Origin of the sequence: Proteus sp. G4380 (assembly GCF_963885725.1) — a bacterium.
Lineage (GTDB): Bacteria > Pseudomonadota > Gammaproteobacteria > Enterobacterales > Enterobacteriaceae > Proteus > Proteus mirabilis.
In genome coordinates this window covers 1-57671 of sequence record NZ_CAWPAV010000029.1, presented here as the reverse complement: position 1 = coordinate 57671, position 57671 = coordinate 1, and the positions used below count along the sequence as shown (strand labels likewise).

Annotated in this window: 51 protein-coding genes and 2 pseudogenes (1 of these 53 running past the window's edge); 28 read left to right on the top strand and 25 right to left on the bottom strand. The window is 38.8% G+C overall.

Annotated elements, in window-relative coordinates; genetic code table 11:
* Positions 1–1080, top strand: the 3' portion of a protein-coding gene (locus AACU98_RS01910) for a YdgA family protein (RefSeq protein WP_036972011.1). It extends 594 nt beyond the left edge of the window; only the last 1080 of its 1674 coding nucleotides appear in the window; its start codon lies beyond the left edge, outside the window; it ends in the stop codon at positions 1078–1080.
* Between the two features lie 81 nt (positions 1081–1161).
* On the opposite strand, the gene AACU98_RS01905 is transcribed toward AACU98_RS01910, so the two are convergent.
* Positions 1162–2121 carry a hypothetical protein gene (locus AACU98_RS01905; RefSeq protein ID WP_004251131.1) on the bottom strand — a complete coding sequence of 320 codons (960 nt, stop codon included), beginning with the start codon at positions 2119–2121 and terminating at the stop codon, positions 1162–1164.
* Between the two features lie 559 nt (positions 2122–2680).
* On the opposite strand from AACU98_RS01905, the gene add reads away from it, so the two are divergent.
* Positions 2681–3682 (top strand): adenosine deaminase, encoded by a 1002-nt coding sequence (gene add / locus AACU98_RS01900; protein WP_161735417.1) that lies wholly within the window; start codon positions 2681–2683, stop codon positions 3680–3682.
* Positions 3683–3750: 68 nt separating this feature from the next.
* Here add and AACU98_RS01895 read toward each other — a convergent pair whose 3' ends face one another.
* Both AACU98_RS01895 and AACU98_RS01890 read right to left on the bottom strand, forming a co-directional pair.
* Entirely contained in the window at positions 3751–4737 is a 987-nt protein-coding gene (locus AACU98_RS01895) for a bile acid:sodium symporter family protein (protein WP_004243014.1), read from the bottom strand.
* 22 nt (positions 4738–4759) lie between these two features.
* Positions 4760–5803 (bottom strand): oxidoreductase, encoded by a 1044-nt coding sequence (locus AACU98_RS01890; RefSeq protein ID WP_036894957.1) that lies wholly within the window; start codon positions 5801–5803, stop codon positions 4760–4762.
* A 132-nt stretch (positions 5804–5935) separates the two neighbouring features.
* Here AACU98_RS01890 and AACU98_RS01885 point away from each other — a divergent pair, with 132 nt between their 5' ends.
* The 9 genes from AACU98_RS01885 to AACU98_RS01845 all read left to right on the top strand — a co-directional run bounded on the left by AACU98_RS01885 (position 5936) and on the right by AACU98_RS01845 (position 15217).
* Positions 5936–6403, top strand: a complete 468-nt coding sequence (locus tag AACU98_RS01885) for a DUF2569 family protein (RefSeq protein ID WP_161735415.1) — start codon at positions 5936–5938, stop codon at positions 6401–6403.
* Between the two features lie 93 nt (positions 6404–6496).
* Positions 6497–7078, top strand: a complete 582-nt coding sequence (gene rsxA / locus AACU98_RS01880; protein WP_004243017.1) for an electron transport complex subunit RsxA — start codon at positions 6497–6499, stop codon at positions 7076–7078.
* Positions 7078–7704, top strand: a complete 627-nt coding sequence (gene rsxB, locus AACU98_RS01875) for an electron transport complex subunit RsxB (protein ID WP_004243020.1) — start codon at positions 7078–7080, stop codon at positions 7702–7704. Before rsxA ends, rsxB begins: the two co-directional genes overlap by 1 nt.
* The gene (gene rsxC / locus AACU98_RS01870) at positions 7697–10084 is read left to right on the top strand and encodes an electron transport complex subunit RsxC (protein ID WP_161735413.1); all 2388 of its coding nucleotides are present in this window, start codon (positions 7697–7699) and stop codon (positions 10082–10084) included. Before rsxB ends, rsxC begins: the two co-directional genes overlap by 8 nt.
* Positions 10085–10089: 5 nt before the next feature.
* A complete protein-coding gene (gene rsxD, locus AACU98_RS01865) occupies positions 10090–11166 on the top strand; it encodes an electron transport complex subunit RsxD (protein ID WP_004243022.1) in 1077 nt (358 codons plus the stop codon).
* 11 nt (positions 11167–11177) lie between these two features.
* Positions 11178–11804 carry an electron transport complex subunit RsxG gene (gene rsxG, locus AACU98_RS01860; protein ID WP_004251120.1) on the top strand — a complete coding sequence of 209 codons (627 nt, stop codon included), beginning with the start codon at positions 11178–11180 and terminating at the stop codon, positions 11802–11804.
* Position 11805: 1 nt separating this feature from the next.
* Complete coding sequence (locus AACU98_RS01855; protein WP_004243024.1) at positions 11806–12510, top strand: electron transport complex subunit E; 705 nt, start codon at positions 11806–11808, stop codon at positions 12508–12510.
* A 12-nt stretch (positions 12511–12522) separates the two neighbouring features.
* A complete protein-coding gene (gene nth, locus AACU98_RS01850) occupies positions 12523–13161 on the top strand; it encodes an endonuclease III (RefSeq protein ID WP_004243025.1) in 639 nt (212 codons plus the stop codon).
* Between the two features lie 112 nt (positions 13162–13273).
* Complete coding sequence (locus AACU98_RS01845) at positions 13274–15217, top strand: exoribonuclease II (RefSeq protein WP_049211619.1); 1944 nt, start codon at positions 13274–13276, stop codon at positions 15215–15217.
* Positions 15218–15435: 218 nt separating this feature from the next.
* Here the strand turns inward: AACU98_RS01845 and yciH are convergent, their stop codons facing one another.
* The 5 genes from yciH to pgpB form a co-directional block, all read right to left on the bottom strand.
* A complete protein-coding gene (gene yciH, locus AACU98_RS01840) occupies positions 15436–15759 on the bottom strand; it encodes a stress response translation initiation inhibitor YciH (RefSeq protein ID WP_004248106.1) in 324 nt (107 codons plus the stop codon).
* The gene (gene pyrF, locus AACU98_RS01835) at positions 15752–16498 is read right to left on the bottom strand and encodes an orotidine-5'-phosphate decarboxylase (protein WP_012367956.1); all 747 of its coding nucleotides are present in this window, start codon (positions 16496–16498) and stop codon (positions 15752–15754) included. The genes yciH and pyrF overlap by 8 nt, the downstream gene beginning before the upstream one ends.
* A gap of 43 nt (positions 16499–16541) precedes the next feature.
* Positions 16542–17711 carry a lipopolysaccharide assembly protein LapB gene (gene lapB, locus AACU98_RS01830; RefSeq protein ID WP_004243030.1) on the bottom strand — a complete coding sequence of 390 codons (1170 nt, stop codon included), beginning with the start codon at positions 17709–17711 and terminating at the stop codon, positions 16542–16544.
* A gap of 12 nt (positions 17712–17723) precedes the next feature.
* Entirely contained in the window at positions 17724–18041 is a 318-nt protein-coding gene (locus AACU98_RS01825; protein WP_004243031.1) for a LapA family protein, read from the bottom strand.
* Between the two features lie 158 nt (positions 18042–18199).
* A complete protein-coding gene (gene pgpB, locus AACU98_RS01820) occupies positions 18200–18919 on the bottom strand; it encodes a phosphatidylglycerophosphatase B (RefSeq protein ID WP_004248109.1) in 720 nt (239 codons plus the stop codon).
* Positions 18920–19197: 278 nt separating this feature from the next.
* Between pgpB and ribA the strand changes: the two genes are divergently transcribed.
* Positions 19198–19797, top strand: coding sequence for a GTP cyclohydrolase II (gene ribA, locus AACU98_RS01815; protein ID WP_004243033.1), 600 nt, complete (start codon positions 19198–19200; stop codon positions 19795–19797).
* A gap of 227 nt (positions 19798–20024) precedes the next feature.
* Positions 20025–20840, top strand: a complete 816-nt coding sequence (locus AACU98_RS01810) for a MetQ/NlpA family lipoprotein (protein ID WP_004243034.1) — start codon at positions 20025–20027, stop codon at positions 20838–20840.
* A gap of 54 nt (positions 20841–20894) precedes the next feature.
* On the opposite strand, the gene AACU98_RS01805 is transcribed toward AACU98_RS01810, so the two are convergent.
* Positions 20895–22355 (bottom strand): transferase, encoded by a 1461-nt coding sequence (locus AACU98_RS01805; RefSeq protein ID WP_004251102.1) that lies wholly within the window; start codon positions 22353–22355, stop codon positions 20895–20897.
* 206 nt (positions 22356–22561) lie between these two features.
* Positions 22562–25234, bottom strand: coding sequence for an aconitate hydratase AcnA (acnA, locus tag AACU98_RS01800; RefSeq protein WP_161735410.1), 2673 nt, complete (start codon positions 25232–25234; stop codon positions 22562–22564).
* A 221-nt stretch (positions 25235–25455) separates the two neighbouring features.
* Here acnA and AACU98_RS01795 point away from each other — a divergent pair, with 221 nt between their 5' ends.
* On the top strand, positions 25456–26289 hold the full coding sequence (locus AACU98_RS01795) for a hypothetical protein (RefSeq protein WP_004248113.1): 834 nt from the start codon (positions 25456–25458) through the stop codon (positions 26287–26289).
* A 59-nt stretch (positions 26290–26348) separates the two neighbouring features.
* Here AACU98_RS01795 and cysB read toward each other — a convergent pair whose 3' ends face one another.
* From cysB to topA, 5 genes and pseudogenes are all read right to left on the bottom strand, one after another.
* Positions 26349–27323 (bottom strand): HTH-type transcriptional regulator CysB, encoded by a 975-nt coding sequence (gene cysB, locus AACU98_RS01790; protein WP_004243041.1) that lies wholly within the window; start codon positions 27321–27323, stop codon positions 26349–26351.
* A 441-nt stretch (positions 27324–27764) separates the two neighbouring features.
* The gene (locus AACU98_RS01785) at positions 27765–28517 is read right to left on the bottom strand and encodes a hypothetical protein (protein ID WP_161735408.1); all 753 of its coding nucleotides are present in this window, start codon (positions 28515–28517) and stop codon (positions 27765–27767) included.
* 52 nt (positions 28518–28569) lie between these two features.
* A pseudogene (locus AACU98_RS18385) lies at positions 28570–28644 on the bottom strand (hypothetical protein); the annotation flags it as partial.
* 878 nt (positions 28645–29522) lie between these two features.
* Positions 29523–30047, bottom strand: a complete 525-nt coding sequence (gene sodC, locus AACU98_RS01775; RefSeq protein WP_004243045.1) for a superoxide dismutase family protein — start codon at positions 30045–30047, stop codon at positions 29523–29525.
* Between the two features lie 173 nt (positions 30048–30220).
* Positions 30221–32818: a type I DNA topoisomerase gene (topA, locus tag AACU98_RS01770; RefSeq protein ID WP_004243046.1), complete on the bottom strand. Its 2598-nt coding sequence runs from the start codon at positions 32816–32818 to the stop codon at positions 30221–30223.
* A 305-nt stretch (positions 32819–33123) separates the two neighbouring features.
* Here topA and AACU98_RS01765 point away from each other — a divergent pair, with 305 nt between their 5' ends.
* Positions 33124–33372: a YciN family protein gene (locus tag AACU98_RS01765; RefSeq protein ID WP_036896103.1), complete on the top strand. Its 249-nt coding sequence runs from the start codon at positions 33124–33126 to the stop codon at positions 33370–33372.
* A 332-nt stretch (positions 33373–33704) separates the two neighbouring features.
* Here the strand turns inward: AACU98_RS01765 and sohB are convergent, their stop codons facing one another.
* Entirely contained in the window at positions 33705–34751 is a 1047-nt protein-coding gene (gene sohB / locus AACU98_RS01760; protein WP_004243049.1) for a protease SohB, read from the bottom strand.
* 213 nt (positions 34752–34964) lie between these two features.
* Between sohB and AACU98_RS01755 the strand changes: the two genes are divergently transcribed.
* Positions 34965–35726: a YciK family oxidoreductase gene (locus tag AACU98_RS01755; RefSeq protein ID WP_026090429.1), complete on the top strand. Its 762-nt coding sequence runs from the start codon at positions 34965–34967 to the stop codon at positions 35724–35726.
* Between the two features lie 23 nt (positions 35727–35749).
* On the top strand, positions 35750–36340 hold the full coding sequence (cobO, locus tag AACU98_RS01750) for a cob(I)yrinic acid a,c-diamide adenosyltransferase (protein WP_004243052.1): 591 nt from the start codon (positions 35750–35752) through the stop codon (positions 36338–36340).
* A 52-nt stretch (positions 36341–36392) separates the two neighbouring features.
* On the opposite strand, the gene AACU98_RS01745 is transcribed toward cobO, so the two are convergent.
* The 4 genes from AACU98_RS01745 to rnm form a co-directional block, all read right to left on the bottom strand.
* The gene (locus AACU98_RS01745; protein WP_012367967.1) at positions 36393–37340 is read right to left on the bottom strand and encodes a hypothetical protein; all 948 of its coding nucleotides are present in this window, start codon (positions 37338–37340) and stop codon (positions 36393–36395) included.
* A gap of 197 nt (positions 37341–37537) precedes the next feature.
* Entirely contained in the window at positions 37538–38464 is a 927-nt protein-coding gene (rluB, locus tag AACU98_RS01740; protein ID WP_004243055.1) for a 23S rRNA pseudouridine(2605) synthase RluB, read from the bottom strand.
* Between the two features lie 366 nt (positions 38465–38830).
* The gene (locus AACU98_RS01735; RefSeq protein ID WP_004243057.1) at positions 38831–39451 is read right to left on the bottom strand and encodes an L-threonylcarbamoyladenylate synthase; all 621 of its coding nucleotides are present in this window, start codon (positions 39449–39451) and stop codon (positions 38831–38833) included.
* A 24-nt stretch (positions 39452–39475) separates the two neighbouring features.
* Positions 39476–40336 carry an RNase RNM gene (gene rnm / locus AACU98_RS01730; protein WP_060961395.1) on the bottom strand — a complete coding sequence of 287 codons (861 nt, stop codon included), beginning with the start codon at positions 40334–40336 and terminating at the stop codon, positions 39476–39478.
* Between the two features lie 318 nt (positions 40337–40654).
* On the opposite strand from rnm, the gene AACU98_RS01725 reads away from it, so the two are divergent.
* From AACU98_RS01725 to AACU98_RS01700, 6 genes and pseudogenes are all read left to right on the top strand, one after another.
* Complete coding sequence (locus AACU98_RS01725) at positions 40655–42232, top strand: anthranilate synthase component 1 (RefSeq protein WP_036894970.1); 1578 nt, start codon at positions 40655–40657, stop codon at positions 42230–42232.
* A pseudogene (gene trpD / locus AACU98_RS01720) lies at positions 42232–43825 on the top strand (bifunctional anthranilate synthase glutamate amidotransferase component TrpG/anthranilate phosphoribosyltransferase TrpD). Before AACU98_RS01725 ends, trpD begins: the two are co-directional and overlap by 1 nt.
* 5 nt (positions 43826–43830) lie before the next feature.
* The gene (gene trpCF, locus AACU98_RS01715) at positions 43831–45204 is read left to right on the top strand and encodes a bifunctional indole-3-glycerol-phosphate synthase TrpC/phosphoribosylanthranilate isomerase TrpF (RefSeq protein WP_161735406.1); all 1374 of its coding nucleotides are present in this window, start codon (positions 43831–43833) and stop codon (positions 45202–45204) included.
* A gap of 16 nt (positions 45205–45220) precedes the next feature.
* Positions 45221–46411, top strand: a complete 1191-nt coding sequence (gene trpB, locus AACU98_RS01710; protein ID WP_004243066.1) for a tryptophan synthase subunit beta — start codon at positions 45221–45223, stop codon at positions 46409–46411.
* A complete protein-coding gene (gene trpA, locus AACU98_RS01705; RefSeq protein ID WP_004243068.1) occupies positions 46411–47220 on the top strand; it encodes a tryptophan synthase subunit alpha in 810 nt (269 codons plus the stop codon). Before trpB ends, trpA begins: the two co-directional genes overlap by 1 nt.
* A 270-nt stretch (positions 47221–47490) precedes the next feature.
* Entirely contained in the window at positions 47491–47805 is a 315-nt protein-coding gene (locus AACU98_RS01700; RefSeq protein WP_004243069.1) for a BON domain-containing protein, read from the top strand.
* A 651-nt stretch (positions 47806–48456) separates the two neighbouring features.
* Here AACU98_RS01700 and ompW read toward each other — a convergent pair.
* Entirely contained in the window at positions 48457–49101 is a 645-nt protein-coding gene (ompW, locus tag AACU98_RS01695; protein WP_049196279.1) for an outer membrane protein OmpW, read from the bottom strand.
* A gap of 443 nt (positions 49102–49544) precedes the next feature.
* Between ompW and AACU98_RS01690 the strand changes: the two genes are divergently transcribed.
* On the top strand, positions 49545–50306 hold the full coding sequence (locus tag AACU98_RS01690) for a YciC family protein (protein WP_004243072.1): 762 nt from the start codon (positions 49545–49547) through the stop codon (positions 50304–50306).
* A 132-nt stretch (positions 50307–50438) separates the two neighbouring features.
* Here AACU98_RS01690 and AACU98_RS01685 read toward each other — a convergent pair whose 3' ends face one another.
* Positions 50439–52223 carry a SulP family inorganic anion transporter gene (locus AACU98_RS01685; RefSeq protein ID WP_004248134.1) on the bottom strand — a complete coding sequence of 595 codons (1785 nt, stop codon included), beginning with the start codon at positions 52221–52223 and terminating at the stop codon, positions 50439–50441.
* Between the two features lie 305 nt (positions 52224–52528).
* Here AACU98_RS01685 and AACU98_RS01680 point away from each other — a divergent pair, with 305 nt between their 5' ends.
* Both AACU98_RS01680 and yciA read left to right on the top strand, forming a co-directional pair.
* Positions 52529–53182 carry a septation protein A gene (locus AACU98_RS01680; protein ID WP_004243074.1) on the top strand — a complete coding sequence of 218 codons (654 nt, stop codon included), beginning with the start codon at positions 52529–52531 and terminating at the stop codon, positions 53180–53182.
* A 73-nt stretch (positions 53183–53255) separates the two neighbouring features.
* On the top strand, positions 53256–53687 hold the full coding sequence (gene yciA / locus AACU98_RS01675; RefSeq protein ID WP_004243075.1) for an acyl-CoA thioester hydrolase YciA: 432 nt from the start codon (positions 53256–53258) through the stop codon (positions 53685–53687).
* 98 nt (positions 53688–53785) lie between these two features.
* Here the strand turns inward: yciA and tonB are convergent, their stop codons facing one another.
* Both tonB and AACU98_RS01665 read right to left on the bottom strand, forming a co-directional pair.
* Positions 53786–54511 carry a TonB system transport protein TonB gene (gene tonB / locus AACU98_RS01670; protein ID WP_012367972.1) on the bottom strand — a complete coding sequence of 242 codons (726 nt, stop codon included), beginning with the start codon at positions 54509–54511 and terminating at the stop codon, positions 53786–53788.
* A 115-nt stretch (positions 54512–54626) separates the two neighbouring features.
* Positions 54627–54806, bottom strand: a complete 180-nt coding sequence (locus tag AACU98_RS01665) for a YciY family protein (protein ID WP_004248137.1) — start codon at positions 54804–54806, stop codon at positions 54627–54629.
* Positions 54807–55113: 307 nt separating this feature from the next.
* On the opposite strand from AACU98_RS01665, the gene cls reads away from it, so the two are divergent.
* On the top strand, positions 55114–56574 hold the full coding sequence (gene cls / locus AACU98_RS01660) for a cardiolipin synthase (RefSeq protein ID WP_004248139.1): 1461 nt from the start codon (positions 55114–55116) through the stop codon (positions 56572–56574).
* A gap of 107 nt (positions 56575–56681) precedes the next feature.
* Positions 56682–57011, top strand: a complete 330-nt coding sequence (locus tag AACU98_RS01655; RefSeq protein WP_012367973.1) for an HI1450 family dsDNA-mimic protein — start codon at positions 56682–56684, stop codon at positions 57009–57011.
* Positions 57012–57158: 147 nt separating this feature from the next.
* On the opposite strand, the gene AACU98_RS01650 is transcribed toward AACU98_RS01655, so the two are convergent.
* A partial coding sequence (locus AACU98_RS01650; protein ID WP_161735404.1) for an Ail/Lom family outer membrane beta-barrel protein occupies positions 57159–57671 on the bottom strand: 513 nt, incomplete at its 5' end.

Genomic DNA, 57671 nt, shown 5'->3' with positions numbered 1-57671 from the left:
GGTGATGAAGTCATTGTTAAGAAAGGTAATGATGAAACCTTTACGCTGAAAAATATTGCAGGCTCTGTCGAAGGAACTAAAGTTAAAGACGATCAATATCTATTTGATACACAAACACTGAACTTTGGCGATATTACCTTTACGAGCCAAGATAAGTCATCTAATTTCACTTTAAAAGATACTTCTCTTGCTACTAAGAGCCAAATTAAAGATAAATTATTCTTTATCACTCAAGATTATAGTTTTAAATCTCTTAATGTTGGTGGTTTTGATTTTGGTGCGGGTAAATTTGCTTACTCAATTGATAAAGCAGATCCAGATGCGATGTTGCTATTAACAAAAGTTTATAACAGCACCTTCTTACCTTGGAATCAAAATAAATACGATAATTCAGCGATGATTGAGCAAGCTGTACGTGATGTTTTGGAAAAAGGTTTAGTATTCCGTATCGATGAAGCATCACTTACCAATAGCAGTGGCGCAAGCAAGCTAAACTTTAAGTTAGATTTAAATGCGTTCAATGCTGATGCACTGAAAAAAGAAGACAAGGCGCCTTCAGTTCTGTTTAATGAATTGTTCAATAATATCGATTTTAATATCGATCTTTCTGTACCAATGCTAACGGAGTTCCGTAGTACCACACAATACCTTGATGTTATGCGTTATTCTGAAAAAGGCTTAACAGACGAAGATAAAGCTGAAATTCAGAAAACAACCGCTAACGACATGGCACAGTTAAAAACTGAATTACAGCAAAATATCAATCAAATTTCTCAAGACGAGAAAGATGCTCTGCCATTGATGCTGTTATCACAAGACGGTAATAAACTGTCTTTAAACCTGAACTATGCTGCTGATAAATTTACTATGAACGGTAAAACTTACAGCTTTGATGAGTTTATGGAAGTAACACAAGCCCCTCAAATGTTAGGTTTAGCGGCGATGTTATTTGGTGCGGGTGCTTCTTCTTATGATTATGATGACTCTGATTATCCTGAATATTCAGAAGAGCCAGATCAAAATGATGCAATAGAAGAGCCACAAGTTGAGATCCCTGCAGCACCTGCTGAAAACAATTAATTTTAGTCACTGATAACATACAGTCACTAATCAATAAAGCCCCCTATCACCATTCTTATGATAAGGGGCTTTTTATTGTTATTAACAATCACAATTGGGCTTAAACACTTCGCGTGTGCCCCAATCATCTTTACAACATGAATCAATCGCTTTATGCATTATTTCTGCAAGGGTATTAACTGTTGATATAATAGTAGAGAGCTCTTCACAAACATGACGACACGTTGAATTATCTTTATTCAGATCAGGAAGTTTAGGTAATGTTAAACTGTCACATAGAATTTCTTGCAGAACTAAAGAAAAATTAGCGATACCTGTTGTGTATATATAAGAGCGTCCTCCCGTCATCTGCGCTAAGCGCACATACTCTTTCGTGATGTTATCTCTATCAGCAATAGTAGGAAAGCGATCCACATTAGAGGGATCATCATTAGGCGTTCCCTGATAAGTATATACTTTTACTTTTTCGCTTCTAGCAACCACTATTGCCTCATTGTTTTTAAGCACAGCGGCTTGTGTTAATACACCTCCGCCACCTTCCATACCTTCATCACCTAAGACAAAAATTGCACGACGAGCGCCATCTCGCCAATCGAAATATTTACACACATCAATGACGGCTCGGCATAAATCTTCTTTATTTCCAGCATGATCTCGTCCATCAGCCTCTTTAAATGGCGCTCTTGCTTGTAGTTTGTGAGCAGATACACCTTGTGTCATTAAATAGTCAGTCACTGAGCGATCGAACTTAGTATTATCCCACGTACCTTCTATTCCTAAAAAAGTGACTCTTAAACTTGATGGGCAACGTCCTAATGCCTTTTGAACAGCATCATCTATTTGTTGACTTAAATCAGAAGATTCATCAGCCATTGAGCCACTTGTATCTATTACCACAACTAAATCTAAAGCAACATTGCCATCTCCTGTCTCCATTTGTGAACTTAAAGTAGGGTTAGCAGATGGTGGCGGAATTATTGGTTTAGCTATTTGTTTATTACTATCATTATTTATTAAACTATTATTTGATTTTCCATTCATATTCTCGCTCCAATATATGCAATATTAAAAATAAAGTGATTAGCCTTTTTCTAGCAAGAATATATTATGATTTTATTTTGTTTGTTCACTTCCTTATTAAATATAATAGATTTGTTATTTTTTAATATCCCAATATTATTAACAATAATTAATAAAACAATCACTTTATTTATAATTAGATAATCAGCCCTTCCGCTAATAGACATTCTTAATTCTTACTAACACCTATCAGTATATCTGATAGCTTATATCAAAAACTATGATATGTTTGTTTTTAAAGGAAAAATTACATTTTCAGCCAAGTTGATAAGAAGCATCAACTATACTGAAAAATAAAGATAATAAATGTACAGTATTAATTTAAAAATAATTTTTATCATCGAAAAATACAAAAAAAACGCCTCTTTATGTATTAAAAATAAACAACTTTAGTTTAATTTATAGTGAATCAATTGAAAATCATTCATAATAATAGGCAATTTATTACTTTATTCCCCTCAAAAGAAAGTCACCATAACAAGTGGATTTTCATTATTATTATTAAAAAGGAAAATAACACGTGATTGACACACAGTTGCCTTTAACCGATTTGCACCGCCATTTAGATGGAAATATCCGTCCGGAAACAATTTTAGATTTAGCACAACAACATAATATTGCCCTACCTGCCTATGAGCTAGAAACATTGCGCCCACATGTGCAGATAACTAAAAATGAGCCTAGCTTAGTGAGCTTCTTACAAAAGTTAGATTGGGGCGTTGCTGTACTCGCCGATTTAGACGCTTGTCGCCGTGTTGCTTATGAGAACGTCGTCGATGTTGCTAATGCAGGTATTGATTACGCAGAATTACGCTTTTCACCTTACTATATGGCCATGAAGCATCAATTACCGATTGAAGGTGTTGTTGAAGCAATTATTGATGGTGTACAAAGTGCCTTACACACTTATGATGTTGAGATCCGTTTAATCGGCATCTTAAGCCGTACTTTTGGTGAAAATGCCTGCCAGCAAGAATTAAATGGTCTATTAAAACATCAAGATAAAATCACCGCACTTGATTTAGCTGGCGATGAATTAGGTTTCCCTGGGCATTTATTCCAGCCTCACTTTAATCGTGCTCGTGATACAGGCTGGAAGATCACCGTTCATGCAGGTGAAGCAGCTGGTGCTGAAAGTATTTGGCACGCGATTAAAGAATTAGGAGCAAGTCGTATTGGTCACGGTGTTAAAGCCATTGAAGATCCCCGTTTGATGGATTATCTCGCAGATCACCAAATTGGTATTGAATCTTGCTTAACCTCAAATATTCAAACCAGTACTATTGCCTCTTTAGCACAACATCCTCTTAAGAAGTTTTTAGAGCACGGTATTATCGCCTCGCTCAATACTGACGATCCGGCCGTGGAAGGTATTGAGTTAAAACATGAGTATACTGTTGCTGCTCCAGCGGCAGGTTTAACTGCAGCACAAATTCGCCAAGCACAAATTAATGGTCTTACTATGGCTTTTATTAGCCAAGCTGAACGTGATGCATTAATTAAAAAAGTGAGTTTAGGTTAATATTAACGAAAAAATACCGCCTTATTGCTAAGGCGGTATTTTTATCTTTTGCTCTATTTTTACAGTGACTACTGATGGTGTTTTTTAGCTTGATTGGCATAACGCTGAGCTAATATGGCACAAACCATTAATTGAATTTGATGAAATAGCATCAGCGGTAATAGCATGATCCCCACCGTTGCTGCGGGAAATAGTACATTTGCCATGGGAACCCCATTCGCCAAGCTCTTTTTCGAGCCACAAAATACAATCGTGATTTCATCAGCTTTATTAAAGCCAAGCCATCTTGCACTATAAATATTAATAACAAGTACAATAGCCAGTAATACACAACTGACAATGGTGATAGTCAATAACGACCAACCGTCAATTTTATGCCAAATACCTTCAACGACGGCTTCACTAAATGCAACATAAACCACCAGCAAAATAGAAGAGCGATCGGTTCTATTCACTAACATCTTATGATTATCAACCCAACGGCCAATTAATGGACGAGATAAATGACCGATAATAAAAGGCACCATCAGTTGTAATAAAATAGATTGTATCGCCCCCGCAGTATCAAAATGCTCAGCAGAGCCTTGTGTTTCCATTAAAAAACCCACCAGCACAGGGGATAAAAATACCCCTAAAATGCTTGATGCTGATGCACTACAGATTGCCGCGGCTACATTACCACCGGCAACAGAAGTAAAGGCAATAGCGGATTGTACTGTCGCAGGTAAAGCACAAAGATATAAAAATCCCATATAAACGGTAGGTGACATCCAGTCAGGTACCATAAACTGTAGTCCCAACCCTAGTAATGGGAATAAAACAAAAGTACTGGCAAAAACCACTAAATGTAAGCGCCAATGACCAAGTCCTGACAATATCGCTTCTCTAGAAAGCTTTGCCCCATGCAAAAAAAACAATAAGGCGATCGCAGCCGTAGTGAGATGTTGAAAGATGACTTTTATCTCACCTTGCGCAGGTAATAATGTTGCGAGTATGACCACCAAGATCATAATCATTAAAAAAGAGTCAATTTTTAGCTTTTGCCACCAAGACATGGTTTTCGTCACTCCCTAATGTTTACAGCTTAATTGTGGTTTTTGATTGATTTGAAAGGCTCCCGGCTTCAATTAAACGCATAACATTAATGGCCTGTGACACAGTAACAGGACTCTCTTCACCAAATGCAATCGCACGATAAATTTGCTGATAATAAGCGGGATAATTACCTGATAGAGTCGGTAACTTTGTTGTTACTAATTCACCACTCTCTGTCGATAATGTTAATTCACCCTCTTGAGGATCAGCCCCCCAGTTATACATTTCAGTCGGAAGATAACCCGCTTTTAATGCATCTTCTTGGGTATCTAAACCATATTTTACATAACTGCCTTTGGTCCCATGAATAGCAAAAATAGGCGTAGGTGAAGCAACCAACATAGAGGCATGTAAAATAACTTTCAGATGACCATAGTCTAATAGTGTATGAAAGTAGTCAGCATTTTTAGCATTAGGGCGCAACTGAGCAATATCAGCAGTGATTGCATAAGGTTGACCAAAAAGACATACCGCTTGGTCTAGTAAATGAGGGGCCAGATCGTACCAAAGTCCTCCACCAAGTCCGGCATCTTCACGCCAACGTTGGCGCACAGCGGGTCTAAAACGATCGAAATGCGCTTCATAGGCACTGACTTCACCTAATGTTTTATCGGCGAGTAATTTTTGAACGGTAAGAAAACCGGCATCCCAACGACGATTATGAAAAACTGAGAGTAATCTCTTAGCTTCTTTCGCTTGTTGTGCCAATTTTTCTGCTTCATCGAGTGTCAAAGTAAAAGGTTTATCGACAACAACATGTTTACCGTTTTTTAAGGCTTGTGAGGCGTAGGTATAGTGAGTGTTATTAGGTGTTGGAATAACAATTAAATCGATGTCTGGATCATCAATCAGTCGTTGTGGGTTGGCATACACCGTAATATTAGGAAAATCAGCGATAACTTTACTTTCATCAGAGCTTGAAATGGCTGACAGTGTTAACCCCTCAGTGGTACAGATCAGGGGAGCATGAAAGGTTTTACTTGCATAACCATAGCCTATAATCCCCACGTTTAAATTTTTTGTCATAACCCTATCCCGCTTTTATCTTTTTATTCTATAAATGAAAAATGACTTTCACTTCTACAGCTAAATAAATAATAACAAAGTTTGTGATAATATCTCGTTTAGAACTTAGTATAATAGTAGGATCTTTGATTAATGAAATTAAAACCTCAGACAAACGTTTTGCCCGAGCAATCCCCTAAAGCCCCTATTACGGGTTGGTTACTTGCCCCTTTGGCTTATTTGCTGTTGTCGATAGTGGGCTTAGGTTCAATGTCTGTTTTATATTTAATACGATATTTTTCAGATTTTTCGATTATCCACCAGCTACCTTTTCATGTGGTATCAAGCTGGTATCTTTCCGTGTTAACAACATGGGCGATGTTTGCATTTACCGCTTATTTATTAAGACAGTTCTTTTACCGCGCTAAAAATTTTCCTCGTTTATTTATTATTTGGTTATTAATTAACTTATTGTTGGCGATAAAAAGTTTCGGTTTTGCCCCTGTTGATGATCAAACCGCGGTTAAGTCACTATTATGGGCCGTTATGGCAACTGTCTGCTTTGTGCCTTATATCAAATATGCTAAGCGTGTCCGTGAAACTTTCACACAAGATCGATAACTTCATACATTTCAGCTTGATATTATACTCGCCCGTTTAGCCTCTTTATTTTATGAGGCTTTTTCTCCATTTTTTAACAATTTTGGCATAGCAATGACTGATTACTTGCTTTTATTCGTTGGTACCGTCTTGGTGAATAACTTTGTACTCGTCAAATTCCTCGGTTTATGCCCATTTATGGGTGTATCAAAAAAATTAGAAACCGCGATAGGAATGGGGTTTGCGACAACGTTTGTCATGACGATTGCCTCTATTAGCTCTTGGCTAATGGATACCTTTATTTTAGTTCCCTTAGACTTACTCTATTTACGTACACTCAGCTTTATTTTAGTGATTGCTGTTGTGGTGCAATTTACAGAAATGGTCGTAAGAAAGACGAGTCCAACGTTATATCGTCTATTGGGGATTTTCTTACCTTTAATTACCACCAACTGTGCCGTATTAGGGGTCGCATTACTGAATATCAATCAATCACATACCTTTATGCAATCAGCAGTATATGGTTTTGGTGCTGCGGTAGGATTCTCCTTAGTTATGGTGTTATTTGCAGCCATTAGAGAAAGACTGGCTGTCGCCAATATTCCTGCTCCTTTCAAAGGCTCTTCTATTGGCTTAATTACTGCGGGTTTAATGTCTCTTGCCTTTATGGGTTTTAGTGGTTTGGTGAAACTGTAATGAATTCTTTATGGATAGCAATTGGTGTACTGGGTGTACTAGGGCTTCTATTCGGCCTGATTTTAGGTTATTCCGCTCGTCGCTTTAAAGTAGAAGAAGATCCTATTGTGGAAAAAATTGATGCCATATTACCACAGAGTCAGTGTGGTCAGTGTGGTCATCCTGGTTGCCGCCCTTATGCAGAAGCGGTAGCTAATAATGGAGAAATGATTAACCGTTGTGCACCGGGTGGTGAACAGGTTATGTTAAAAATTGCCGAACTGATGGGGGTTGATCCACAACCACTTGACGGTGATGAAGAAGCATTAAATCCGGTGAGAAAAGTGGCTTTAATTGATGAAGACAACTGCATCGGGTGCACAAAATGTATTCAAGCATGCCCAGTGGATGCCATCGTCGGCGCTACTCGTGCAATGCACACCATAATAGAAGATCTCTGCACAGGGTGTGATTTATGTGTTCCACCTTGTCCAACAGACTGTATTACTTTAGTTCCTGTGAAAATGACGACCTCTAATTGGAAATGGGATTTAAATACTATCCCTGTAAGAAATATTCCTGCAGAGCCAGAAGAAACACCCGAAGATGAACCGTCATTAAAGACGGAGGATAACGCTCATGTTTAATCTCTTTTCGTTATTTAAAAAAGATAAAATTTGGGATTTTAAAGGCGGCATTCATCCTCCCGAAATGAAATTACAATCAAGTCGCACGCCTATGCGTATAGCCCAGTTACCGGATGAGGTTACCATCCCTATTCATCAACACTTAGGTACTCCTGGGCAACTTTGCGTTAAAGTGGGTGATCATGTTTTAAAAGGCCAAGCCTTAACTCGTGGTGTAGGAAGAACATTACCTGTTCATGCTTCTATATCAGGTACGGTCACGGCAATAGAGCCATTTCCAAGCACTCACCCTTCTGGTCTACCTGAAATTGCAGTGAAAATTGTCTCTGATGGTAAAGACGAATGGCGAGAAAAATCACCACTAGTTGACTATCAATCACAAAGTAAAGAGGTATTGCTTACCCGTATTCATGAAGCAGGCATTGCTGGATTAGGGGGAGCGGGTTTTCCAACAGCCACAAAATTAAAAGGTGGTGGTGATTTAGTTAAAACGCTCATCATAAATGCCGCTGAATGTGAGCCTTATATCACAGCTGATGACAGACTTATGCAAGAGCACGCAGATGAAGTTATTGCGGGTTGTCAGATATTAATGCATATACTGTCACCGGATGAAGTGCTGATTGGTATTGAAGATAACAAACCTGAAGCTATTGCCGCCTTAAAACAAGCATTAGCAGCACTCACAAATGAAAAACGTATTTTTATTCGGGTGATCCCTACCAAATATCCATCTGGAGGCGCTAAACAGTTAACCAAAATATTAACGGGCAAAGAAGTTCCTTCTGGCGGTCGCTCCTCTGATATTGGCGTATTAATGCAAAATGTGGGGACGGTAGTGGCAATTAAACGTGCCATTATCGATGATGAACCTTTAATTGAACGTGTCGTCACCGTAACTGGACAAGGGGCTAAAACCCCAGGTAACTTTTGGGCACGTTTAGGTACTCCTATTTATGCACTTATAAAACAAGCAGGCTTTGTTGCTGGCTCTGAGCAGATGGTCATTATGGGGGGGCCTTTAATGGGCTTCACCTTACCTGACTTAAATGCCCCCGTTATAAAAATTACTAACTGCTTATTAATTCCCTCTCCAGAAGAGATGGATACAGATAATATTGAAGAAGCCTGTATCCGTTGTGGTCAATGTGTTGACGCCTGCCCTAGTGGTTTACTACCACAACAACTTTACTGGTTTAGTAAAGGGAAAGAGCATGAGAAAGCGCAACAACATAATTTATTTGACTGCATTGAGTGCGGGGCTTGTGCTTTTGTCTGCCCTAGTAATATTCCATTAGTGCAATATTACCGCCAAGAAAAAGCAGAAATACGAGAAATTGATGCGGAAGCTAAGCGAGCGGCTGAAGCTAAGGCTCGCTTTGAAGCGAAAAAAATCCGTATGGAACGAGAAAAGCTTGAACGTGAGGCAAGACATCAACGTGCTGCAGTTAAGCTTGATGATCACCAACAAAATGAAGTGCAATCTGCACTTTCTCGTGTAAAAGAAAAACATAGCATTGGCAAAATTATTGCTGTTAAAGCAGGAGAACAACCTGACAACGCAGCGGCTATTGCTGCACGCAAAAAACGTAAAGAAGAAGCCCGAGCAAAACAAGCTGCTAAATTGGCACAACAGGTACCACAAAATACCCATACCACCGCCGATGCAGAAAGTGATCCGCGCAAAGCCGCTGTAGCGGCAGCATTAGCTCGTGTAAAAGCTAAGAAAGCTCAACAAGCGCAAGCAACTGCAAAAGTAGACACTCCTGCTGAAACTCCGGCAGAGGTGGAAACCGATCCGCGCAAAGCTGCTGTAGCCGCAGCATTGGCTCGGGTAAAAGCTAAGAAGGCTCAACAAGCACAGGCAACTGCAAAAGTAGACACACCGGCTGAAACTCCGGCAGAGGTGGAAACCGATCCACGTAAAGCAGCTGTGGCTGCTGCTATTGCTCGGGTAAAAGCTAAAAAATCTCAACAAGCACAGGCAACTGCAAAAGTAGACATACCTGCTGAAACTCAGGCTGAGGTGGAAACCGATCCGCGCAAAGCCGCTGTGGCTGCTGCTATTGCTCGGGTCAAAGCTAAAAAAGCTCAACAAGCGCAAGCAACTGCAGAAATAGACACACTGGCTGAAACTCCAGCAGAGGTGGAAACCGATCCGCGCAAAGCTGCTGTGGCCGCTGCTATTGCTCGGGTAAAAGCTAAAAAAGCTCAACAAGCGCAAGCAACTGCAGAAATAGACACACCTGCTGAAACTCCGGCTGATGCTGAGGTGGAAACCGATCCACGTAAAGCTGCTGTGGCTGCTGCTATTGCTCGGGTAAAAGCTAAAAAAGAAGCACAGCAACGCCATGCTAAAGAAGAAGTGACATTGGATTAATACAAATGAAATTTAGACCAATACAAAATAACAATAGCAAATTGAAAATCGCCAGCTCTCCATTTACTCATAATCAACAATCCACCAGTCAAGTGATGTTGTGGGTAATATTGGCCGCTATTCCAGGTATTCTATGCCAACTCTACTTCTTTGGTTTAGGGACGCTATATCAAATTATCTTGGCAATCATTGTCGCGCTATTGGCGGAGACTATTTGTGTCAAACTCAGAAAAGAAGATCCACTTCTATACCTAAAAGATAATTCCGCCTTACTAACAGGTATCTTACTAGCAATTAGTATTCCTCCTTTAGCGCCTTGGTGGATAATTGTTTTAGGGACATTTTTTGCGGTTGTTATTGCCAAACATATTTATGGTGGATTAGGTCAAAACCCATTTAATCCCGCGATGGTCGGTTATGTGGTGCTATTGATCTCCTTTCCTGTACAAATGACATCATGGATGCCCCCCATTGAATTACAAGCAGTGTCTTATAACTTTATAGATAGCTTAAGTATTTTCTTTACCGGACATACACCCTCAGGACTCACCCTTGAAGATTTAAGACGCTCTGTAGATGGCATTACCCAAGCCACACCACTTGATAGTTTTAAAACTGGATTATTAACCCACTCTATTGATGAAGTATTAGCAACGCCAATCTTACAAGGTGGATTTGCGGGAATGGGTTGGCAATGGGTGAATGTTGCCTATCTGGTTGGGGGCGTTATCTTGTTATATAAACGAATTATTAGCTGGCAAATTCCTGTTGCCATGTTAACGCTACTTGGTGTTTGTTCACTGATCAGTTGGGGGATCGATGCTACTCGTTACTCTCAGCCACTATTACAGCTTTTCTCAGGTGCGACGATGTTAGGGGCTTTCTTTATTGCCACCGATCCTGTTAGCGCCTCCACCACACCAAAAGGGCGATTAATCTATGGTGCAATCATTGGCCTATTAGTGTGGATTATTCGTGTCTATGGTGGTTATCCTGATGCCGTGGCCTTCTCAGTCCTATTAGCTAATATTGCTGTACCGCTTATTGATAGTTATACCCGTCCTCGGGTTTATGGACATTAATGGAGATAATGATGATCGAGATACTAAAACGTCATGGGTTAACATTAGCTATCTTTGCGGCCTGTACCACAGGGTTAACGGCTGTCGTCTATCACTTGACGGCGAATACTATCGCAGAGCAAGCGGCTTTAGAAAAACAGAAATTATTAGACCAAGTGATCCCAACCTCTCTCTACAATAACCATCTCGCGCAAGATTGTTATATTTTGACAGATAAAGCATTAGGTAATGAAAAACCACATAAACTTTATGTTGCTCGTTTTAATGGTAAACCTGTCGCCGCCGCATTAGAATCAACGGCACCTGACGGTTATTCAGGGGCGATTGAATTATTAGTTGGTGCTGATTTTAGTGGCAAAGTACTCGGTGTTCGCGTGACAACACATAATGAAACACCGGGGCTAGGTGATAAAATAGAAACGCGTATTTCAGATTGGATTTACTCATTAAGTAACAAGTTTATTACCAGTGATCATGACTCACATTGGGCGGTAAAAAAAGATGGTGGTGATTTTGACCAATTCACCGGAGCAACTATCACACCAAGAGCCGTCGTTAATGCATCAAAACGCACTGCATGGTTAATACAATCTTTACCTGAAAAATTAGATACCCTTTCAGCTTGTGAGGCGAATTAAAATGAGTATGATCAAAGAACTGTTTTCACAAGGATTATGGAAGAATAACTCTGCTTTAGTTCAATTATTAGGGCTGTGCCCATTACTGGCAGTGTCTTCTACCGCGACCAATGCTCTAGGCTTAGGTCTAGCCACAACATTAGTATTAGTTTGTACCAATGTAGCAGTGTCTAGTTTACGTCGTTGGGTTCCCTCTGAAATTCGTATTCCAATTTATGTTATGATTATCGCATCCGTTGTTAGTGCGGTACAATTGCTTATCAATGCCTATGCTTATGGTTTATACCAATCGTTAGGAATATTTATTCCTCTTATTGTCACTAACTGTATTGTGATTGGTCGTGCAGAGGCGTTTGCAGCTAAAAATGAAGTTTTCCCTTCAGCAATTGATGGCTTTGCTATGGGATTAGGTGCAACAGCGGCACTCTTTGTTTTAGGGGCAATGCGTGAAATATTAGGTAATGGCACTTTATTTGATGGTGCTGATTTATTATTAGGTGAATGGGCGCAAGTATTAAGGGTTGAGATAGTACATTTAGACTCACCTTTCTTACTGGCTATTTTACCACCCGGTGCCTTTATTGGTTTAGGTTTTATGCTGGCCATAAAATACCTGATTGATGAAAAACAGAAAAAACGCGTTCCATCCACGACCAAAACCTATGAAAAAGAACAAGGTTGTGGCAGTCATATTGTTAAAAACTAATTTGTGAGCATAATGAATCAAGCTAAACGTATAGAAATTTTAACTAGGTTGCGGGATAACAATCCGCATCCTACTACTGAGTTAAGATTTAACTCCCCGTTTGAATTATTGATCTCCGTGTTACTCTCTGCACAAGCCACCGATGTTAGTGTTAATAAGGCAACAGCAAAACTTTATCCTGTTGCCAATACACCTCAAGCAATGCTGGAATTAGGTGTTGAGGGGATCAAATCCTATATTAAGACCATTGGCCTATTTAATACAAAAGCTGAGAATGTGATTAAAACCTGCCAAATATTGGTAGATAAACATCATGGCCAAGTTCCTGAAAATAGAGAAGCTTTAGAGGCATTACCCGGTGTCGGTCGTAAAACAGCGAATGTCGTACTTAACACCGCTTTTGGTTGGCCGACCATTGCTGTTGATACACATATCTTTCGCGTGTGTAATCGCACTAAATTTGCACCGGGAAAAAATGTTAATGAAGTGGAACAAAAACTGCTAAAAGTGGTACCGGCAGAATTTAAAGTCGATTGCCACCATTGGCTTATCCTGCATGGTCGTTATACCTGTATTGCCAGAAAACCACGGTGTGGCTCTTGTATTATTGAAGATCTCTGTGAGTATACCGAAAAAACAGATCCACAATAACATTGTGCAAATTTCTCTGTTTTTCTGATGCATATTACTTGCGTCATTACACACAATCGAATAAAACTATTGCCCACTTTTATTATTAAAATTGCCGACTTTCCGGAAAAATATGTTTCAAGACAATCCGCTGCTTGCTCAGCTAAAACAGCAACTCCATGCCCAAACACCGCGCGTGGAAGGCCTTGTAAAAGGGACAGATAAAGGCTTTGGCTTCCTTGAAGTTGATGGTCAGAAAAGCTATTTTATCCCTCCTCCTCAAATGAAAAAAGTGATGCACGGTGATCGCATTATTGCTGCCGTACATACTAATAATGATAAAGAGTCCGCTGAGCCTGAAGAGCTGGTAGAACCCTTTTTGACTCGCTTTGTCGGCCGTGTTCAGAAAAAAGAAGGTGATAATCGTCTATGGATTATTCCTGATCACCCTCTACTCAAAGATGCCATTCCTTGTCGTCCTGTAAAAAGCTTAACGCATCCATTTGCCGATCAAGATTGGGCAGTGGCGGAAATGCGCCGACATCCTCTTAAAGGTGATAAACATTTCCAAGCTGAATTAACTGATTTTATTACCGATAAAGATGACCATTTTGCACCTTGGTGGGTGACATTAATGCGTCATCAATTAGAGCGAAATGCACCTGAAGTAGACAGTGAAACATTAACCTTACATGATGATCTACCACGTGAAGATTTAACCGCGCTCTCCTTTGTGACCATCGATAGTGCTTCAACCGAAGATATGGACGATGCGTTATATATTCGTAAAGAAGAAAATGGCCAACTTTCACTGTATATCGCTATTGCCGATCCAACGGCTTATATTCAGCCTAATAGTGAATTAGATACCATTGCAGCACAACGAGCGCTAACAAACTATCTACCGGGCTTTAATATCCCGATGTTACCTCGTGAGCTATCAGATAATCTCTGCTCATTGCGCCCTAATGAAAAACGCCCTGCGTTAGTCTGCCAAGTGGGTATCATGGAGGATGGTGCATTAACCGATGAGATCCACTTCTACTCAGCATGGGTAGAATCAAAAGCAAAACTGGTTTATGACAATATTTCTGATTGGCTAGAAGGTGAAGAAACACAGTGGGCACCTGAAAATGAGATTGTTCATGAACAAGTCATGCTATTAAAAGAGATGAGCGAGAAACGTCATGTATGGCGTGAACAACATGCTCTCGTCTTTAAAGAGCGTCCTGACTATCGCTTTATTCTTGATGACAGTGGCAACGTATTAGATATCGTGGCGGAAAAACGTCGTACTGCCAACCGTATCGTGGAAGAAGCGATGATCACCGCCAATATTTGTGCGGCAAAGGTACTTAGTCGCAATCTCGGTTTTGGTATTTATAACGTTCATACTGGTTTTGATCCGCTCTATATTGATCAAGTCTCACAAACCTTAAAAGAGCACGGTATTGAAACTAACGCAGATGAGTTATTAACCCTTGAAGGTTTCTGTCGCTTACGTCGTGAACTGGATAATCAGCCAAACCAATTCCTTGATAGCCGTATTCGTCGTTTCCAAAACTTCGCTGAAATAAAAACAGAGCCAGGCCCTCACTTTGGTTTAGGCCTTGAAGCTTATGCGACATGGACATCACCGATCCGTAAATACAGTGATATTTTAAATCACCGCTTATTAAAAGCGATTATCAGCAAAAGTGCGGCAGAAAAACCGCAAGATGAAGATTGTGTTCGTATTGCCGAACGTCGTCGTGCTAACCGTATGGCCGAGCGCGATGTCGGTGATTGGTTATATGCGCGCTTCTTAAAACCTTTTGCTGGCACTGAGAGTACCTTTAATGCCGAAATTATTGATATTACTCGTGGTGGTATTCGGGTACGTTTAGTTGAAAATGGGGCTATTGCCTTTATTCCTGCACCATTTTTACATGCAGTACGTGACGAAATTCAATGCAGTCAAGAAACTGGCTCTGTCATTATTAAAGGTGAAACAGCCTATAAGCTTAATGACATTATTCCGGTACGTATTGAAGATGTGAAACTAGAAACGCGTAATATTGTTGCTCGTCCGATTTAACAGCTATTTAGCGTAATAGATATTATCAAGCTGATAACCTACTCAGGTTATCAGCTTTTTTATTTTATTTTGCGACTCTACAGATATATAAAGTGACACCGTCACCACTAAAACTAGTTTGCTAATAATAAAAATGCGCCGACCTTCAACAAGATAAGCGCACTATATGTAGAATACTAGGCTTCAATCAATGATTGGGGTTGTGATAAAAAACGACCTCAGCCTCCGGCCAATTTCACTTTCATCCCTTTCGCTTCTAATAAAGATTTAATTAAATCCCGTTTATCACCTTGGATTTCAATTAATCCCTCTTTAACACTGCCACCACAACCACATTTCTTTTTTAATTCAGCCGCTAATTTAGCCAGAGCTGCATCATCCAAATCAATACCGGAGATAACACAAACACCCTTACCTTTACGGCCACTGGTTTGACGTTGGATACGCACAATACCATCACCGGCGGGGCGTGTAGGTTTCTGCTCTTCTTCTTTAATCCGACCAATATCAGTAGAATAAACCAGCCGAGAATTATTATCCATGTTGCACAACACCTTGTATAGAACGATTAATTTGCTGTAAAGTTTCCAGTGGATTTTCACTGCGTGTAATAGGTCTGCCGATCACCATATAATCCACCCCAGCCACTATCGCTTGCTCTGGCGTCATAACTCGACGCTGATCACCCACTTCGCTCCCCGCGGGTCGAATTCCGGGAGTGACCAATAAAAAGTCATCACCACACACTTGTTTAAAACGAGTGGCTTCATGGGCCGAACATACCACACCATCAAGACCACAGGCTTTAGCCAGTAATGCTAAGCGTTCGGCTTGTTCTGCTGGAGTTAGGTTAATGCCCAATTCAGTGAGATCGGATTGATCCATACTGGTCAACACAGTGACAGCGGTTAATAGCGGTGCCTCTTTGCCAAATGATCTTAAGCTCTCCTTTGCCGCACGCATCATACGACTACCACCACTCGCATGCACATTTACCATCCATACCCCTAAATCGGCAGCCGCGGCAACTGCTCTCGCCACCGTATTGGGTATATCATGAAATTTTAAATCTAAGAAAATATCAAACCCTTGCTGTTGCAATTGCGTTACAAATTGCGGTCCAAAGCGAGTAAACATCTCTTTACCAATTTTAAGGCGACAAGATGAAGGGTCGATAAGTTGTGCAAAATCGAGTGCACTTTTTTGGTCTTCATAGTCTAGTGCCACAATAACGGGCGCGCAGGTAGAGCTGGGCGATTTTTTATCACAATCAAATGACATTTTAAGGCCTTTATTTATCAAGAGACTATTAAAAGTGACATCGTCACTGACCATCTAAGCCACGTATCGGCTTAACGGTATCCCAAGAGCGACAGGATGGACAATGCCAATATAATGCATGGGAGGTAAAACCACATTTATGGCAACGGTAATCAGGTTTTGTGCGGATCTGCTCACCGACCATATAACGTAATAAGATCAGGCTCTCTTTTGCGCGTCCTTCTTCTGCTTCAGCTAAATGATAGCGCATTAAACGATAGAAAAGTCGCATGGTAGGATGACGTTCTAGTTGGCGATTAATATATAACTGTGCAGCTTCAATGCCCTCTTTCTCTTCAATAATATCGGCAAGATAAAGCTCTGCAATAGCACCACAATTACTCTCGACACATTGACGTAGATAGGCTTCCCAACGTGCGGGATCACCTTGAGATTGGAAGCATTCAAAAAGCATTGGCAAGGTCTCACTGACCATCTCTTTATCTTGCTCAATCACTTTCATTAATACATCAATGGCTTTATTTTTTTCATCGCGCGCGATATAGATACGACCATACATAATGGAAACACGGGCACAAAGTGGATCCATTTGCCCGGCTTTTTGTAGAAAACTTAGCGCATTATCAAGATTATCACTGCTCATTTCTTGCAATGCGAGTTCACAATAGAAATGAGCAATTTGCTCTTTAAGTTCATGTTGACCCAGTTTTACCAATTTCTCTGCGGTTTCTATCGCCTTACCCCAGTCACTGGTAAGTTGATAAATGGCTAGGAGGGATTGTAATGCACTTTGACGAAAATCCTGCTCATCAATCAGCTGTAAAAACATATGTTCAGCGCGATCATAAACCCCTGCTGCGACATAATCACGGCCAAGTTGCTGAATAGCGAGAAGACGTTGTTCAAAAGAGAGTGCCGCGCTCTCCATTAACGATTGGTGAATACGAATCGCACGTTCAACTTCACCACGAGAGCGAAATAGATTACCTAAAGTAAGATGTGCTTCAAAGGCTGAGCTATCCTCTTTAAGCATTTCAAGGAACAGATCAACCGCTTTGTCTTGTTGATCAGAAAGTAAAAAGTTAACCCCTGCCACATATTCACGTGACAGGCGATCGGCATTTTGCTGTTTATCCTGTTGCGCACCACGACGCCCCATATACCAGCCATAAGCCGCAGCGACCGGTAATAACAGAAACAGCAACTCAAGCATCTATTCTCGTCCTTATTTTACAGTAGAAACGGCTGTAGAACGATTTTCTTGGCTTTCTTGTTTGGTTTGCTCACTTTCAAGGCGCTTAATTTTACGCTTTGCTCTTACTAATGATAAACGTACTCGCAAGTAAAAAACGCCACTGACGATCCAGCCCAGTACAAAACCAACACCAAACAGCGTGGCTAATAAAGTAGAGATACGATATTCACCTTGAGCAATAAGATAATTGAAGGTGATCACCTGATCATTATTTGAACCTAACGTCATGGCTATTACGACAATAGCTAGCACCAGAACAACCAAAATAAAAAGTAGAACTTTCTTCACATTATTTCCTTTTTATTCTCTTTTCTTTGGATAAGGGATAAAGGTAGCATTTTCACCACTCACAAAGAAAGTCATTTCTTAGAATCATCTGATTTTCGTATATTTTTTCACATAAATAGTGAAAAATAAATTCGCTATCTCAAAAAGAAAAACGATTATCAAGGTTTTAACAACAATCGTCGTTCAATCATCCAAAATGCACACCACACCAACACAGCACTAATCAGAATACCGACAATCACATCAGATGCCCAGTGCATACCTAATATTATTCGTCCGACAGTCACATCAATACCCCATAATATCCCTAAGCTGGCTAAAAAATAATGACGTCGTAACATACACAGCACAAACACAAATAAAGCCAGTGTTGCAGAGAATAAGCTGTGTCCAGAAGGAAAGGCATAACCGGTTTCTGCTCGCCAATGGCTTAATTGCCATTGAGGGATCAGCGACGAATGAGATAATCCATTATGCAACAGTTGCTCACGCTCAGGACGAGACACTTGGTAAAAATGTTCTGGTGATATTGATAGTTGGTTACTGACCCAAACCACATAAGGTCGTGGCTCTTTAACGCTATTTTTTACAACCACTTTGATCAACTGCCCCAACATCAAAGTCGCGACCATAATAATTGCCAACTGAATAAATGCTTTTTTAGGTAGTTTAAGAATAAAAAAGAGCAAAACAAGGCAAAGTAATATAGTTAAAGCTCCCCAAGGTTTAGCCGCACTATTGGCTATCCATAAAGTGCTTTCGCCTCCCAGAGGATGTGCTGATGGTTGCCATTGCCATCCCAGAATAAGCACCACAATAGGTACAATCAAAAGCAATCCACTTCCTAAAAGCATCAATACTGATATTTGCTTATTCAATCTATTTGTCCTTATCTATTCTGTATGCACTGTTTTTATTTACTGATGATTAACTGATATAAATGATTAGTATAAACAATACCAGTTTAGCAATAAATAATTATGCAAGTAGGCTCAAAATCTGATAATTTGTTTAGGTGTGATTTATTAAGTGTGTGTGATCAAATTCCCTGCCGATTTAGACAAGGAACCATTTCAGTGTTTTATTTCTCTTTGTCCTCGTTATAAAGTGTATAATCTTGAACGAGAGTATCACCTGAAATTATGAGTCAAAAATAATGAAATTAAGACGTATCGCAGAAGCAAAACTCCCTACTCCTTTTGGTGAGTTTTTAATGGTGGGTTTTGAAGAAATTGCCACAGGAAAAGATCATGTTGCCCTCGTTTTTGGTGACATTTCTGGCACAAAACCCGTTTTATCCCGTATTCATTCTGAATGTTTAACTGGCGATGCACTATTTAGCCTGCGTTGTGATTGTGGTTTTCAGCTAGAAGCTGCCCTTTCACAAATTAGCAAAGAAGGCCGTGGTGTATTACTTTATCATCGCCAAGAAGGTCGCAATATTGGTTTACTTAATAAAATCCGCGCTTATGCATTACAAGACCAAGGATTAGATACTGTCGAAGCTAATCTAAAGTTAGGATTTAAAGCCGATGAGCGCGACTTTACCCTTTGCGCTGATATGTATAATCTATTAGGCATACATGAAGTACGATTATTAACCAATAATCCAAAGAAAATCGAAATAATGAAAGAAGCTGGGATCAACGTGGTAGAGCGTGTTCCATTAATCGTAGGACGTAATCCAAGTAATGCTCATTATCTTGATACTAAAGCGGATAAAATGGGACATATGTTATTTAAAAAAGCGCAATAACATAAATATCGGATAGATTATCAGCGTTATTATTCAATCCGGGTGATTTAGCCCGGATTTTATTTTCCTGCACTTACCCCATCAAGCTACTGACTATTTTCAAGATGATTTTTTATCCTTTAATTATTAAATTATATCATGTGAAATTTTATCATATGGCAAGCTGTTGACTCTTTAACTGGCTTTAAGCTATTTATAACTAAATAATTTTTAATAGGAATAGCATAATGCCATTACATTTTTCTGGTAGGATTTTTGCGTCTCTTTTATTAGCTGGGACACTATTAACAGGTTGCGATAACAATGATAACAACCGTTATGCAATTAAAGTGGGGGTGATTAATGGTGCAGAGCAAGATGTGGCAGAAGTCGCTAAAAAAGTGGCTAAAGAAAAATATGGTTTAGAGGTTGAGCTGGTGGGTTTTAGTGGCTCATTGTTACCTAACGATCCCACTGCAAACAAAGAATTAGATGCCAATGTGTTCCAACATCGCCCTTTCCTTGAGCAAGATAATCGTTCTCGTGGTTATAACCTCGTCGCGGTAGGCAATACCTTTGTTTTTCCTATGGCAGGTTATTCAACCAAAATTAAACATCCTCAAGAATTAAAACCCGGTGATACAATAGCACTGCCCAATGATCCAACCAACTTGGGGCGCGCATTATTATTGCTACAAAAAGAGAAACTGATCACCTTAAACCCTGACAGTGGCCTATTACCCACAACACTCGATATTATTGATAATCCACTTAAATTAAATATTATGCAATTAGAAGGTGCGCAACTACCACGAGTATTAAACGATCCCCAAGTAACAGTTGCGATAATTAGCACAACTTATATCCAACAAATTAATTTATCACCAACCAAAGACAGTATTTTTATTGAAGATAAAAGTTCACCTTATACTAATATTATTGTTACAAGAGAAGATAATAAAGAAGCAGAGAATGTACGCGATTTTATTAAAGCCTACCAGTCACCCGAAGTGGCAACAGCCGCTGAGACTATTTTTAAAGGTGGTGCTATTCAAGGGTGGTAAACACGACTTATAATTTATCAGGTCACTTATAATAAGTGACCTATTTATTAATAGTTATGACCCAAAATAAAACTTTAATTTATTATTTTCATCTGCTTTAATTGATACTTGAAGATCATTACCATATTGATCATATATAATACAATTCATTTCTTCATCTTTCCTACTGGATGTAAACGCTTTTCCATATTCTATACTATAGCTCCAGAAACATACCCCATCCTCATCATTTGCTGATGTGACCGGAATTAAAGTATCTGGTTTAAAATGGAATTCCTTAGTGTAATAATGAGGCTTTAATGGAATTTTTTTAATATATTTATCAGTCGATGTGCTAATAATCTGATAATGACCTTTTTGAAAATAATGAAAAGATTTATTTTCTTCATACTCTACACTCTTAGTTATCGTTCTATTATTACCGTTAAACCTTAGATAATATTTCGTCAAGACATCACCTGATGTTTCTACATCTTTTTCTATTCTAGGATTTACCAGCGGTTCTATGTCTACATCTGCTTCTGTAAATATTTTTTTTGGTGCAACGTCCAGAATGATAAAATTTAAATAATCACTGTAATTATTTTTAAAGGCTGTAGTATACTCTTTTCCTTTAATGTGAGTCTGTGCACAAATTCTAAAGGTATCTATCACTTTATTAACAGAAAGATAAATAACACAAGTAGATGCATCAGGGGAGTTCAATGTTGCTTCTTCACTGCTTGGAAATACAAATCCATTTTCTTTATCAGATAAAGAAATATCATTGCGGTCAATAGGAAGATTTTTTTCATTTACAATATGTGTATTTCTATAAATATCTTCTTTGGCTATTTTTATGATACGACCATTTTTATCTAAAGCCTCTATATAAATAGTAATAGGTACCTGATGTCTACCATTAACATATGCAGTCGCTGTACTGTTATATCTATTAATATAAATATAAAATGCTCTTAGTTCATCAATATCATCCCAAGAGCCAAATTGGCTCTTAATAACCTCACCTTTCGATACAATTGTATTTCCCTCAACAGTCGCATAACCAGTCACCCAACCATTTTTTTCAACTATTGCATCACCACGAACAATAGCATATTCTGATACTTTAGCATTATCTTTAATAACAGCATTATCATATATTACAGCATCGTCAGATATTCTCGCATTATCTTTAATAACTGCATTATCATATATTACAACATCATCAGATATTGTCACATTATCTTCCACTAGCACATTACCATAAATCTCTGCATTGTCTTTTACTTTACTATTTCCCTTAACTATTGCATTACCGTAGATCTTCACATTATTTCTTATAATTGCATTATCTGTGACTTTAGCATTACCAAATACCATTACATTATCAAAAATAAAACAATTATCATCTCTACTTAAATTACTTTCATTTTCTATCCATCCTCCTGGACTATCTGTATACACTCTTCTAATTCTATATAAAGTAACACCATTATATTCTTTTGTTTCACTCGTTATTTTATATTTCTTCATAAACACCTCCATAATAACACCCTGTTAATATTGTTATATTAACTTGATACTCATTAAAAATACGTTTAGCATTTAATGGTTAGTTTATAGTATTAGATGAAATCATTTGTCGATATTATGAAATATAAAAATATTCTATTATAAAAAAGAAAGCGAAGAATTAATTCATCATTCTTCGCCAACTAATTAATACTTACTAAATTATTTTACAACATATTACGAATAACATAATGCAAGATCCCGCCATGTTCAAAATAAGCCAGCTCAGTTTGCGTATCAATACGACAACGAGCCATAATAGTTTCTTGGCGACCATCTGCAAAAGTAATATTGACAGCGACATCTTGACCCGGTGTTAGCGAATTAAGCCCCGTTATCTCAATTTTTTCATCACCTTTGAGCCCTAAAGTCTGGCGTGATACACCGTTAGGAAATTCTAAAGGTAATACTCCCATACCAATCAAATTAGAACGGTGAATACGTTCAAACGATCCGGCTATCACCACTCGCACACCTAATAATCGTGTACCTTTGGCGGCCCAGTCACGGCTAGAGCCTGATCCATATTCATTACCGGCAATAATGGCTAAAGGCGTATTTTCTTGCTGATAACGCATCGCCGCATCATAAATGGCTAACGTTTCTCCCGTTGGAATATGTTTTGTAAAGCCCCCTTCGATCCCCGGCACCATTTCATTACGAATACGGATATTTGCAAAAGTTCCTCGCATCATAACTTCGTGATTACCACGTCTTGAACCGTAAGAGTTAAAGTCTTTTGGTTCAACACCATGCTCTCGAAGATAACGCCCTGCAGGACTATCAGCTTTAATATTCCCTGCAGGTGAAATATGATCGGTGGTCACCGAGTCACCTAATATGGCTAAAATACTGGCTTGGTGAATATCTTTAATCGCCTCAGGTGTTTTTGTCATACCTTCAAAAAAAGGAGGATGGCGAATATAGGTAGAATCAGGTTGCCAAGCATACACCGGGGTATCTTGTATTTTTAGTGATTGCCAAGTTTCATCACCATCAAATACCGCAGAATACTCTTTATGGAACATCTGCGTTTTTACTTTTTCCACCGCATCGGCAATGGCTTTACTATCAGGCCAAATATCTTTTAAATAGACCGGATTGCCCTGCTTATCTTCACCTAATGGCTCTTTGGTCAAATCAATATTCATATTACCAAATAGCGCATAAGCCACGACTAAAGGAGGAGAAGCAAGCCAGTTGGTTTTCACTAAAGGATGGATACGACCTTCAAAGTTACGATTACCCGATAATACAGCGGCTATAGTTAAATCATTATCTTTAATCGCCTCTTCAATCGGGGCTAATAAAGGCCCTGAATTACCAATACATGTGGTACAACCATAACCAACCAAATTAAAACCAAGTTTATCTAAATAAGGTGTTAATCCTGCCAGTGCTAAGTAGTCTGTCACCACTTTAGAGCCGGGGGCTAATGACGATTTGACCCATGGCTTACGCTGTAGGCCTTTTTCTACCGCATTTTTAGCCAGTAGACCTGCGGCCATTAAGACATTAGGGTTAGAGGTATTGGTACATGAGGTGATCGCTGCAATCACTACCGCACCATCCGTTAAGGTAAAAGGAGGCTGATTATCAATAGTGACCTGAGGATATTGAGCGAGAGGTTTTTTATTTGTTTCAAGCTCTACAGCAGCTTTAAATGCTTTTGGTACATTCAGCAAGTTAACTCTATCTTGTGGTCGTTTAGGGCCAGCAAGACTTGCTTCCACAGTGCCCATATCTAACGATAAGGTTGAGGTGAAAATAGGTTCATCACCGGCATGACGCCATAAGCCTTGCTCTTTACTATAGGCTTCAACTAATGCAATTTCTTGCTCTTCACGCCCGGTAAGACGTAAATAATCTAGTGTAATTTCGTCAATAGGAAAGAAGCCACAGGTTGCACCATATTCAGGTGACATATTGGCAATCGTCGCTCGGTCAGCAAGAGGCAAAGAAGCTAGTCCATCACCATAAAACTCAACAAATTTCCCTACCACACCATGTTGACGTAACATTTGCGTTACGGTTAATACTAGGTCAGTCGCTGTGATCCCCTCACGTAGTTTACCCGTTAACTTAAAACCTACCACATCAGGGATCAGCATTGAGATCGGTTGGCCTAACATCGCAGCTTCCGCCTCAATGCCACCAACGCCCCAACCCAACACGCCCAGACCATTGATCATAGTAGTATGTGAATCGGTTCCAACCAAAGTATCAGGGTAAGCAATATGTCGGCCATTTTGTTGTTCAGACCATATCGCTTTACCTAAATATTCTAAGTTAACCTGATGGCAAATGCCCGTTCCAGGAGGTACTACACGAAAACGTTCAAACGACTGTTGCCCCCAACGTAAAAAGAGATAACGCTCATAGTTACGCTGCATTTCAATTTCAACGTTTTTCTCAAAAGCATCATCACTGGCATATTTATCAACCATCACCGAATGGTCGATAACCAAGTCAACAGGAGAAAGTGGATTAACTTTTTCTACATTTCCCCCCAAAGATTTTACGGCTTCACGCATAGCGGCTAAATCAACAACGGCAGGTACACCCGTAAAATCTTGCATTAATACTCTTGCTGGGCGATAGGCTATTTCACGGGAGGCGTGGGCATTTTTTTGCCAATCTACCAATGCCTTAATATCATCTTCAACAACCGTATCATCATCAAGATAGCGGACTAAATTTTCTAGCAGAACCTTTAACGATTTAGGGAGACGAGTGATATCCCCTAATTGACGAGCAACTTCAGAAAGACGGTAATACTCATATTGATGAGTACCTACAGAGAGCGTAGAAAGACTCTCCTTTTTCAGACGTAACGACATAGCTCCTCTCCTTCTTATTTTTATGCTGACAGCAATCACAAACTATCAAAATAGGTAAGGTTATCTATTAACCATATCATAGAAAGAGAAATTTCGCTTACGGACCACACGATTTGTTAATATGATGTTATTGAGATTATATTACTAACAAAACTTAATCTCTTTCTTTTAACTTAATTAGGATTTAATGGGGGTATTATTGCAAATAAAGGATAATGTATATGAACAATCAACAAGCCGAACAACTAAAAAAGATTATGATGGCTGATAGTTATTTTGCACAACCTATTACGCCCCCTTTTCCACAGCCTTTAGCAATAAAATCATTACAACAGACACTTAATATCAAAGATACAGAAGGACTTGTTCAATTTATTATCGCTTCACCTAAACGTTTTAACGAATCAGAAAAAATGATCATGACACAACTGAAAGATATACAAATTGCCTTAATCTCTATTATGTCGAATCATCTTTCAGTATTGAAAAAAGAAGATAGTGAAGCTTATTATCAACCAGAGCATTGGCTAGAAACCCTTAATCATTTGCCTTTGCTTAGCCGTAATAAAGTTGAAAGCAAACGACTTGATAAGCAAACATTTGATTTTTCAATTGCTCAAGCCTTTGTGCAACTGTTATTAGGTGCAGCCATTAATGCAGCGTCACCGTCATTAGCCGAGTTTATCGATTTTTTACGCAATCAGGGACAACAAATTGAACTAGGAATACGCCAATCCTTTGATAGCTATAAAACGATAACTATTGCAGGTGTGACGGAAATCCTTAATCATAATAATCAGCTTATTTTTGTACCTAAATTAAAAATAATGAGTCTACGTTTCTCACATCGAACAGCCAAAATGTTATTAGCCAGTTGTTCGGGGCGAAAATTTACGATTTCAGTAGAATACACAACAATCACCTCAATTTTTGATATTGGTGCACTTAATGATCCACTGATTAATCGACAATTTTATGCTTTTTTAAATAAGTTTCGTCAGTTGAGTATTACTCAATCTGATTCATTTTTTAGTGGGGACTTTTTATTGCAATAGCATTAATGTTATAAGTTACATAATGATAAAAGGCGGGATAATATACCCGCCTTTGCGTATTAAACTAAAGGTAACTCGATATCTTTAAATAACTCTTCAATTTCTTCATTGGTGCGTAAAGCTGTCGCTTGTTCCACCAAATTACGTGTTAGATGTGGGGCAAAACGCCACATAAAGTCATACATATAACCACGTAAAAAACCACTACGTCGAAATGCAATTTTTGTGGTGCTATAACTAAATTTATCACGCATATCAATAGCGACTAAATCGCTATCAAGCATCGGATCAAATGCCATACTCGCAATCACACCAATACCTAAGTGTAGCCTGACATAAGTTTTTATTACATCCGCATCCGTTGCAGTAAAAACAATTTTAGGCTTTAAACCCACTTTACCAAAGGCTTCGTCAAGATCAGAACGCCCAGTAAAACCATGGGTATAAGTAACGATATCGTAAGTTGCAAGCTCTTGTAAGGTAACTTCACGCTTTTGCGCCAATGGGTGATCTTTAGTTACCACCACAATACGATTCCAACGATAACAAGGTAACATCACTAAATCGTTATACAGATGTAGTGATTCTGTCGCTATAGCAAAATCACTTTTACCACGGCAAACATCTTCTGCAATTTGTGTCGGTGAACCCTGATTCATATGTAATGACACTTCGGGATAACGTTCTATAAAACCTTTAATCACAGGGGGTAAAACATAACGCGCTTGTGTATGAGTGGTGGCAATAGAAAGCGAACCGCGATCAGGATAAGTGTGTTCCCCTGCAGCCGAGCGGATAGCTTCTGTTTTGGATAATATCTCACGAGATAATCTGACAATTTCTTCCCCCGCTGGCGTCACATGTGTTAAGTGCTTACCACTGCGAGAGAATATTTGTATACCCAACTCATCTTCTAGCATACGAATTTGTTTACTGATCCCCGGCTGAGAGGTATATAAACGCTCTGCTGTCGTTGAGACGTTTAAATCGTTATTCACCACTTCAACGATATAACGCAACTGTTGTAATTTCATAGAAGCACGATCCCTTTACAAAAGACTTATTATTCTGTTATTCCGCTCATATTCATATAACTAAAAAGAATAATAAATAAGCAATATATAACCACTATATCACTTATTTCATTTCGGTCTAACGTAATTAATAAGGTTATTTAGGTTTTATTATATCGAATAGTTATAAGCTATAAAAATCGGTAGAAATCTTGCTGTCTCTGGATGGTCTTGATTGTATTGTGATAATAACAATTTACTGATTCGATTTACTGTTAAAACCACTGTACTATTACCTAGTAAGCGTTGGAAAGTACAGTAAACGGTCAGGAGCAACGGAGTCATATTTAACGTAATGTACATACATAGAAGATGATCACCATCGAAGGTTAGCTCATATCAAATAAATCTATAAGATTGCATAGTTAAATTAATAGTTGAATTAGAATAGTAACCTATTGATTAATCAATATATCTAACAAAAGAAGTAAACACTTTTTCATCACTATTCTCGATTATTTCATTGAAATTAATTATTCTGCTATAACTAGATCCGTCCAATATTTTAATATTGCCGTTAGGGAAAATAGCTTTGTTATCATTTGAGATGATAGTCGTGGTTAATTTAGGTTCAACTTTATAATTAAAATAAATTTCTCCATCTGATTTATTGGATAATTTTTGTTCATCCTCCATTATTGATGATGAGTAATAGATGGACTGTTCATCCTTTTCTTCCACTATAACAGGGGCTAATGTAGCAAATAATTTTATTTTTGGATGTTCACTATTAGTCAATGAAAAAACCATATTTCTTCTAACAAGCACTTCATATTTAGTAGATAATGGTGCTATCTCTATTTCTACCAGCTTCCAATTACACCATCCCCCTCCATCAATAGGCACGATATAGGTTGCGGTTTTATTATCCTCTGCTATTTTACGCTCTGCTTCCACTTCTTGCGTTAAAGAGGAATAAGTGACTTCGGTATAATCAGCACTAAAATGAGAACGTTCACACTTATTTGACGTATAAGTACCAATAACTTCCACTGCTGTTTCAGGTGAAATAGTTGAATAAACCGTGATTTTTTTGCCATCATTATTCATATTGACGGGAAATTTATTATCAAGATATATATTGATAAGCCCACTACAACCACCTAACAATAGATAAGGGATAAGAACAAATAATTTAATCATTGTCATTAGCATATTTGAACCTTTTCATCGCCGTTATGCCTTCTGGCATCAATAATGTGGGTAATATATTACTGACAGGATCTGCCGTGATGTTACCTTGTGTTTTCCCTTCAATGGAAATATAGCAAGGTGTTGGCATAACAATATCCTTTTATCAAAAATAACAAATTAAACTAAACGATTACACTAAAAACACTTCGTCCGTTATATCCGCTACCTTAGCCAGTGCGTACAATAAGACTTGAATAAAGGATAATAAAAGCTTATTAATAAACTGTAAACAGCTCCCATATTTAGTATCTCTCTAGCATAAGTCACTTTGCGTAAAATAATTGAAATATCACTATATCATGCTACATAAATAATCATAAAAAGTGTTTGCCAATATAAAATATGACTAATAAACAAACAAATCACTCATAACCCAGTAAATACTGTGTACAGTAAAATATATTTTATTTCGAATATGGGAAATTTAAAAAATAGTTAATAACGCATTGATTTTAAACAATTAAAAATTAATCACACTCAATTGAGTTACCTTGCCACTTTAAATAGCTCAATTTTATCAATATATTTAGCTACTAAGCTTGGTTTAATTAAAATATAATTCTAAATAAGCCGTTTATTTTATTTAGCCTATATAATATGTCTGTTTTTTAATCTTCTTTTGGGCTTTTTATATTCATTTTATGAATAATGATAAAATTCGGATTGCATAAATAAGGAGAAACGAAATAAATAAAGATTCATATTATGTTAGATATATTATTTTTTATAAATAATTAATCAAATAAGTAATAGTAGAAAATGACGGGGAAAATAGAAAAAGAAAAAATGATATGGTTAACACCAAAAAAATACATAAGAAAAACCGCTTAAAGCAGTCGTTTTTTAATCAATATTAAATGTGATTTCATCACATTGCGATGGGATAAAACTATGCACTATTTTAGTGAGTATAACCATTAACCCAAAAGCCATCATCAGATAGCTTTTGGATTATAAATAAATGAATTATTTAATCACACCACATGCCATTCTAGCACCACCACCGCCAAGCGCTTCTGGGTTATCTGAGTAGTTATCTCCCCCAACGTGAACCATTAAGGCTTTATCTTTAATTTGATCAAGCTTAGTCAGTCTAGGAGCAAGAACGGCATAATCAGCGTCACCTTTACTATTGGCAACCAAACCAGGTAGATCACCTAAATGCCCTTCTTTGTTATAAGGCCCTAAGTGAACACCTTTATTTTCAGGATCAAGATGACCACCCGCTTTTAATGCTGGAACAGGTTTTCCATCTTTCATATCTGGCTCACAAGAGCCATTAGCATGGATATGAAAACCATGAACACCCGGTGTTAACCCAGTAAGTTTTGGCGTAAATAACAGCCCATAATCGGTTTCGGTAATAGTGACAACACCAATATCATCACCCGCCCCTGTAGGTAAGGCTTCTTTTAACGTAACATCTAAGCTCGCCGCACTGGCAACCGATGTAAAGAGTAGTCCAGAGAGTAACAAAGGTATCAGTTTCATAGTATCTTCCTCTTATTATTTATGCTCAGCATAAAGTCGTCGATATCAACAAATAGAGACTCACCATTAATACTGTTTCAATGTACGTTAATTAGCATATCGTCTTAATGCAAAAAAAGCGACTTATGTCAGTAAGTCGCTTTTTTATCTTAAAATATCAATAACTATCGATATTATTTACTTTTTTCAACCCATTTGCCATCAATATAAAAGGCTGACCAACCTGTTGCTTTCCCCTCTTTTTCAGAAGAGACATATTGCTGTTTAGTTTTACGACTAAAACGTACTATGGTTGGATTCCCTTCAGGATCGGTCACCGGTGCTTGTGCTAAGTAGCGCATTTTTTCCGATAATCTATCTTTAAAACGTACTAACTCAGCGACTTTCGGTGCACGGGTTTCCCTTGATTTAGGGAACGTATTGGCCGCAAGGAAAATACCCGCCGCGCCATCACGTAACACAAAGTAAGCATCCGATTTTTCACAAGGCAACTCAGGTAGTGGAACCGGATCTTCTTTTGGTGGTGCAATTTCACCACTCTTTAAGATCTTACGTGTATTTTTACACTCTTCATTGGTGCAACCCATGTACTTGCCAAAACGCCCCATTTTTAGATGCATTTCAGCGCCACATTTATCACACTCAATCACTGGGCCTTCATAACCTTTTAAGCGGAATTCACCTTCTTCAACTTCATAACCATCACATGCAGGATTATTACCACAAACATGTAATTTACGATGAGTATCAATAAGATAACTGTCCATTGCCGTACCGCATTTCGGACAACGACGACGGGCACGTAATGCATTAGTTTCCGCATCATCTCCTTCCAAGATATTAAGTAATTCATCTTCAGGAATAAGATTTATCGTTTGTTTACAACGCTCTTTTGGTGGTAAAGCATAGCCCGAGCACCCTAAGAATACCCCTGTCGTCGCTGTTCTAATTCCCATATGACGAGAACAAGTAGGACATTCAATAGAAGTAATAACCATAGGGTTAGGTCGCATTCCTCCTTCTTCTGGATCTTTTTCAGCGACTTCTAGTTGCTGACTAAAATCTGTGAAGAATGCATCTAATACCGCTTTCCAGTTTTCTTGGTTGTTGGCAACATGGTCGAGATGATCTTCCATTTGAGCCGTGAAATCGTAGTTCATCAAATCACTAAAGTTTTCTTCTAAGCGATCGGTAACAATCTCACCCATTTTTTCTGCATAGAAACGGCGATTTTCAACTTTGACATAACCTCTATCTTGAATGGTAGAGATAATTGAAGCATAAGTTGAAGGTCGACCAATACCTCGTTTTTCTAGCTCTTTAACTAATGTAGCTTCACTAAAACGCGCTGGTGGCTTAGTAAAGTGTTGCGTTGGCGATAACTCAGCTAACGCTAATTGCGCCCCTACATCAACCGCTGGTAATGTTTTATCTTCATCTTTACTGCGCATTGCTGGCATGACTTTTGTCCAACCCGCAAAACGTAATGTGCGACCTTTAGCGCGTAGTTTATAATCCCCTGATACAACCGTAAGTGTGGTTGAGTCATATTTTGCCGGTGTCATTTGACAGGCGACAAATTGATCCCAAATCAGTTGATATAAACGCTTCGCGTCGCTATCCATATCTTTTAAAGATTCAGCCGTCACATTGATATCAGAAGGACGAATAGCTTCGTGCGCTTCTTGTGAGTTCTCTTTACTTGAATAAACATTCGGCTCTTTAGGCAGATATTTTGCACCAAATTTATCGTGAATATAATCACGTGCCATTTGGATTGCATCCTGACTCAGGTTGGTAGAGTCAGTACGCATATAGGTGATATAACCTGCTTCATAAAGACGTTGAGCCAACATCATGGTCTTTTTCACCCCAAAGCTTAAGCGAGTACTTGCCGCTTGTTGCAATGTAGAGGTGATCAAAGGGGCACTTGGTTTACTGGATGTTGGTCTATCTTCACGGTTTTTAACGATGAAAGTGGCATTCTGTAACGCCTTAACCGCCACCTGAGTTTCCTCAGAGGAGACTGGTTTAAAGGCGTTATCTTGATAGTGCGTCACTTCCATACGCAAGGGTTGTTCATCGGGTGTCAGCAGTGAAGCGTGTAATTGCCAATACTCTTCTGGCACAAATGCTTTAATTTCACGTTCACGCTCGACGAGTAGGCGTACCGCAACTGACTGTACACGCCCCGCAGATAAACCACGCGCCACTTTTTTCCATAACAGCGGAGAAACCATATAGCCAACCACACGATCCATAAAACGACGTGCTTGTTGCGCATTAACACGGTCAATATTCAGCTCACCCGGTGTTTGGAATGCTTGTGTAATGGCATTTTTCGTAATTTCATTAAATACGACACGACTAAATCTATCATCTTCACCGCCGATCACTTCGCGTAAATGCCACGCGATAGCTTCTCCTTCGCGGTCAAGGTCCGTTGCGAGATAGATATGATCTGCTTTTTCAGCCAATGCTTTTAGTTCAGCGACTACCTTCTCTTTACCCGGCAGAATTTGGTAGTTTGCATGCCAACCATTATAAGGATCGACACCCATACGGCTGACTAAGGCTGATTTCTCATCCTTTTTAACCTTTTTCACGCCTTTCGTGGCGGATGAGTTTTCGCTCTTCTGGCTGCCAGAACCACTTTTTGGCAAATCACGAATGTGACCCACGCTAGATTTTACTACGTAGTCATTGCCAAGATATTTATTGATTGTTTTGGCTTTAGCCGGGGACTCCACGATAACAAGAGCTTTACCCATAATTACCTTTACCTAATTAAACTTTGTCATGACGGTATTGTTTAATACCCTCAGCTCAGAAAACTTTTGAAATCTCTTTTTATATTGCGTTAGTTTTGCAATATATCAACCTGTTTTTATTCAAAGCTTTTGTTTAAACGCAAAACACGTTACTTTTTTTGAGGTATTTTAATCACCTCATCACTGATTCAGGTCTAAAACATAGCGATGTCTATGTATATAGAGTAGCTAAGCTTTTAAAAATGCCACACTCTACCTGATAAAAAGCGAGGCGCAACAAATTATTTTTCTAAGGAGCATAAATGATGTCGACACAAACTACACCTATTTCCGCAGAGATGCTACTTGAAAAAGCGAATAAAATCATACGTGAACATGAAGACTATTTACAAGGTATGTACGCAGATTCTGTTGAACAAAAAGGCAATGTACTGGTATTTAAAGGCGAATTTTTTTTAGATGAACAGGGCTTACCCACGGCTAAAAGTACCGCTGCATTCAATATGTTTAAACATTTAGCACATGTGTTATCTGAAAAATACCATCTAGCGTGATGATGTTTGCTGACTATTTTGGCACTTATTGCCAAGAAATCGGTTATTAACTATCAATATAAGATATAGAGAAGATTTTCAGAGCCTATCAATTCAATATGTAATATCAATTATATTTATTTTCTCTTTATCGCTATATTGAGTCTTCCTAGAAAGAGGAAATATTGCCCGATTGTTGTTAAAAATTATCAATTATTTTTATGCCAGTGTGTACCTCACTGGCTTTTTTTATTCGAAAAACGCTGAATAAATAATAAAAAAATAGCGATACTCAGCTTACATCTAACTGCTGAATATCGCTAGTTTGATAGCAACTCGTTATTTGATAATGCTTATAACAGTGGGTTTTTACCCCTTTGTAGCCAACGCATCATTAATTTATCCACGCTTTCCATTGCGCCACCAGTAACTCGTTCTACCATTTTTTTCTTCAGGATATATTGAACGGATAATACTTCAAAATCATTAATACGACTGATGAGCCAATCATCGCTGACACCCACTTCATCAATCAGCCCTTTATCTACAGCATCCGTTCCATACCAATACTCGCCGGTTGCAACACTATCGATATCTAATTCAGGGCGATATTTATGTACGAAAGACTTAAATAGCAGATGAGTTTCATTGAGATCTTGTTTAAATTTCTCACGACCTTCATCCGTATTTTCCCCTAATAGGGTTAGCGTGCGTTTATATTCACCGGCAGTATGTAACTCAACATCAATGTCATTTTTCTTTAATAAACGATGAATATTGGGTATTTGAGCGACCACACCGATAGAGCCGATAATCGCAAAAGGTGCCGCAACAATTTTATCAGCGACACAGGCCATCATATAACCCCCACTGGCGGCGACTTTATCGACCACTGCAGTTAATTTGATCCCTTTATCTTTTAAACGAGTTAACTGGGCTGCTGCTAGGCCATAACCATGAACCATACCGCCAGGACTTTCAAGACGAAGCAGTACTTCATCACCCGCTTGTGCCACAGAGAGGATAGCGCTTATCTCTTCACGTAATGCACCAACTTCATGGGCATCCATGCTACCTTTAAAATCAATAACATATAAACAAGGTTTAACAACGCCTTTGCGCCCTTCTTTAGCATTGTTTTTACTCAGTTTTTGCTCTTTCTTTTGTTGTTTTTTAAACGCTTTATGCCACACTTTTAATTCAGCCTCATCCATTTTGGCTTGTTGCATAACACGTTGTTTATCGTGGTAAGACTCAGCAAGATCAGTCACCTTTAATGTGCCTTTTCGATGTTGCTTTTTACTACCGATAACCACAAAAAACGAAACAATAGCAATAATAGCGACAACAACTGTCGCAATCTCAGCTAAAAACAGTCCATATTGTAAAATATACTCCACAAAGGCCTCTTTTAAGGTTAATAAAACACAGTGAAATCATAGCACCTAGTTTAACGAAATTTTACGCTGATGCCAGTAACAAAGGCGCCATTCTGGCAGTTATTATCTGTATCACTAGCCGTTAATCACTTTAAAAATGAGTCGCTAAACTGGTTCTTAAGCACATAAGACGTTACACTTTATTTATTTTTCAATAAACAGGATATTAATATGTTGCAATATCAACCCGATCATACTGTATTAAGAGATAAAATAATTCTAGTAACGGGGGCTGGTGATGGCATAGGTAAAGAAGCTGCTCTCACATATGCTCGCTATGGTGCGACATTAATCTTGTTAGGACGTACCTTATCTAAGCTTGAAGATGTACAAAATGAGATTATCACTTCAGGCGGGCAACAACCGATGCTTTACCCTTTAGATCTACTCACCGCGAGCGAGAACGATTATCAGGAATTTGCTGATACTATCGTAAAACGTTTTCCTCATTTGGACGGTGTATTACAAAATGCCGGCCTACTCGGTGTCGTTGAGCCGATAATTAACCAACCAAGTACACTTTGGCATGATGTGATGCAAGTCAACGTTAATGCAACCTTTATGTTGACTAAAGCCTTAATCCCCCTAATGCTTAAGGCACCTCATGCAAGCCTTATTTTGACAACCTCCAGTGTAGGTCGCCAAGGCCGTTATGGTTGGGGGGCTTATTCTGTATCTAAATTTGCCACAGAAGGCTTAATGCAAGTGTTACATGAAGAATATAAAGACAGTAGCTTGCGTATTAACTGCATCAATCCGGGTGGAACACGCACCAGTATGCGAGCAAGTGCTTTCCCCGATGAAAATGCACAAAAACTTAAAACGCCAAAAGATCTAATGCCGTTATATCTCTATCTAATGAGTGATGACAGCATTGAAGTGAGTGGTCAATCTTTAGATGCACAACCCGATCGTAAAGCCGGACCTGCTGAATAACTTGAGAATATAAGGTTTATCCTATGAGTGATGCACAACACCAACAGCGCCAACAACGTTTGAAAGAAAAAGTTGATGCCCGAATTGCGCAGGCGCAACGCGAACAAGGCATTTTGATGATTTTTACTGGTAATGGTAAAGGGAAAACCACCGCCGCCATGGGAACCGCTACACGTGCGGTTGGTCATCATAAAAAAGTCGGTGTTGTGCAATTTATTAAAGGGACATGGGAAAATGGAGAACGTAATCTTTTAGAACAAGCCGGCGTTCCCTTCTATGTTATGGAAACCGGTTTTACATGGGAAACTCAAGATAAAGCTGCCGATACACAAGCCTGTTTAAATACTTGGCAATATGCACTGCAATTACTCAATTCACCTGACTATGATTTAGTTGTCTTAGATGAACTTACTTATATGATCAGTTTTCATTATCTACCACTTGAAGATGTGGTTGCGGCTATTACTTCTCGTCCTGATCATCAAAGTGTTATTATTACAGGACGAGGCTGTCATAGACAATTAATAGAATTAGCAGACACCGTTACGGAAATGCGTCCTATTAAGCATGCGTTTGACAGTGGTATCAAAGCACAAAAAGGAATTGATTGGTAAAATAAACGCGTATAATAAACTCGTATTATGTGTTCAGATTGCCGTAATATATTTATATCAATACAGGTTCACCTAATATACCTGCACCAAATATTCTTCCGGTCTCTTTTATTAATTGAAAGTAGGCTTCTTTATCATCCAGTATATCATTTTGTATTTGTTGGCTATAAATCCATGCCATAGACATGATATGCAGATGATAAATATTATAAAGCTCTTGTTTCTTATCAGGATCACGAGACGCTAAATACGAGTAAACTATTTCATAAATAGTATTAGCTTCTTGGACTAATTCTTTATTATTAAAATTTATTTCACTCAGTGTAGGATTAAAATCCTCAGTACGTGTATCTTTTTCATTTATCCAACTAAACTGTTCTTTTTTAGCTTGTTTGGTTAATAAATCGTGATTGTTATCGAAATGAATACCATAAGGATATTTGGCTAAAAATGTTTGAAACTCCTCTTGAGAGAAGCATTTAGTCAATACATTGCCTACCCCTGAATTCTTCCAATCTGGTAAATAAGGAGGAATAGGCTCATTTAATGGAATGTCACAACGAAAGATATTGTTGTCGATAAACACAGCATCTGTGCTATTAATAGCACCATGTATTAATTGTCCATTGATCCAAACAGAGCGCGTATCTAAATAAAAGTGTTCTTTATTTTCTTCTGAAGTAAACACGGAAGTAAAGCTATAGTATATTTCCTGAGAGGGATTAATAATCCCCCCATTATTTCCAGGGTAAACCATAAATACTTTCTTTTCACCTGAGTTTGATTCTAATATATGCTCTCCATTGGTTAATGTTATTTTTTTTACCTCACCTTTATTAATCGAAAAATGATTAGTATCAATTTTAAATTGTAACGGCACATTGTTATTGTTACTGATATAAAAAATGCCTGTTTGTGTTGTCGATGTTGTTGCCTCATCACAGCCTAAACTAAGAAAGTTCATACACAACACTGTTGTTAAATAAATATAACGATGCATATTATCGCGTATACCTTATCGTAATAAATACAAATAAAATATTAATATGATAGAAACAGCTTATCATCGTATTAATATAAGCATCATAGTTTTATTTATTATAAAAATAAAGCTATCAAAAAAAGAAGTCTGCTAAAAATTAGCAGACTTCTGTATCTAACTGAAAATTTAATTTGAATTTATCAATAATTATTCGTTTATTTGCTTTTACTTCCCGCTGATTGGCGGCGGCTTGAGGCACGCTTAGCCGGTGAAGTTGAAGTACGCGCAGAAATTTTGGTATGACGTTTCACCGCCCGACGAATTTGATTTGCTTTAATTCGACGCTGATCTTTTTCGACAGCCACTTTGGTTACTGTCTCATCGTTTAGTTCCACCAGCTGGCGTAAATAGTTAATTTGATTTAAGCCTAGCTCAACCCATCCGCCACGTGGAAGTCCTTTAGGCAAATCAATATCACCATAACGCACACGAATAAGGCGACTAACCTGCACACCTACCGCTTCCCACATACGACGGACTTCTCGATTGCGTCCTTCCGTTAGCGATACATTGTACCATTGGTTAATGCCTTCACCACCGCGATAAGAAACCGAACGGAATGATGCCGGCCCATCTTCTAATTGTACCCCACGAGTCAATTGACGAATTTTTGCATCATCAATTTCACCAAAAACACGTACCGCATATTCACGCTCAACTTCACGACTTGGGTGCATTAAGCGATTGGCTAACTCACCATCAGTGGTAAAGAGTAATAAACCACTGGTGTTAACATCAAGACGACCAACGGCTATCCAACGCGCACTATTTAAACGCGGAAGACGTTGGAATACGGTCGGTCTGCCCTGTGGATCACTACGTGTACATAGCTCACCTTCTGGCTTGTAATAAGCTAACACTCGACAAACATCTTTTTGTGCTTCGCGAATACTTAATATACGACCATCTAAACGGATTTTGGCTGTAGAATTGGCATCAATACGATCGCCTAATTTTGCCTTCACGCCATCAATACTGATACGGCCTTCTTGAAGATAGCCTTCAATCTCACGTCGAGAACCATGACCAGAACGAGCAAGAATTTTTTGTAATTTTTCAGTACGTTGCGATTTATCGCTCATGAAACAACCTCATGTGTCGCCTTCACAGGCGTCATAAAATAAATTAGTTTTAAAATCAATCAGGTAAAAAATAACCCATGTTTATTAAACTGTTTAACAAACACAGGTCTATTGATTCAGGGATAAGCCATGCCAAAGTGACAATAAAATGAGCATGACAAATAAAATCGTGTCGATAAAATAGCGCCTAAGGCTTCCATCGTTACTATGCCGTTTACTTCAAAAACAGCTTTCTTGATGTCACTAACCACAAGATGCGCCCAATGGCTTTATCGCAGTGCGTAAATTTAACACAAGCAATAAATCTCTTCACCTTTTATCTCACTATAATAAGTCCCCTATGATGCATTTACCAAATTTAAAAGGTTATTGAAAAGGCGTAATATCGCCCATTCCTTCACGGACAATAACGGGGCTATCTTCTGTTAAATCAATCACCGTGGTTGGCTTTTGCCCCAAGTAACCGCCGTGGATCACTAAATCAACCTGTTTACCCAATAAGTCATTAATCTCTTCCGGATCTGACTCTGCAAAATCATTACCCGGTAATATTAAGCTGGTAGACATTAATGGCTCACCGATATTTTCTAATAATGCCAGCGCAATAGGATTAGAAGGTACACGTAAACCAATTGTTTTACGTTTATCATTCATTAAACGCTTAGGTACATCTTTGGTGGCTTTTAAAATAAAGGTGTAGTTACCAGGCGTATTATTTTTAATTAAACGGAAAACAACATTATCAACATAGGCATAAGTGGCAATTTCTGATAAATCTCGACACATTAGAGTGAAATTATGATGTTTATCGAGTTGGCGAATTCGACAAATACGCGTCATCGCATCTTTATTATCCAAACAACAACCTATCGCATAGCCTGAATCTGTTGGATAAATTACCACTCCGCCTTTGCGTAAAACATCCGCACTTTGTTCAATTAAACGAGCCTGCGGATTATCCGGGTGAATGTAAAAAAGTTGGCTCATATATCCCTCAACGACTTTTTGATGTTATCCCTGCCATAATGTCCATACAGGTTCAACATTAGCGGGTAACCATAAATTACGTCCTAGCTCTATCCACGAGCAAGGGCGATGAAAATCAGAACCTAACGAAGCTTTAAGATCATAAGCTTGTGCTAAAGCTGCGTGTTGTTCTCGCTCTTGTGGTGGTTGTTGGCATTGTGCCACTTCTATAGCATCACCACCTTGTTGTTTAAAATAAAGCACTAATCGCTTTAACCATTTAGAGGATAGACCATAGCGACCAGGATGTGCCAATACCGCAACTCCACCCGCTTGATGAATAGCCGTGACAGCGTCACCAATTGAGCACCATTGTGGCGGTACATAACCTGTTTTTCCTTTCGCTAGATAGCGTTTAAATACTTTATTGACCGATGCCACATGCCCTTCATTAACCAAAAAACGCGCAAAGTGTCCTCGTGTCACTTGCCCGCCTTTCGCTAGGGCACTTGCCCCTTCCCATGCCCCAGCAATACCCGCTTTAGCTAAACGTTCGCCGATCATTTTAGCGCGAGCTTCACGGCATTGACTCTGTTTTGCTAGGCATGTCGTCATAGCTTGGTGTTCGATATCAATCTGTAATCCAACAATATGGATTTCTATATTCTCCCACAAAGTCGATATCTCGACACCTGATATCAAAGTTAAAGGTAAACTTTTTTCTGCAATATAATTTTTGGCAGGTTGGATAGCAGCAGTAGTATCGTGATCGGTTATCGCTAATACCGTAATTTGTTTTTCAATGGCTCTATCGATTAATTCATCAGGTGAGAGCTCGCCATCTGATGCAGTAGTATGGCTATGCAGATCATAAATCACGCGTAAATCAGATAGCAATTCAGTCATTCCTTCTCCCTGTTTATCCTCAGTGATACAACGAATTTTTAAGAGTATGCCATAAAGTACTTGACGAACCTAATATAATCCAGTTTACTAGTACACAACATGAGCTAGTCTATTAAATATAAACTTATCATCCGCTGTAAGGAGATCTTATGAATATCAATCAACGTCTTATTGCTCTGTGGTGGCGCAAAACTCTTTTATGGGCGGTTTGATCTCCTGCTTAGCATCAGTGATATCTAAAACCCGCCTACCGCGGGTTTTTTTATATGCCAATTTTGTGCTTATCAGCACCAGAAAAAAGAAAATAGAGCGATAATAATGAACACTTCACTTGCATTCCCATTAACAACTAAGGTAACGGCATTGCCTTATCACAGCGAGCCGGCGTTACTTTTCAATACGTTGTGTGAACATCGTCATCACACCTTATTGTTAGAATCCGCACAAATTGATACCAAAGCCAATTTAAAAAGTTTGTTAATCGTTGATAGTGCATTACGTATTAGTGCAAACAAAAATCAAGTGACTGTCGATGCGTTAAGTCTCAACGGCCAACATATCTTAGCGTTATTAAAAAACGCACTAAAAGAAAAAAGCACACTCTCCGTAGAGCGAGCGGAACAATGTGTATTTACTTTTGCATCATCATCTTTCCCTCAAGATGAAGAGAGCAAGTTAAAAGCGGCTAGCGTATTTGATGTTTTACGTTTTTTCCTAGCAAATAGCGCTGCAAAAGAAGCCAATGCTATTTTTGTGGGAGGGTTATTTGCCTATGATTTAGTGAACGGATTTGAATCCTTACCTGATTTAGAAGCGGTTTTTTCTTGCCCTGACTACTGTTTTTATTTAGCTGAACAGTTAATTGTGATCGACCATCAACATCATCATAGCCAATTAATTTCCGTTGCCTTTACGGATAATCCACAAGAGTGTCAGCGTCTTGATAACCGTCAGGCACAATTAGTTGCACTCGCACAGCAACCTTTAAAACAACCACAACGTCAACCATTAACACCTCAGCAAGCGGTTGTAAGTAGCAATATGAATGACGAAGAGTATGGTGCTATTGTTGAAGCGATGAAAACCTATATTCGTCGTGGCGATATTTTCCAAGTTGTTCCATCACGTCGTTTTCAAATTAACTGCCCTTCACCACTGGCTGCCTATCAAGTTTTGAAACAAAAAAACCCCAGTCCCTATTTGTTTTATATGCAAGATGCGTTATTTACCGTTTTTGGTGCGTCACCTGAAAGTGCGTTGAAATATCAAGCAAGTGATCGCCAAATTGAAATTTATCCTATCGCAGGTACACGCCCAAGAGGTCGCAATGCCGACGGCTCAATCAATGCTGATTTAGATAGCCGCATTGAGCTTGAAATGCGCACAGATACCAAAGAGTTATCAGAACACCTTATGTTGGTTGATTTAGCACGCAACGATTTAGCGCGTATCTGCCAAGCTGGAAGCCGTTATGTCGCTGAATTAACCAAAGTGGATCGCTACGCTTTTGTTATGCACTTAGTATCAAGAGTAGTAGGAACATTACGTCATGACTTAGATATTTTTCATGCCTATCAAGCCTGTATGAATATGGGGACACTCTCAGGAGCACCGAAGGTCAGTGCTATGCAACTGATTGCACAATATGAAAAAACCAAACGAGGCAGTTATGGCGGTGCAATTGGCTACTTTACTGGTAACGGTGATTTTGATACTTGCATAGTTATTCGTTCTGCTTATGTAGAAAAAGATATTGCAACTATTCAAGTGGGCGCTGGTATTGTGCTCGATTCTGATCCCAAAATGGAGGCGGAAGAAACTCGCAATAAATCACAAGCGGTTATCAATGCCATTTTACAGGCGCATGCTGAAACTCACATGCAGGAGGCTTGCTAATGGCGACGCTCTTACTACTCGATAATATCGACTCTTTTACTTATAACTTAGTCGACCTTTTACGCAGTCAACATCATCAAGTGATCATCTATCGCAATGATGTCAGTGCTTCTTTTATCGAAAAACAATTAAACCTGTTAGATAACCCTATTCTTATGTTGTCTCCCGGCCCTGGTACACCATCACAAGCGGGTTGTATGCCTGAGCTACTTAATCGCATGTTAGGTAAATTGCCTATTATTGGTATCTGTTTAGGGCATCAAGCCATTATTGAAGCTTATGGCGGTAAAGTCTCTTCTTGTGGGGAAATTTTACACGGTAAAGCTACGCTCGCCACCCATGATGGGCAGGCGATGTTTGAACATCTGCCAAATCCTCTGCCCGTCGCTCGTTATCATTCACTCTCTGGCGAAGTTGTGCCTGAGCAACTTATCGTCAATGCGTGGTGTGATAACACCGTGATGGCCGTGCGCCATCGCCAACATCGAACTTGTGGTTTTCAGTTTCATCCAGAATCAATTTTAACCACTAAAGGCGCACAACTTTTACAACAAACCATTACATGGGCACAAGCACCAAGAGGAGACGCATAATATGGATACTATCTTCAATAAATTATTTGCAGGACAACAATTAAGCTTAGAAGAGAGCCAAACACTGTTTAGTGCGATTATTCGTGGTGAATTAACAGAATCACAGTTAGCAGCCGTATTGATTAGTATGAAAATGCGTGGTGAGCACCCTCAAGAGATTGCCGGAGCGGCTCGTGCCCTATTGGATAATGCCTCTCCTTTTCCACGCCCAGATTATCTGTTTTGCGATATTGTGGGTACTGGCGGCGATGGAGCCAATAGCATCAATATTTCAACAGCCAGTGCGTTTGTCGCGGCAGAAATTGGTCTAAAAGTGGCTAAACATGGTAATCGTAGCGTGTCTAGTCGCTCAGGATCATCAGATTTATTAGCGGCATTTGGTATTCCGCTAGATAAAAGTGCCAACGATGCCCGCCAATTGTTAGATGAAATTGGACTATGCTTTTTATTTGCGCCGCTTTATCACAGTGGTTTTCGCTTTGCCGCCCCTGTGCGCCAACAGCTAAGAACACGCACGCTCTTTAATGTGTTAGGCCCATTAATTAATCCAGCGCGTCCGCCTTTAGCATTAATTGGTGTTTATAGTCCTGAATTATTAATGCCTATTGCAGATACCTTAAATGTCTTGGGCTACAAACGTGCGGCAGTGGTCCATAGTGGTGGAATGGATGAAGTGTCATTACATGCTCCCACACAAGTGGCTGAATTACACAATGGGGAAATCACTCGTTATCAATTAACCCCAAGTGATTTTGGTCTACGTCCTTGTGCGATAAGTGATCTTGAAGGCGGTACACCTGAGGTTAATCGCCAATTATTGGCTAATTTACTGCAAGGACAAGGTAAACGCGCACACACTGAATCCGTCGCTGCCAATGTCGCCTTATTAATGCGTTTACACGGACAAGAAGATTTGAAAGCCAATACCGAAGTTGCTATGCACGCAATCTATAGTGGTAAAACCATTAATCGAGTTAATGCGCTAGCCGCAAGAGGATAAAAATAATGACTGTATTAAATGCCATTGTTAAAGATAAAGCCGAATATTTAGTTGCACGTAAAACACAGCAACCTTTATCAACCTTTATAGATAAGATTGCGCCATCGACACGCTCATTTTATCAAGCATTAACACAATCACACCCAGTGTTTATTTTAGAGTGTAAAAAAGCATCGCCCTCAAAAGGGATTATTCGCTCTAATTTTGATCCCGTTGCCATTGCGGAAATTTATCAACCCTATGCAGCCGCTATTTCGGTACTGACTGATGAAAAATATTTTCAAGGCAGTTTTGATTATTTACGTCAAGTCAGTGATGCCGTTCATCAACCTGTTTTATGTAAAGATTTTATTATCGATGAATACCAAATTTATTTAGCTCGTTTTTACCAAGCTGATGCCATTTTATTAATGCTTTCTGTTCTTAATGATGAACAGTACCGTGCGCTTAGTGCCGTTGCTCACCAATTAAACATGGGAGTATTAACAGAAGTGAGCACCGAAGAAGAGCGTCAGCGAGCCATTGAGCTTAAAGCAAAAGTGATCGGGATTAATAATCGTAATTTACGTGATCTCTCTATTGATGTATCCCGTACCAAACAACTTAGCCAAGGTTTACCGCAAGAGGCTATTGTTATCAGCGAATCTGGAATTCATACCCATCAACAAGTTAAAACACTAAGTCAATATGCTAATGGCTTTTTAGTGGGCAGTGCCTTGATGTCACAAGAGAATATTGCCCAAGCGGTAAGAGCACTTATTTTGGGAAAGCATAAAGTGTGCGGCTTAACCCGTACACAAGATGTTAAAGCGGCCTATCAAGCGGGTGCCTATTATGGAGGATTAATTTTTGCTGAGAAATCACCACGAAGAGTGACGCTGTCACAAGCGCAATTATTGATAACACAAGCGCCATTAGCTTTTGTGGGCGTTTTTCAAAACCAATCTATTGAGCTTATTTGTGACTATGCTAAACAACTTAATTTATCTGCGGTTCAGTTACATGGCGCTGAAGATGCACAATTTATAGCCCAACTAAGGGAAAAAATCGCCCCACAATGTGAAATTTGGCAAGCGCTTAATATGGCTTATCACCATGATATTCAGCACATTGCGCAAGTTAACAAATATGTATTAGATAATGGTACGGGTGGCACAGGCAACACCTTTGATTGGCAAACTATTCCGCCTACTTTACGCCATAAAGCATTACTTGCAGGTGGCCTAAACAGTGATAACTGTTTAGATGCTCTAAACACCGGTTGCTTAGGACTTGATTTTAATTCAGGGGTGGAATCTTCAGCAGGTATCAAAGATCCACAACGTCTATCGCAAGTCTTTACACAATTACAACAAAGCAAATTTTCACAAAATTTCTGACAAGGAAAACATCACAATGAGAAAACTTAATCCCTACTTTGGTGAGTTTGGTGGTCAATATGTACCAGAAATATTGATCCCTGCATTAGATCAACTTGAACAAGCCTTTATTGACGCACAAAACGATCCGTCATTTCAGCAAGAGTTTCAAGATCTACTCAAAAATTATGCAGGTAGACCAACGGCACTGACACTCTGTCGCAATTTGACCCAAGGTACTCGTACCCGTTTATATCTAAAACGTGAAGATTTATTGCATGGCGGTGCTCATAAAACAAACCAAGTATTAGGCCAAGCACTGCTAGCAAAACGGATGGGAAAAACAGAAATTATTGCAGAAACGGGCGCTGGGCAACATGGTGTTGCCACTGCGTTAGCTTGTGCCCTGTTAAATATGAAGTGCCGTATTTATATGGGGGCAAAAGATGTTGAACGTCAATCACCCAATGTATTTCGTATGCGTTTAATGGGTGCCGAAGTTATTCCGGTACATAGTGGTTCATCAACATTAAAAGATGCGTGTAATGAAGCGTTACGTGACTGGTCTGGTTGCTACGAGCGTGCTCACTACTTATTAGGCACTGCAGCAGGCCCGCATCCTTATCCCACTATTGTTCGCGAATTCCAGCGCATGATTGGGGATGAAGCTAAGGCGCAAATTTTAGCCCGTGAAGGTCGTCTCCCTGATGCCGTTATCGCCTGTATTGGCGGTGGCTCTAACGCCATTGGCTTATTCGCCTCATTTATACCAGAAACCTCAGTACAATTAATTGGTGTTGAGCCGGCAGGAAAAGGGATCGAAACAGGAGAGCACGGAGCACCATTAAAACATGGCAAGTTAGGCATTTATTTCGGTATGAAATCACCGATTATGCAAACCGAAGAAGGCCAAATTGAAGAGTCCTATTCTATTTCTGCAGGATTAGATTTCCCATCCGTAGGCCCTCAACATGCGCATTTAAACAGCATTGGCCGTGCCGATTATGTTTCTGTAACAGATGATGAAGCCATTGAGGCTTTTAAAACGCTATCACGCCGTGAAGGGATCATCCCCGCATTAGAATCGTCACATGCTCTGGCTTATGCGTTGAAACTGATTGCCCAAAATCCAGATAAAGAACAACTCTTAATTGTCAATTTATCCGGACGAGGTGACAAAGATATTTTTACTGTTAACGATATTTTAGCTGCACGAGGAGAAATTTAATGAGCCGTTATCAATTATGCTTTGAAGCATTAGCACAAAAACAACAAGGCGCGTTTGTTCCCTTTGTCACTTTAGGTGATCCCGATGCTGAACTGTCGTTAAAAATTATTGACGCATTAATTGAAGGGGGTGCAGATGCGTTAGAGATAGGCATTCCATTTTCTGATCCACTGGCTGATGGCCCTACTATTCAAGGGGCAAACTTACGGGCATTAAATGCTAATGTCACCCCAACCCTATGTTTTGAGTTATTAAGCCAGATCCGCCAAAAACACCCCACTATTCCGATTGGACTATTGGTGTATGCAAATCTTGTTTTTAGCAATGGCGTTGATAATTTTTACCATAAATGCCAACAAGCGGGTGTTGATTCAGTACTGATTGGTGATGTTCCCTTGCGTGAAGCAAAACAATTTCGAGAAGCGGCATTAAGCGCGAATATTGCCCCGATTTTTATTTGCCCGCCCAATGCAGATGATGAGTTATTACAAGAGTTAGCCACCAGCGCAGAGGGATATACTTATCTATTATCAAGAGCCGGTGTTACGGGGACAGATAAACGAGCAGAACAGTCACTCACTCATTTAACCAGTAAACTTAAAGCTTATAATGCACCACCTGCATTACAAGGTTTTGGTATTTCTGAGCCACAACAAGTTTCACAGGCCATTAGTAATGGTGCATTTGGCGCTATCTCAGGATCAGCCGTTGTACAAATTATTGAAAATAACCTACATCAACCTGATGTGATGTTAAAAATGTTGACGCAGTTTGTGCAACAAATGAAAGCCGCAACAATAAGCGTTTAAGTCTAAAATTATTATCGCCGTCTGCTTAGAGAAAACTTTTTCCTAAGCAGATTTTTCCTAATTTAATCATTAACAATCGACCATCACTTCCCCATCAGCCTCTATTCATAGCGCGAGTAATGCTTGATTCGCCTAAACAAGCATAAAACTATTTTTGCTCAGTCAGTTGGCAATCTGTCATTTCTTGCACATACTTTATATAGGGTATACAGCTTTAGGTTTTCTATTCAGTAGTACTCAATCAATAATGTCATTATAAGGAGTTTGATAATGAAACTATGGGCAAAAATTTCTACCGTATTAGCGGCATTACTTATGGCCATGACTTTATCTGCATGCTCTCCAACGGCAACATCAGAAGGCACTGGGGGATATTTTGATGACTCGGTGATCACCACTAAAGTAAAAACAGCTTTAATTGGTGAGAAAAACCTAAACTCAACACAAATTAGCGTTGAGACATTTAAAGGTAAAGTTCAGTTAAGTGGTTTTGTCTCTTCACAGGCTGATGCAAATCGCGCCATAGAAACCGCACGTAAAGTCACTGGCGTTAAAGGTGTCATTAACTCAATGGTTATCCGTTAAGCTATTTTTTATAAGTCAGTAAGAAAAAAGCCACTTCGGTGGTTTTTTTCTTGTCTCATCTAAAGCAATCCACACTCTTTGGTATGAAGATCAATTTTTGACAAATTCTCTGTTTTACTAAAATTAGCCGTTTCTTTTTTACGGGTAAAATACCCCAAAAAAAACCGTTAAAACTAAAGTTATACTTATCTTTTTTCGATGTTATTTTCACCACACTGGTGACTTTCACTTAAATTTGATGCGACCATCATTTTCTTAATAGTACTATTCAATATCAGTAATAATATTTTTGGCCGATTTAGGCGCTATTTTTTAATTATTATTAGGCAATATCATGGGCAGATAAAACATGCAAATAAAATACATCTATACATTCCCATTTATGCGAGCCAATTAAATGCTCATCGAGAATAGTGATTATTTTTTTAACTAATAAAAAATATAAAGATGCATTTTTAATACACCATTAAAATATACCTCTATTATTTTAGTTATAATCAGCTAAGCCTTAATACACATAATAGAGGTAATAAAATTTTTTAGTCTAAACACGATCACTGTAGATAAGCAATTATGATTAACACAGATAAAAAAAAGCGGAGCCACTGCCCCGCTGATACTTAATAACATATTCTGTTATTGCAAGAATAATTAGAAACGATAACCAACACCGAACATAAACACAAATGGGTCTATGCGTGTATTAATTTTTTGATCAGGGATATTATCCCCTTTGAACTTAACATCAGTTTCGATATTCATCCACCAAACAGAGGCATTCAGCATCCAGTTTTTATCAAGGTTATAGTCTAAACCTGCTTGTGCTGCAAAGCCCCAGGAATTTTTAAGGTCTAGGCTATTCAGACCTAGAGCATTCACTGTTTCATTGTTATTGAATTTTTCATCAAAGAAGGTCGTAAAGTTTAGACCAGCACCTAAATAAGGGCGTAATTTATCTTCAGAATGACCAAAGTAATACTGTGCCATTAATGTTGGTGGTAAATGTTTAACTTTAGCAATTTCACCCACACCTGTTAACGTAACTTTATGCTCAAAAGGTGTTGCTGCTAATAACTCAACCCCAATATTATCAGTTACCATATAACCAAAGGTTAGACCTAATTGAGTGTTATTATTTACATCAAAGTGACCGACATTTAATACATTATCAGATCCTGCATTAGGACGAACTGTTGCAGTACCCGCACGGAATAAAAAATCACCCGCTTGATGAGCAAAAGAAATAGACGGTGCAAGTGTTGCAGCCGCTAGAATAAGCGCAGAAAGTTTTTTCATTATTTAACCCATTCCTGTAATAAGTAAAATCTCCGCTAAAATATACCCATTAATAAGTAATTATGATCTAATGCCGATCACAACTTTGGAATTATTTTTGCAGAAAGTGTTATTCCTCTCTTTATTATTTATGATGCTGATTATTTATAATTGATCCACATCAAATTTAGCATTAATACAATATTTTCTTATAATTAAATTTATTGTTTTTAAGAATCATTAAATAAAAGAACCTCATTAAAAGATGATATTTGACAACATCGTTATTTAATTGTTAATTTAATGTTTCATCTGATTTGATTATTTAATTTTCATTCACCAAACGAATGAAAAAAACCTTTCAATAACAATAGCTATAGAAATAACAGAAATGATCCCTTTTTGTTGTCTTAAAAGGTACAATATGTCCCATTGACTTAGTCTATTTGTATAGGAGCAGTTTCATGCCTACCCCGGCACGCACAATCTACCGTGATAGTCTTAACTTTTATAAAAATGAACAACGTAGCATTATCACGCTATCTGCAGTTTTGGCCCTCATTTTAGCTGTCATATATCTATTGGTTGGCCCTAATGCACAAGAATCACAAATAATTAATGACTTTATTATTAATTTTCAAAAAACCAGATTCGCTGATGTCTCACCCGCTGAATTAGAAGCGATGAATAACAGTGTTATTGGGGTATTTCAAAAGGTCTTACTGGTCTATGTTTTTGAGCTTTTTCAGCAAAGTATTCTGGTTTTAGTGATTTTAATGTTGGCAATGGCACTTTCTGCCGGTCATAACGTGACATTGAACCAAACGTTTAATGCCAGCTTACCCCGTTTACCGAAGATGTTTCTGCTAATTTTGCTCTGCTCTATTTTAATTAGTGCAGGCTTTATGTTGATTATCCCTGGTATCATTTTATTAGTGGGATTTGCACTAGCGCCAGTCGTACTGGTACGCCAACAATCTATTGGTAGCGCAATACGTCTAGGCTGGAAAATGGGCTTTGGTGAATCAGGGGCGCTGATCCCTGCCTTAGGAATTTGGATTTTATTACAATTTGGGATTGGCTTCTTAAGCAATATTACGGGTGAATTGCCTAACATGATCCACAAATTTTTATATTATTTTTTAAAGAATATTACGTCTGCATGGATGATTATTTATCTATTCCGTCTGTTTATGCTGACTGAAAATAAATATATCACCAAGTAACCCCCTCGCAGCAAACAATGCCGTGCTAATGTGATTAATAGATTAGCACGGCATTGTTATTAACATAATCATTTAAAAATAATCAATTAACCTTACACACCTATCCAGCCACTAAACCCCATGTTATTCATTCTATCCCCTCGTTTCCGTATCCTTGATGAAAGTGGCTTGGTTATCTTCAGCAAACGGCACTTGTTGTTGCTGTTTGTGTTTTTCTTTTATTTGTTGTCGACTTTGATATAAACGAATAACAAAATAGAGATCGGGGGCAATAATTAAATCATCATCATTGATAGTGATCTTGTTACGTGCAATCCAACGATTTAATTCTGTTCTGCGCCCAGCCAATACCAATTTAACGCCTTTGATCCTAAGCTCTCTAATTAGCTCATCAATAACAGCAAAAACACTCACATCGTCATAAGTAAAACTTACGGTAGCATCAACCGCTAACCATGCAGGACGTTGTGGCGCACTGTCCACTAGCTGTAGTACCCGCTTTTTAAAATAGCCAACATTGAAATAGGTTAAGGGGGAATTAAAACGATACATCATCAATCCTGATATCGATTCAATGCCGTTACCTTGGTTGATTGAGTGGATCATTCCTTGTTCATCAACACCTAATAACTGATCACTTGGGCGGAATACAATACGTAAAAATTGCAATAACCCAAGTAACACAGCAAAACCAATGCCGTTAATCAATCCCGCTAACAACACCGCTAATAAAGTAAACGTTGCTAAGGTAAAAGCTTGTCGATTTCGTTTACGATAAGACCAAATATGACGAATACTTAGCAATGACCAAGAGGAAACAATCAGCACAACGCCTAAAGAAGATAACGGAATGTAGGCAATAAAGTCGGTCATAAAAAGCAACACAACTAAAATCACTAACGCTGCCACAATAGAGACCAATTGTGTTTTACCGCCAACAGAATCATTCACCGCAGTACGGCTACTGGCGGCACTTACTGCAAATCCTTGCGAAAGTGCCGATGCGATATTAGCAATGCCTAATGCCTTTAATTCTTGGTCGGCATCAACATCATAACCATTTTTGCTAGCAAAACTTCTTGCCGTCATCATAAAGCTAACAAAACTAATCACCGCAAGGTTAATAGAAGGAACAATTAATTCACGAAGTGATCCAAGATGAAAGCCACTCATTGAAACGATGGGTAAAAAGAGATCACCGTTGTCTGCTTCTTTATCAACAATAGCAATCCCATAATTGACTAAATCAAACTGCCAACTCAAATAGGTCATCACCACCATAGCAATTAACGGAGCGGGCCAACGTTGTCTAAAATGACGAATACCTAATAGTAATGCTAAGGTTAGCGCCGACATCAACAGTGTTGGCCAATGTGCTTCTTTTAATCGAAAAGGTACTTCAAGTAATTTTTCAATTAAATATTCTGGGGAGGTGGTAAAACCAAATACTTTACTCAATTGCCCCACCATGATAGTGATGGCAACGCCATTTAATAGACCTTGTAATATAGGTCTAGAGAGAAAGTCCGTAAATGCGCCAAAGCGAAAATGACTCGCAAGAATGCACCAAAAACCGGTCATTGCAGTCATTATAATGGCCAGTTGCCAACGGGTATTTTCATCCCCCGCAGAAAGAGGGATGACAACTGCGGCTATCACGGCACAAGTTGCAGCATCAGGGCCAGTAATTAATTGGCGTGAAGTGCCAAATAAAGCATACATGATCATGGGTAAGATACAGGCGTATAATCCCACAATGGCATTGATACCGAGTAATTCGGTATAAGCGATAGCAACAGGCAATGCAACCGCAGCAACAGAAAGCCCTGCTTTAATATCATATCCAAGATATTCACGCTGATAATTAAACAATAAGCCTAATCCAGGCATCCATTTTATTATTCTTTTTCCGTTCATTGATTTCCTCTTATCTGAATTACTTTTTCGCGCATTCATCAAAAAGTCGCGTGAAGAGATAATGGCTCAATGAATCATATACTAGAGTGATGTTTTAATCTCCTACCATAATCAATACTTTATCTTTAAATGACACAAGATTAAATTAAACCTTATATTCAATGAGTTAATCTAATATAAAACCGCCATATTGTGATAAATAAGCCTGATCTTATTAAAGATATGCAATTGTTTACCCTTTTCATGTCGCTTTGCATTAGAATAACCTAGTTTATAAATTTAACGACAATAGGTTTCTATCGGTTATGAAAAACGGCTGGCTTAAGCAATTACTTGATTTCGCTCCACTATTAGTGTTTTTTATCTTTTATAAATGGCAAGATATTTTCTATGCTTCTGGCGCATTAATTGTAGCAACATGGATTTCAGTCGGTTTAACATGGCTTATTTTCCATAAAGTCGAAAAAGCACCACTGATCACCGCAATCGTTGTAACGATATTTGGTACATTGACTATCGCTTTCCATTCAGATGTCTTTATTAAATGGAAAGTCACCGCAATCTACGCCATTTTTGCGCTAGTGCTTATTGCGATGCAACTCTTTACGCCGAAAACATTAATGGAAAGAATGCTAGGTAAAGAATTAGCGATGCCAGCGACTAATTGGAAAAAACTCAATATCGCTTGGGTACTGTTCTTTTTAGCTTGTGCGCTGGGTAATCTTTATGTCGCATTTTCTTTATCTCAAGAAACTTGGGTAAACTTTAAAGTCTTTGGGTTAACAATATTAACCTTAATCTTTACTGTGATTAGTGTTGTGTATATCTGGAACAACCGGTTACCCGAAGAAGAGACGAAAGAGGAATCAACAGAAAGTCATACATCTGAAACATCAGATAACGGAACAACATCAACATCTAAAGTATTACACAAAGATGTAACATCTAAATCTGAATAATGACCTCTATTTTATCGGGAGACTGCCTCAAGGGAGTCTCCTTAGTTTTAACATTGATAGATAGTATTTCCCCATGACTGAACAACAATCTTTGCCTAATGGTGAGCTAGTATTACGTACGCTTGCCATGCCAGCTGATACTAACGCCAATGGTGATATTTTCGGTGGCTGGATAATGTCTCAAATGGACATTGGTGGTGCCATTTTAGCGAAAGAAATTGCCTTAGGTCGCGTTGTTACTGTAAGTGTAACAGGCATTACCTTTCTAAAACCTGTTGCCGTTGGCGACGTCGTTTGCTGCTATGCTCGTTGTTTAAAAACCGGTAACTCTTCAATTACTGTTAATATTGAAGTGTGGGTTAAAAAAGTAGCGACTGAGCCGGTAGGTCAACGGTATCGTGCCACTGAAGCCGTGTTTACTTATGTGGCAGTCGATGAGAATAATAGTGCTCGTCGCCTACCTGAAGGTAAAACCAATTTTACCTTAGCAAGTACCATGGAATAACCTTTTTAAGCTCAATAAAACCAACAAAAAAGGCACTTATCAAAAGTGCCTTTTTTATCATTGAGTGATGTGAAGCTTTATCAATCAATGGCTTCTTATTAACTTGCAGAAACACCATCTATATTAAAATCAATGATAACCACTTTACCTTTATAAGGGATTTTCTCATAACGCCATTGACGCATTGCTTTTCTCACTTCGCGTTCAAAGACATTTTTGGGGTTAGCAGAGAGAATTTCTACATTATCTACCCGTCCATCGGCATCGATATCAAAGCGTACTTTTATTGACCCCTCAATACCCACAGCCTTGGCACGAGGAGGATAGATAGGTAACCCTTGGCGAAGCACATTAGGTACTTTTCCTTCCCCTTGGCTAGTTGTCGCAACAGGCTTTTCCTCACCTTTATTACTCGGTGTAGCGTTGGGATTAAGATTTTTCATCTCATTTCCCTTGTTCAGCGCCAATGGCTGTTGCTGTGGCCGTTCGACAGGTGGCTTTGGTTTTTCCACCGGTTTTGGCTTAGGTTTTGGTTTCGGTTCGGGCTTCTTCTCTATCGGTTTTTCAATCACCGGTTTTACATCTGGGATCGGTTCTGGTTCTGGCTCAGGTTCTGGCTCGACAACAGGCTCAGGCTCCGGAGGCGTCACCTCTTCAACTACAGGCTCAGGCTCTCCTACTGGCTCATCTGCAGCAAAGGCTAGCATCTGTATAGAGATAGGTTCTGGTGCAATTGGCTTATCTTCTACAACATACAGTATGGCAGCCGCAACAAGCGAGGCATGCAAACACAGTGATATAAATACCCAAAGCTTAAAGCGCATAACTGATCTTATTTCACCTAAACAAAAAATAATGCCTCTAGTTTAAATGCAAATAGCAATCATATTCAATAACGTTTATCAAAATGATTGCTATAACAACTAAAAAAGCTAAAGATCAATTTAGTTCGGTGTATTGCACGAACAACAGCGCTCTATGTTTTCTAGAAGTATCAAGCTTACGCATTTGGTAAATACGTAAGTTACGGCGTGATTGACCCTCTAACCAACGGCGACGGCGACGTAACGCTTGTCTCATCATTCGCCAACGTGCCACTTCATTCCTGCTATGTCTCATTGCAATCAATACCTATTTTTTCAAATAAGTGGTGTATTATAGGACGTTCATTTTATGATCCAAGGGGGGATTGATAATTTGCCTTATTTTTTATTTATGCTTTATACCTTTCTCTCAAAAATAAAATGTATCAAAATAAGTATCTAGCGACTTATTTGATGTTTATCTCTTACCAGAGAGATTTGACAGAGAAAATAATCCTGATTTAATAACAACATTTGGCAAATAATAGAAATAATGAACTATTGTTAGTAAATTGCCTCCGACCTATTCATGCGATTCTTTTTCAACGGAAAATAGCTTTACTATGACAACATTTTATACTGTATTAAGTTGGCTAACTTTTTTCTTCTATTGGCTATTGATCGCAGGGGTCACATTTCGTGTCCTAATGCATCGACGACCTGTCACCTCAACGATGACATGGCTACTGATTATTTATATCCTCCCTTTAGTCGGTGTTATCGCCTATTTTGCCTTTGGTGAACTTCATCTTGGTAAACGCCGTGTCGAACATGCTAGGCAGATGTGGCCTTCCGTAGTTGCCTGGCTTGAAGAATTAAAAAAATGTAAACATATTTTCGCTAAACACTATAGTGATGTTGCGGAGCCCATCTTTCAGTTAACCGCTAAACGCCAAGGTATTAATGGTGTAAAAGGTAATAAGATCCAGCTACTAACAACTTGCGAAGACTCATTAAATGCCATCACGCGTGATATTAATAATGCGCGCGATAATATTGAAATGGTGTTTTATATCTGGCAATCCGGAGGATTGGTAGAGGAAGTCACTGAAGCCCTTATTCAAGCGGCTAAACGTGGTGTAAAATGTCGCATTATGGTGGATTCTGCAGGAAGCCGTAGTTTCTTTCGCACCAATGGTCCTGCAAGAATGCGAGCCGCCGGCATTGAATTTGTCGAGTCATTGCAAGTCAATCTGTTCCGTTTCTTCTTGCGTCGTATGGACTTACGTCAACATCGTAAAATAGTATTAATTGATAACTACATTTCCTATACCGGCAGTATGAATATGGTCGATCCACGCTATTTTAAACAAGATGCGGGTGTCGGTCAGTGGATTGATATTATGGTCAGAATGGAAGGCCCTGTTTCTACGACATTGGGTATTATTTATGCTTTCGACTGGGAAATGGAAACCGGTGAACGCCACTTACCACCGCCACCAGATAACAATATTATGCCATTTGAACAAGCAAATGGACATACTACACAGGTAATTGCCTCAGGCCCCGGCTTTCCTGAAGAACTCATTCAACAATCATTAATTACGGCCATCTATTCAGCCAGAAAAGAATTAGTCATGACAACCCCCTACTTCGTGCCAAGTGACGATCTGGCTCATGCCATTTCAACCGCCGCTATGCGTGGTGTTGATGTCAGTATTATTGTGCCACGAAGTAATGACTCTTTCCTGGTACGTTGGGCAAGTCGAGCCTTTTTTACTGAAATACTTGAGGCGGGTGTAAAAGTTTTTCAATTTGAAGATGGCCTATTACATACAAAAAGTGTGATGGTTGATGGTCAACTGAGTATGGTTGGCTCGGTTAACCTTGATATGCGTAGTTTATGGCTTAATTTTGAAATAACTGTTGTGATTGATGATGAATGTTTTGCTAGTGATCTTAGCATCGTACAATATGATTATATTGCCCGTTCAACACAACTTACTCTTGATGAATGGGAAAAACGTCCATTTATGAATCGGGTGTTAGAACGCCTTTGTTATTTCTTTAGCCCACTTCTCTAGAAAGAGTGATACAATCAGCTCAGTAATTATATCAACAATAAAATAGTTAGCGAAAACAGCTAACTATCGATATAAATAGCGCGACAATATTGACATAATTTATAGGCATGACCATGAACCAACCAACCTTAATCAGTGAAGAAGAAGCTTTAGAACAAGCCTATGATCTCTTTTTAGCGCAAGCCGCTGATAATCTTGATGTAGCCGATCAGCTGCTTTTTAATTTACAATTTGAAGAACGAGGTGCAGCTGAAGTTGTTACATTAGGGAATGATTGGCAATTTATTGTCGGTTTACCTGTTTCATCAGCCCGGTTTAGTGAAGTGATTATCGGTCTTGCACCGGATGAAAACGCCGATATTGATGATATTTTTGGTCGTGTATTAATTAGTCGTGATCCCCTGCAACCCATGTACCATATTATTTGGAAATCTTAACTTCTTAATAACCACACAATTTGTCTGTTTAACTACACTGGCGAACTTATCAATTTTAATTTGTTTAAAAGTAGCTTATATAAAGACTAAAAAGGTCGCAAAAGCGACCTTAGAAAATATATTGACTATCGTGTGTGACACCTTTGATTAAAAACGATAACCGATACCCACTACCCAAGTAGTAAAATCAATATCATATAGTTTGGAGTATTCATAAGAAACATCAATAGCTAAGTTAGTGATTGGGTTTACTTGTACACCTAATCCATAAGCCATTGATATCTTATTTTCTTTTTCTCTTTCATCATAGTAGTGAAAGTCTTCATGAAAATAGCCAAAACCTATTAGTCCATATGCACTGACATAATTGTTAAGGCGGTAACTTGGACCTGCCGTTAACGAATAGTAGCTAATCTTTGAAGTACCTGCATATCCCCAATGATCATAACCATCATTTTTATTTTTTGCATATGAAAACGAACTGATAACGCCCCAATCATTAGCTACTTCATGATTATATTTTAAGTTAATACCTTTAAGGTTATCATTTATTAAATCTTCATCGACTTTCAATTTAGATTTAGCATACCCTATCGACACTGTATTTTCTAATGTTGCATAAGCATTAAAAGAAAGAGTAGAAACAACGAGTATTGAAGT

Bases quoted from the DNA above. Each gene is read 5' to 3' on its own strand.
- AACU98_RS01905 (WP_004251131.1), bottom strand. From the start codon at position 2,121: ATGAATGGAAAATCAAATAATAGTTTAATAAATAATGATAGTAATAAA.
- AACU98_RS01895 (WP_004243014.1), bottom strand. From the start codon at position 4,737: ATGTCTTGGTGGCAAAAGCTAAAAATTGACTCTTTTTTAATGATTATG.
- AACU98_RS01890 (WP_036894957.1), bottom strand. From the start codon at position 5,803: ATGACAAAAAATTTAAACGTGGGGATTATAGGCTATGGTTATGCAAGT.
- AACU98_RS01885 (WP_161735415.1), top strand. From the start codon at position 5,936: ATGAAATTAAAACCTCAGACAAACGTTTTGCCCGAGCAATCCCCTAAA.
- rsxA (WP_004243017.1), top strand. From the start codon at position 6,497: ATGACTGATTACTTGCTTTTATTCGTTGGTACCGTCTTGGTGAATAAC.
- rsxB (WP_004243020.1), top strand. From the start codon at position 7,078: ATGAATTCTTTATGGATAGCAATTGGTGTACTGGGTGTACTAGGGCTT.
- rsxC (WP_161735413.1), top strand. From the start codon at position 7,697: ATGTTTAATCTCTTTTCGTTATTTAAAAAAGATAAAATTTGGGATTTT.
- rsxD (WP_004243022.1), top strand. From the start codon at position 10,090: ATGAAATTTAGACCAATACAAAATAACAATAGCAAATTGAAAATCGCC.
- rsxG (WP_004251120.1), top strand. From the start codon at position 11,178: ATGATCGAGATACTAAAACGTCATGGGTTAACATTAGCTATCTTTGCG.
- AACU98_RS01855 (WP_004243024.1), top strand. From the start codon at position 11,806: ATGAGTATGATCAAAGAACTGTTTTCACAAGGATTATGGAAGAATAAC.
- nth (WP_004243025.1), top strand. From the start codon at position 12,523: ATGAATCAAGCTAAACGTATAGAAATTTTAACTAGGTTGCGGGATAAC.
- AACU98_RS01845 (WP_049211619.1), top strand. From the start codon at position 13,274: ATGTTTCAAGACAATCCGCTGCTTGCTCAGCTAAAACAGCAACTCCAT.
- yciH (WP_004248106.1), bottom strand. From the start codon at position 15,759: ATGGATAATAATTCTCGGCTGGTTTATTCTACTGATATTGGTCGGATT.
- pyrF (WP_012367956.1), bottom strand. From the start codon at position 16,498: ATGTCATTTGATTGTGATAAAAAATCGCCCAGCTCTACCTGCGCGCCC.
- lapB (WP_004243030.1), bottom strand. From the start codon at position 17,711: ATGCTTGAGTTGCTGTTTCTGTTATTACCGGTCGCTGCGGCTTATGGC.
- ribA (WP_004243033.1), top strand. From the start codon at position 19,198: ATGAAATTAAGACGTATCGCAGAAGCAAAACTCCCTACTCCTTTTGGT.
- AACU98_RS01810 (WP_004243034.1), top strand. From the start codon at position 20,025: ATGCCATTACATTTTTCTGGTAGGATTTTTGCGTCTCTTTTATTAGCT.
- AACU98_RS01805 (WP_004251102.1), bottom strand. From the start codon at position 22,355: ATGAAGAAATATAAAATAACGAGTGAAACAAAAGAATATAATGGTGTT.
- acnA (WP_161735410.1), bottom strand. From the start codon at position 25,234: ATGTCGTTACGTCTGAAAAAGGAGAGTCTTTCTACGCTCTCTGTAGGT.
- AACU98_RS01795 (WP_004248113.1), top strand. From the start codon at position 25,456: ATGAACAATCAACAAGCCGAACAACTAAAAAAGATTATGATGGCTGAT.
- cysB (WP_004243041.1), bottom strand. From the start codon at position 27,323: ATGAAATTACAACAGTTGCGTTATATCGTTGAAGTGGTGAATAACGAT.
- AACU98_RS01785 (WP_161735408.1), bottom strand. From the start codon at position 28,517: ATGCTAATGACAATGATTAAATTATTTGTTCTTATCCCTTATCTATTG.
- sodC (WP_004243045.1), bottom strand. From the start codon at position 30,047: ATGAAACTGATACCTTTGTTACTCTCTGGACTACTCTTTACATCGGTT.
- topA (WP_004243046.1), bottom strand. From the start codon at position 32,818: ATGGGTAAAGCTCTTGTTATCGTGGAGTCCCCGGCTAAAGCCAAAACA.
- AACU98_RS01765 (WP_036896103.1), top strand. From the start codon at position 33,124: ATGTCGACACAAACTACACCTATTTCCGCAGAGATGCTACTTGAAAAA.
- cobO (WP_004243052.1), top strand. From the start codon at position 35,750: ATGAGTGATGCACAACACCAACAGCGCCAACAACGTTTGAAAGAAAAA.
- AACU98_RS01745 (WP_012367967.1), bottom strand. From the start codon at position 37,340: ATGCATCGTTATATTTATTTAACAACAGTGTTGTGTATGAACTTTCTT.
- rluB (WP_004243055.1), bottom strand. From the start codon at position 38,464: ATGAGCGATAAATCGCAACGTACTGAAAAATTACAAAAAATTCTTGCT.
- AACU98_RS01735 (WP_004243057.1), bottom strand. From the start codon at position 39,451: ATGAGCCAACTTTTTTACATTCACCCGGATAATCCGCAGGCTCGTTTA.
- rnm (WP_060961395.1), bottom strand. From the start codon at position 40,336: ATGACTGAATTGCTATCTGATTTACGCGTGATTTATGATCTGCATAGC.
- AACU98_RS01725 (WP_036894970.1), top strand. From the start codon at position 40,655: ATGAACACTTCACTTGCATTCCCATTAACAACTAAGGTAACGGCATTG.
- trpCF (WP_161735406.1), top strand. From the start codon at position 43,831: ATGACTGTATTAAATGCCATTGTTAAAGATAAAGCCGAATATTTAGTT.
- trpB (WP_004243066.1), top strand. From the start codon at position 45,221: ATGAGAAAACTTAATCCCTACTTTGGTGAGTTTGGTGGTCAATATGTA.
- trpA (WP_004243068.1), top strand. From the start codon at position 46,411: ATGAGCCGTTATCAATTATGCTTTGAAGCATTAGCACAAAAACAACAA.
- AACU98_RS01700 (WP_004243069.1), top strand. From the start codon at position 47,491: ATGAAACTATGGGCAAAAATTTCTACCGTATTAGCGGCATTACTTATG.
- ompW (WP_049196279.1), bottom strand. From the start codon at position 49,101: ATGAAAAAACTTTCTGCGCTTATTCTAGCGGCTGCAACACTTGCACCG.
- AACU98_RS01690 (WP_004243072.1), top strand. From the start codon at position 49,545: ATGCCTACCCCGGCACGCACAATCTACCGTGATAGTCTTAACTTTTAT.
- AACU98_RS01685 (WP_004248134.1), bottom strand. From the start codon at position 52,223: ATGAACGGAAAAAGAATAATAAAATGGATGCCTGGATTAGGCTTATTG.
- AACU98_RS01680 (WP_004243074.1), top strand. From the start codon at position 52,529: ATGAAAAACGGCTGGCTTAAGCAATTACTTGATTTCGCTCCACTATTA.
- yciA (WP_004243075.1), top strand. From the start codon at position 53,256: ATGACTGAACAACAATCTTTGCCTAATGGTGAGCTAGTATTACGTACG.
- tonB (WP_012367972.1), bottom strand. From the start codon at position 54,511: ATGCGCTTTAAGCTTTGGGTATTTATATCACTGTGTTTGCATGCCTCG.
- AACU98_RS01665 (WP_004248137.1), bottom strand. From the start codon at position 54,806: ATGAGACATAGCAGGAATGAAGTGGCACGTTGGCGAATGATGAGACAA.
- cls (WP_004248139.1), top strand. From the start codon at position 55,114: ATGACAACATTTTATACTGTATTAAGTTGGCTAACTTTTTTCTTCTAT.
- AACU98_RS01655 (WP_012367973.1), top strand. From the start codon at position 56,682: ATGACCATGAACCAACCAACCTTAATCAGTGAAGAAGAAGCTTTAGAA.